The organism is Megasphaera sp. UBA4382 (assembly GCF_002391155.1).
Classification (GTDB): Bacteria; Bacillota; Negativicutes; order Veillonellales; family Megasphaeraceae; genus Megasphaera; species Megasphaera hexanoica.
On record NZ_DGRS01000049.1, the window covers coordinates 1 to 42,699 of the forward strand.

38 protein-coding genes and 1 pseudogene are annotated in these 42,699 nt (G+C 53.0%); 8 read left to right on the forward strand and 31 right to left on the reverse strand.

The genetic code is table 11. The annotated features are described in order from the left end of the window. The 4 genes from B4H10_RS05590 to B4H10_RS05605 all read right to left on the reverse strand — a co-directional run. Window positions 1-2,827: ESPR-type extended signal peptide-containing protein (locus tag B4H10_RS05590; protein WP_292018354.1), on the reverse strand; the 2,827-nt coding region annotated here is incomplete at its 3' end. 766 nt (window positions 2,828-3,593) lie between these two features. Then, window positions 3,594-3,779, reverse strand: a complete 186-nt coding sequence (gene rpmF / locus B4H10_RS05595; protein ID WP_014016180.1) for a 50S ribosomal protein L32 — start codon at window positions 3,777-3,779, stop codon at window positions 3,594-3,596. Window positions 3,780-3,814: 35 nt separating this feature from the next. Further along, entirely contained in the window at window positions 3,815-4,321 is a 507-nt protein-coding gene (locus tag B4H10_RS05600; protein ID WP_059075724.1) for a YceD family protein, read from the reverse strand. Between the two features lie 91 nt (window positions 4,322-4,412). Continuing rightward, on the reverse strand, window positions 4,413-6,053 hold the full coding sequence (locus B4H10_RS05605) for a nucleoside kinase (RefSeq protein WP_292018355.1): 1,641 nt from the start codon (window positions 6,051-6,053) through the stop codon (window positions 4,413-4,415). A gap of 152 nt (window positions 6,054-6,205) precedes the next feature. On the opposite strand from B4H10_RS05605, the gene B4H10_RS05610 reads away from it, so the two are divergent. Next, on the forward strand, window positions 6,206-7,240 hold the full coding sequence (locus tag B4H10_RS05610; protein ID WP_075582049.1) for a hypothetical protein: 1,035 nt from the start codon (window positions 6,206-6,208) through the stop codon (window positions 7,238-7,240). A 112-nt stretch (window positions 7,241-7,352) separates the two neighbouring features. On the opposite strand, the gene B4H10_RS05615 is transcribed toward B4H10_RS05610, so the two are convergent. From B4H10_RS05615 to B4H10_RS05625, 3 genes are all read right to left on the reverse strand, one after another. Continuing rightward, a complete protein-coding gene (locus B4H10_RS05615; protein WP_059075721.1) occupies window positions 7,353-7,775 on the reverse strand; it encodes a SoxR reducing system RseC family protein in 423 nt (140 codons plus the stop codon). Window positions 7,776-7,918: 143 nt separating this feature from the next. Beyond that, on the reverse strand, window positions 7,919-8,788 hold the full coding sequence (galU, locus tag B4H10_RS05620; protein ID WP_059075720.1) for a UTP--glucose-1-phosphate uridylyltransferase GalU: 870 nt from the start codon (window positions 8,786-8,788) through the stop codon (window positions 7,919-7,921). Between the two features lie 15 nt (window positions 8,789-8,803). Further along, the gene (locus tag B4H10_RS05625; RefSeq protein WP_292017720.1) at window positions 8,804-10,963 is read right to left on the reverse strand and encodes an LPO_1073/Vpar_1526 family protein; all 2,160 of its coding nucleotides are present in this window, start codon (window positions 10,961-10,963) and stop codon (window positions 8,804-8,806) included. 163 nt (window positions 10,964-11,126) lie between these two features. Here B4H10_RS05625 and B4H10_RS05630 point away from each other — a divergent pair, with 163 nt between their 5' ends. Next, window positions 11,127-11,780 carry an HAD family hydrolase gene (locus B4H10_RS05630; RefSeq protein ID WP_075582046.1) on the forward strand — a complete coding sequence of 218 codons (654 nt, stop codon included), beginning with the start codon at window positions 11,127-11,129 and terminating at the stop codon, window positions 11,778-11,780. Window positions 11,781-11,893: 113 nt separating this feature from the next. Here B4H10_RS05630 and B4H10_RS05635 read toward each other — a convergent pair whose 3' ends face one another. The 5 genes from B4H10_RS05635 to htpG all read right to left on the reverse strand — a co-directional run bounded on the left by B4H10_RS05635 (window position 11,894) and on the right by htpG (window position 18,027). Further along, window positions 11,894-12,487, reverse strand: coding sequence for a hypothetical protein (locus B4H10_RS05635; protein WP_059075717.1), 594 nt, complete (start codon window positions 12,485-12,487; stop codon window positions 11,894-11,896). Between the two features lie 23 nt (window positions 12,488-12,510). Beyond that, the gene (locus B4H10_RS05640; RefSeq protein ID WP_292018356.1) at window positions 12,511-13,686 is read right to left on the reverse strand and encodes an S-layer homology domain-containing protein; all 1,176 of its coding nucleotides are present in this window, start codon (window positions 13,684-13,686) and stop codon (window positions 12,511-12,513) included. A gap of 11 nt (window positions 13,687-13,697) precedes the next feature. Then, on the reverse strand, window positions 13,698-14,729 hold the full coding sequence (locus B4H10_RS05645; RefSeq protein ID WP_075582044.1) for an S-layer homology domain-containing protein: 1,032 nt from the start codon (window positions 14,727-14,729) through the stop codon (window positions 13,698-13,700). Between the two features lie 94 nt (window positions 14,730-14,823). Further along, window positions 14,824-15,804 (reverse strand): asparaginase, encoded by a 981-nt coding sequence (locus B4H10_RS05650; protein ID WP_292018357.1) that lies wholly within the window; start codon window positions 15,802-15,804, stop codon window positions 14,824-14,826. 273 nt (window positions 15,805-16,077) lie between these two features. Beyond that, window positions 16,078-18,027 carry a molecular chaperone HtpG gene (gene htpG, locus B4H10_RS05655; protein WP_075582042.1) on the reverse strand — a complete coding sequence of 650 codons (1,950 nt, stop codon included), beginning with the start codon at window positions 18,025-18,027 and terminating at the stop codon, window positions 16,078-16,080. A 243-nt stretch (window positions 18,028-18,270) separates the two neighbouring features. On the opposite strand from htpG, the gene pckA reads away from it, so the two are divergent. The 3 genes from pckA to B4H10_RS05670 all read left to right on the forward strand — a co-directional run bounded on the left by pckA (window position 18,271) and on the right by B4H10_RS05670 (window position 20,862). Continuing rightward, window positions 18,271-19,854, forward strand: coding sequence for a phosphoenolpyruvate carboxykinase (ATP) (gene pckA / locus B4H10_RS05660; protein ID WP_075582041.1), 1,584 nt, complete (start codon window positions 18,271-18,273; stop codon window positions 19,852-19,854). A gap of 18 nt (window positions 19,855-19,872) precedes the next feature. Next, window positions 19,873-20,301, forward strand: coding sequence for a hypothetical protein (locus B4H10_RS05665; protein ID WP_059075711.1), 429 nt, complete (start codon window positions 19,873-19,875; stop codon window positions 20,299-20,301). Between the two features lie 291 nt (window positions 20,302-20,592). Beyond that, window positions 20,593-20,862 carry a hypothetical protein gene (locus tag B4H10_RS05670; RefSeq protein ID WP_292018358.1) on the forward strand — a complete coding sequence of 90 codons (270 nt, stop codon included), beginning with the start codon at window positions 20,593-20,595 and terminating at the stop codon, window positions 20,860-20,862. A gap of 45 nt (window positions 20,863-20,907) precedes the next feature. Here the strand turns inward: B4H10_RS05670 and B4H10_RS05675 are convergent, their stop codons facing one another. From B4H10_RS05675 to B4H10_RS05745, 15 genes are all read right to left on the reverse strand, one after another. Continuing rightward, window positions 20,908-22,629 carry an ABC transporter ATP-binding protein gene (locus tag B4H10_RS05675; RefSeq protein WP_292018359.1) on the reverse strand — a complete coding sequence of 574 codons (1,722 nt, stop codon included), beginning with the start codon at window positions 22,627-22,629 and terminating at the stop codon, window positions 20,908-20,910. Next, window positions 22,626-23,597 carry a ChaN family lipoprotein gene (locus B4H10_RS05680; RefSeq protein ID WP_292018360.1) on the reverse strand — a complete coding sequence of 324 codons (972 nt, stop codon included), beginning with the start codon at window positions 23,595-23,597 and terminating at the stop codon, window positions 22,626-22,628. The genes B4H10_RS05675 and B4H10_RS05680 overlap by 4 nt, the downstream gene beginning before the upstream one ends. Further along, the gene (locus B4H10_RS05685; RefSeq protein WP_292018361.1) at window positions 23,591-24,607 is read right to left on the reverse strand and encodes a TonB-dependent receptor plug domain-containing protein; all 1,017 of its coding nucleotides are present in this window, start codon (window positions 24,605-24,607) and stop codon (window positions 23,591-23,593) included. The genes B4H10_RS05680 and B4H10_RS05685 overlap by 7 nt, the downstream gene beginning before the upstream one ends. Further along, window positions 24,604-25,620, reverse strand: coding sequence for a TonB-dependent receptor plug domain-containing protein (locus tag B4H10_RS05690; protein WP_292018362.1), 1,017 nt, complete (start codon window positions 25,618-25,620; stop codon window positions 24,604-24,606). Before B4H10_RS05690 ends, B4H10_RS05685 begins: the two co-directional genes overlap by 4 nt. Window positions 25,621-25,634: 14 nt before the next feature. After that, window positions 25,635-26,423: an ABC transporter ATP-binding protein gene (locus B4H10_RS05695; RefSeq protein ID WP_292017709.1), complete on the reverse strand. Its 789-nt coding sequence runs from the start codon at window positions 26,421-26,423 to the stop codon at window positions 25,635-25,637. Continuing rightward, window positions 26,420-27,436 carry a FecCD family ABC transporter permease gene (locus B4H10_RS05700; RefSeq protein ID WP_170087633.1) on the reverse strand — a complete coding sequence of 339 codons (1,017 nt, stop codon included), beginning with the start codon at window positions 27,434-27,436 and terminating at the stop codon, window positions 26,420-26,422. Before B4H10_RS05700 ends, B4H10_RS05695 begins: the two co-directional genes overlap by 4 nt. Continuing rightward, window positions 27,433-28,398 carry an ABC transporter substrate-binding protein gene (locus B4H10_RS05705; protein WP_292018363.1) on the reverse strand — a complete coding sequence of 322 codons (966 nt, stop codon included), beginning with the start codon at window positions 28,396-28,398 and terminating at the stop codon, window positions 27,433-27,435. The genes B4H10_RS05700 and B4H10_RS05705 overlap by 4 nt, the downstream gene beginning before the upstream one ends. A gap of 239 nt (window positions 28,399-28,637) precedes the next feature. Beyond that, entirely contained in the window at window positions 28,638-30,191 is a 1,554-nt protein-coding gene (gene hutW, locus B4H10_RS05710) for a heme anaerobic degradation radical SAM methyltransferase ChuW/HutW (protein WP_292018364.1), read from the reverse strand. 1 nt (window position 30,192) lies between these two features. Next, window positions 30,193-30,711, reverse strand: coding sequence for a flavodoxin family protein (locus B4H10_RS05715; RefSeq protein WP_113855478.1), 519 nt, complete (start codon window positions 30,709-30,711; stop codon window positions 30,193-30,195). A 64-nt stretch (window positions 30,712-30,775) separates the two neighbouring features. Next, complete coding sequence (locus B4H10_RS05720) at window positions 30,776-31,651, reverse strand: energy transducer TonB (RefSeq protein ID WP_292018365.1); 876 nt, start codon at window positions 31,649-31,651, stop codon at window positions 30,776-30,778. A 3-nt stretch (window positions 31,652-31,654) separates the two neighbouring features. Continuing rightward, the gene (locus B4H10_RS05725) at window positions 31,655-32,059 is read right to left on the reverse strand and encodes an ExbD/TolR family protein (RefSeq protein ID WP_292018366.1); all 405 of its coding nucleotides are present in this window, start codon (window positions 32,057-32,059) and stop codon (window positions 31,655-31,657) included. Further along, window positions 32,059-32,682 (reverse strand): MotA/TolQ/ExbB proton channel family protein, encoded by a 624-nt coding sequence (locus B4H10_RS05730; RefSeq protein WP_075582030.1) that lies wholly within the window; start codon window positions 32,680-32,682, stop codon window positions 32,059-32,061. Before B4H10_RS05730 ends, B4H10_RS05725 begins: the two co-directional genes overlap by 1 nt. Before the next feature lie 325 nt (window positions 32,683-33,007). Beyond that, window positions 33,008-34,966, reverse strand: a complete 1,959-nt coding sequence (locus B4H10_RS05735) for a TonB-dependent receptor plug domain-containing protein (RefSeq protein ID WP_292018367.1) — start codon at window positions 34,964-34,966, stop codon at window positions 33,008-33,010. A gap of 187 nt (window positions 34,967-35,153) precedes the next feature. After that, complete coding sequence (locus B4H10_RS05740; RefSeq protein WP_292018368.1) at window positions 35,154-36,095, reverse strand: helix-turn-helix domain-containing protein; 942 nt, start codon at window positions 36,093-36,095, stop codon at window positions 35,154-35,156. Between the two features lie 2 nt (window positions 36,096-36,097). Continuing rightward, the gene (locus B4H10_RS05745; protein ID WP_292018369.1) at window positions 36,098-36,946 is read right to left on the reverse strand and encodes a pyridoxamine 5'-phosphate oxidase family protein; all 849 of its coding nucleotides are present in this window, start codon (window positions 36,944-36,946) and stop codon (window positions 36,098-36,100) included. A gap of 212 nt (window positions 36,947-37,158) precedes the next feature. Here B4H10_RS05745 and B4H10_RS05750 point away from each other — a divergent pair, with 212 nt between their 5' ends. Next, a complete protein-coding gene (locus tag B4H10_RS05750; RefSeq protein ID WP_059075705.1) occupies window positions 37,159-37,647 on the forward strand; it encodes a CBS domain-containing protein in 489 nt (162 codons plus the stop codon). Between the two features lie 349 nt (window positions 37,648-37,996). Here B4H10_RS05750 and B4H10_RS05755 read toward each other — a convergent pair whose 3' ends face one another. Further along, window positions 37,997-39,364: a pyruvate carboxylase subunit B gene (locus tag B4H10_RS05755; protein WP_059075704.1), complete on the reverse strand. Its 1,368-nt coding sequence runs from the start codon at window positions 39,362-39,364 to the stop codon at window positions 37,997-37,999. A 203-nt stretch (window positions 39,365-39,567) separates the two neighbouring features. Then, a complete protein-coding gene (locus B4H10_RS05760; RefSeq protein ID WP_075582025.1) occupies window positions 39,568-40,665 on the reverse strand; it encodes a glycerol dehydrogenase in 1,098 nt (365 codons plus the stop codon). 235 nt (window positions 40,666-40,900) lie between these two features. Between B4H10_RS05760 and B4H10_RS05765 the strand changes: the two genes are divergently transcribed. Both B4H10_RS05765 and B4H10_RS05770 read left to right on the forward strand, forming a co-directional pair. Then, entirely contained in the window at window positions 40,901-41,194 is a 294-nt protein-coding gene (locus B4H10_RS05765) for a NifU family protein (protein ID WP_292018370.1), read from the forward strand. A gap of 5 nt (window positions 41,195-41,199) precedes the next feature. After that, window positions 41,200-41,454 (forward strand): hypothetical protein, encoded by a 255-nt coding sequence (locus B4H10_RS05770; RefSeq protein WP_292018371.1) that lies wholly within the window; start codon window positions 41,200-41,202, stop codon window positions 41,452-41,454. Between the two features lie 124 nt (window positions 41,455-41,578). On the opposite strand, the pseudogene B4H10_RS05775 reads toward B4H10_RS05770, so the two are convergent. Then, window positions 41,579-42,121: pseudogene (locus tag B4H10_RS05775) on the reverse strand (pyruvate:ferredoxin (flavodoxin) oxidoreductase); the annotation flags it as partial. Between the two features lie 30 nt (window positions 42,122-42,151). Next, window positions 42,152-42,699 (reverse strand): 4-hydroxyphenylacetate 3-hydroxylase C-terminal domain-containing protein (locus B4H10_RS05780; RefSeq protein ID WP_292018372.1); only part of this gene is annotated, 548 nt, incomplete at its 5' end.

Here is a 42,699-nt window from a genome sequence, read left to right on the forward strand (position 1 = left end):
GAGCGCCGGTGTCACCCTTTTCGCCTTTATCCCCCTTGAAATCAGGGTCGCCCTTCAGGGCATCCTTATCCAGGGATACCAGGACGCGTTTGTCTCCTTCTGCGCCCACTTCTTCTGCTTTCAGGCCGTCGCCGAAGTCAAACTGCAGGCTGCTGATGGTCGGATTGGCTACAGGGCCGCCGGCCGTGTAGCTGCCGCTGCTCACCTTGCCACCGCTGTAGATGTGGACGGGCAGGCTAGCCACACTCTTCAACTGAGCCACGTTCACGGCGTCGGTATCCGCAAACCCGGCCGCCACACCCGTGATCTGGCGGGTATGAGTCCCATCGCCTACAGAAACCGCTGCCCAGGAGGATTTCCAGGCCTTGTCAGACGATTCGCTGGCACCCTTCTTCAGAGGATCATAGCCTTCCACGTCTTTATCCGTAGAAGCCACAGACCCGCTGCCAAGGGCCACGCCGCCATCCACTTTCACGTCGGCATTGTGGCCGATGAGGACGGCGTCGGAAGCAGAGGTGGTCAGTTCCTTATCGGCAGAACCCAGGATTACGTTGTTCGTCCGGTCGGTCAGTTTGTGGTTGTCACCCAGCACCAGATTGGATTTGTTCGTATCCACGTTGCTGCCGGTGAGAGTATTATGGGAACCGATCACATAATCGTTCTTGCCGTTTTCCACTTTATTGTAGAAGCCATCCACGTAGTTCAGCTGGGTGGAGGTCCCTTCTACGTATTCCTTGTCGCTGCCGGTCACCGTGTTGCCCACGCCCACAACCTGAGTCATGTAAGCTTTATCCACGGTGTTGCCGCCACCCATGACCATGACCTGGGCCCCGCTGGTGGGAACGGCTGCCTTCAGGGCCTCGTTCAGCTGCCTCGGGTCCTTCAGGCCCTGCATGATGGCACCGGCTTTTTGAACGTCGATGGCCCGGTAGGAATTGGTGACGCTGTTCCCGGCGCCGTAGACCATAGCCGCGTTGGAATCGGTGGTCACGTTAGCCTGCCCTACGATGCTGTTGGCGACGCCGCTAAAGGCTCCAGAATTTTCAGTATTATTATTGATGTTAAAGGTACCATAAGACAAGGCCGTAGCCCCACGGAAATCCTGACGGCCTGAAGCAGCTGCCTGATTAATAACACCAGACAGGGAACCCGTTACCGTTGAAGCGATGCCGCCGGCATAGGTCATATACCCGGCTGCCAGAGCCCCCATTTCCTTGGCTCCGTCATTCTTTTCATTAGTATATTCAGCATATTGTGCTGATGTAAACGGTATATCCCGGACACTGTAATACTTCGTCTTCGAAGCATCAACGGTATCGCTCACAGCCTTGAGCTGGGCAACATTAACAGCATCTGTATCCTGCGTACCAGCTGCGACGTTGGTAATCTGACGGGTAATAGTCTTTTCTGCATCCAATTGTCCTTGTTCATTTTTTACAATTTGACCAACGGAAACAGCGGCAGCTTTCGACTTCCAGGTGCCAGTGGTATCAGTATGATGGTCACCATTTGCCGGGTCATAACCGACTTGATCCTTATCGATAACAGCTACGGAACCGGCACCGATGGCTACACCGCCATCGATAGTGGCATTAGCATTATGACCGAGGATGACTGTGTCTTTTTTCTCTGTTGTGATGGGCGCCGTTTCGTCGGCATTGCCGATAATCACGTTATGGGTCTGGTCTTCTGCTACGGTGCGATAATCGCCGATGACCGTGTTGGAATCAGCCCCCTTATTGATCGTGACACCCTGTCCCAGCACCTTTACATGGCTGGCATCGGTAATGGAACTGTTGAACCCATCCAGATAGTTGTACTGTACTTTCTTGTAAGTCGTCGATTTCATGGAGTTCCCCACGCCCATGATTTGTGAATTCTGGGTCTTTTCAGCGCTGTTGGCACCACCAATAACCAAAGTAGCACCGCCCGCACTGCTGGCAACGCCATCCATCAAAGCTTTCTGCATATCAGCAGCAGAGTCAAAGTGCGTACTGTAAGGAGAGGCATCAATGTAGCTGCTTGATTCTTTTACACTATTTCCGGCCCCCATGACAATAGCACCGTTGCTGTTGGTCACTTTGTTGGCCATACCGGAAATTATATTGGCGACGCCGCTGCTTCTGCTTCCTGTCATGGATTCATTGGAATTGAAGGTACCGATAACCGTAGAAAATGCATTTTTCGTCGCATTGCCAAGCGTATCCCATTTATCTTTTGCTTCATACGGACTGGTTTGTACATTATAGCTGCCAATGGTCGTAGCAAAACCGCCGCCGGTATAGGAATTGGTCCCCAGTGTGGTGGAGGCTACACCAAACTGACGCAGTTTGTCCGCTGTGGTATCACCGATGGAAATCTTATTTTCTGCCAGTGTATGAGCACCAATTTCGATGGAGCCTGTACGGGCATACGAATTCGTCCCCACGGCGATGGCTTCCGGCAGATTCTGCTTCGCATGGTTGTTATCATGGATGTCCATGCTGAAGGACCCCTCATTGACCTTTTCCCCGAAGGAAAGCATGGATTCCTGGGTCCCGCCGCCGATAAAGACCTTGGCATTCTTGCCGATGGCAATATTGGTCCCGTCGTTGGCCGGACTGATGTCATAAGCAATGGGCTGGGCCCCCTTGTCCACAATGTCCTTATCTGCCGCCAGTCCTGCACTGGTGACGCCAGCGGTGAGGACGAAGGCAGTGAGGGCGGCGACGGCTAATCGCGAAGTCCCCACCCCGATGGACGTCCGGCCATGAGCTTTGGCCAGTTCTGATGTAACGACATAGCATTGTTTTACATGACTCCAGATGACTTTGTATATTTTATTCATAAAACAACCTCCTGTTTGTTTAGTGTAAATGTAATAACAGTTAATTCTATATGTCTATCATTATACCATACATCATTGTTTTATTACAAATTTAATGCTATTTTGTGTCTTTTATTGTAATTTTAATAATCTTTATAATTAGTCATTTTATGTTATTATTTAAATCTTTTTGTTTTATATGATGTTGAATTATATCCACAAAATATATTTATGAATTTTAATGTATTTATATTATTTTTATATTTTATTTTCTGAGCACGGACATTATAGAAAATAGTGTATACAATAACAGCTCGTCAGTTTATAAAATATATGCTAGTCAACAATTCCGGCAAACAGCTTATTGTCACTATTTATGACTCATTGCGAGTACAAGATACCAGGGATACTACAATTCACTGTTTTATCTATTCCATGGTATTATAATTAAATATTTTGTTTCTTCTCACATTACACAGTTCACATTGTTCACATATGTGAACTGTGTGATGTCACCCATAACAATACAATGCATTTCATGCCAAAGTTTCATAGTATTCCATGGTTGTCAATATGGATAAGTTATATGAAAGTGCCGTAGGCCGGGAAGGACAGTAGGAAGGGATAGTGGGAAGGGCCGCAGTTCGCAGGTCGCAGGCCGGAAAGGAACAGCAGGTACCAGGAAAGCCGGTTTGCTACGTTGGTGCCTGTCCGCTTCTCTATCGTTTTTAAACCGGCCAGGACATAAAAAAGCGTCCCTTTTAAGGGACGCTTTTTATGCTTACTCTTATTCAGCGGTTGTGTTGTTGACAACCTGTTTGCCTTTATAGTAGCCGCAAGTCGGGCATACATGATGAGGCATCATTGCTTCGTGGCACTGCGGGCATTCTACGTAGCCCGGTGCTGTCAATTTCCAGTTTGCACGACGCATCTTCTGACGAGTCTGGGATAATCTGTTCTTTGGTACTGCCATGTTCTGCACCTCCTTAAATCACATGGTACGTGTTTCTAGTGCTTTTCTTTGGATCGTAATAACTGAGCCAGGGCTTCAAGCCTCGGATCAATCTTGTCGGTAGGACAACTACAGGGTCCTTCATTCAGGTTTGCACCGCACTGCGGACAAAGCCCTTTGCAGTCAGGCCGGCACAATACCCTCATGGGCTCGCTGAGGATCAAGGTTTCTCTAATTGTCTCCGTCAAATCGATGTATTCCCCGTTATAAGGCAATACGTCCTCGGGAAGCTCCGCTTCCGTACCATAGACTTCAGACAGTGTTTCATTCCGATCCACCGATACCGGTGTCAGACAACGGCTGCAGGGATACATGCCCGATGTACGAATCGTTCCTTCTACAAGGAGATGATTGCCATCGAAACAATACGTTCCTTCCACAGCTACGGTAGCATCTTTCCAGGGGAAATCATCTACATCACCGAGCTCGGCAGCCGGACGTTCAAACGAAAAAGGGAAATACTTCCCCATTTCTTTGAGTGCTTCTTCGACTTGTAGTTTCATTATTTCTACCTCGACTATACTATTATATCTATCCACTCAGGCTTTGTCAATGATAAATTCGTATACCCCGCACCCGCCGCGCAATGGTCTGTCATTTGCCGATAAATTCCCTCAGGAGGGAGTTCATGGGGACGACGGACGAATCTACGGGCTTGAAGGGCTTCAGGAATTTGACCAGGCGCTGGGCTTCCGTATAATAGGGGCTGTCCTGTCCGATCGATTCCAGGAGCGGTTCGGCATAGGGTTTGAGGACGGCCAGTTCGTATGGCAGAGCCGTGTTGAAGATGGTATCGGCATCTTCCTGATAGGGATAGATATTCTTTTCTTCGCCACGGCGCACGTCGCCCCAGATTTCCATGGTCGCTTCGGGACCGCGGCCACGGAACTGATGATCCCGGACCATGCGGCGGATGATGCGCGTGTCCGACGTGGAAATGCGGTTGTGGTCGTTGATGCGTATCTGCGTCAGGACGCCCAGGGAGATCTTGACTTTTTCATAGCGGGGCAGCATGTAGGTCAGGGAATCATTCAGGGCGTGAAGGCCTTCTACGACGATGGGCTGGCCCGGTTCGAGGCGCGTCGGCTTTTCGTCGAAATAGCGCTTGCCTTCGACGAATTCAAAGCGGGCCAGGTGGACGTCTTTGCCCTGATTGAGGTCATCGATCTGCTGATTGAACAGGGGTACGTCGATGGCGCGCAGTGATTCAAAATCGTAACTGCCATCGGGATTACGCGGCGTATCTTCTCTATTATAGAAATAGTCGTCGAGAGAAATGCGCACCGGACGCAGGCCATTGACGCGGAGCTGGGTGGTCAGCCGTTTGCAGAATGTCGTCTTACCGGCAGAGGACGGGCCGGCAATGAGGACGACTTTGATTTTGGGCCGCTGGGCCACGATATAGTCGGCCAGTTCGGCCAGTTTCTTTTCCTGCAGGGCTTCGGCCATATCGACGATATCCTGGATGGTCCCGTCCCCGATATAGCGGTTCAGGTCAGAGACGTATTCACAGCGGACGATGCGCCCCCATTCTTCCGCTTCCAGGAAGAGGCGGGCCATTTTCGGGATTTCCTTATACGGCGGCAGTTCGTTGGGATTTTCTACTTTCGGGTATTCCAGTATGATACCCGGCGCATAGAGTCGCAGGTTGAAGCAGGTCAGGTATCCCATGCTGGGCAGGAGAGGCCCCATGTAGTAGTCCAGTATCTGCCCGCACTGATAGGCCAGGACATAGGGCACATCGACATGGCTCATCAGTTCCGCTTCGTGCTTGAGGTCGCGGTTGTGGCACATGGCCAGCGCCGTCTGGGTGCTGACTTTGACCTGGGTGATGGTTTCGTCCTGTTCGACGATTTCGTCCATGCGGCGCTTGATAGCTTCCACATCGTGGATGGTCACGTTATGGCCGATTTCCAGTTCACAGTAAAGGGATTTGCGCAGGGCGTGTTTGACCAGCACCTTGCCGTCGGGATAGAGTTCGGCCACGGCCCGCACGAGGAGCAGGATGGCCGTGCGTATGATGCACTGGTTGCCTTCCAGTGTATTCAGCTGGTACCATTCGACATCGCCTTTTTCTTCTATTTTCGTCTGCAGGCCGGCCAGTTCGTTGTTGTACAGGGCCGCTGCCACAGGCGGGTCGGCTTCGGGACAGCACTGCCGGCTCAGGGCGAGCAGTGTCGTCCCTTTTTCTACGGTATAGTCTGTATTATGGGTTTTATCATGTATGGTAATCACCGTATCACTCCTCACTATATAGGTTAAATTTCAGGTCTCACTATCTATAGTTCTACAAAAATAATACGTTTCCTTTTTCAGAAACGGCATAAAAATGGTATAATACTTTTAAGTCATCATATTTTTGTCTCATACGCAAAGAAGGAATGCCCATGAATTCGCATAGAATACCCAAACCGGATGTTTCCATACTGGCTGCCATCTGTATCCTGCTTTTCTGTCTGGAAGCGGCGGTACTCAACTATGAGCACGTATACAAGGCGACACCCGATTATTCCGTCCGGGTCCTCACCCGGGCCATACAAAGCGGCGATGAGGAAACGGTCACGGCTCTTGTCGATGATAAGGCCATTGCAGCCGGACTCTTCGACGGCATGGCCTCGCGGGGCGGCGGAATCGATTCCCTGCCGGTCCTGCAGCTGGCCTGGGCGCCATTGCGGGATGATTTCATCACCGACAGCAGCCGCCTGTTCCACCTGACCATGCAGAAGGAGAAAGACGATGCAGACCGCGCCGGAGCGGCAGAAAATGTCCGTCTCCGCCTGCAGGCCCTGGGATTTCCCTTTCCCGTCTCGGGCTGGCACTATGTTTCTTCCCGCTACGCCCATAAGACAGACAGCAGCCACGCTCACATGACGGTCACCTTATATAATGAACGGCTCGACAGGAATCTGACCTGCACCATCGAACTGACCCGTACGGGACCGAAGCAGTGGCGCATTACGGGCCTTGCCGATGCACCGGCATTCATCAGTGAAATCAACGACGCCTGGGATCAGCGTCTGGCCGCATACAACCGCCCGATCCAGCGCCAGCTGGATGGACTGATCAAAATCCGGAACGTATCGGCCACTCTCGTCAAAGGATCCAATCATCAGACTTTCCTGCGCATCACCTATACGCCCGTATTCGAAGGGAAACCGGAAGAAATCCGGGAAATCCGCGGTGTCTACGAACTCCAGCGCGCCGGCGACCATGCCGTGCTGTATTCGGGGACCCTGCGGCTGACGCCGGCGGCGTCGGGCAAGCCGCACACCAGCCAGTTCCTGCTCAATCCCCTCATCCCCAGCCAGTACGCTCTCATGAGCCGGGAAAATCTGGACGATACGAGGAGCCAGCTCCGCGTGACGAGCGTCACCCGTCAGGACGGGACAACCCTGTCGCTGGCAGAAAAATTGCCAAACTGAAAAAAAACTGTCACTGGACAGTTTTTTTTCACTATACCAGAGCATATGGATATAATCCGAGTAAAAAAGAAGAGGCTGCCTGAAAAGACAGTCTCATTCTTTGTATGCTCTCTTACCGGCCCTGCACGACTTCTACGATTTTCGGGCGGGCGTTGGCATCGTTCGTGATTTTACGGTCAAAGAGTTTGACTCCCACGACTCCGATGAGGAAGCCGATGATGCCGCCGGCAATTTCCAGGTTGACGACATCCAATGCCTGGGACTGGGCTATCATGCGGCCGATGAAGACACCGGCTGCAGCGACCAGGAGCGGCATGATGAAGCAGACGAATGCGCCAATGACGATGTTGACTTCCCGCATTTCGAATTTGACATGCTGCCCGACTTTGGCGCCGACCGGATTCAGTGCCTGGACGACGATGTGCTGTGCCCCATCACAGGCACCACAGGAAATACAGTCGGAATGACGGCCGACTTTGACATCGACGAGACCATTATCATTTAACCCTACTACGGTACCTTCTTCTATTTTCATACAAACCCCTTCTTTCACACTATTAAAAGGAATAATCATTCTTTATGATTCATCCTAAGTATAGCATGACGCTTAGCAATAATCAATACCTGAACGGTGCTCTTTTTACATGGTGACTTTGATTTTTTGACCTTGCTTATTTCTTATAAAGACAGACTCTTCAGATAATCCCGGAACGAATCGCCCAAATCAGGACGGCGCAGGGCGTATTCGACAGTAGCCTTGAGGAAGCCCAGTTTATCCCCTACGTCATAGCGCTTGCCGGAGAAGCAGTATGCATAGACGGCTTCCCGGGCTGCCATGGTCTGAAGGGCATCGGTCAGCTGGATTTCGCCGCCTTTTCCCGGTTCGGTCCGGCGCAGTACTTCAAAGACATCAGGAGTGATGATGTAGCGGCCGAGAACGGCAGTCCGGCTCGGTGCTTCGGCAACGGACGGTTTTTCAATCATGTTGACGACGCGCATGAGACGGGGATCATCGGTAGGAACGCCCTTGACGATGCCATAGGAGGAAACTTTTTCCTGGGGCACTTCCTGACAGCCCAGGATGGTCGTGCCCAGGGAATTGTAGATGTCGATCATCTGCTGCAGGGCCGGGTTGGTTTCGTTGTATACGACATCATCGCCGAGAAGGACTGCAAAAGGTTCGTCATCGATAAAGGACTGGGCGCAGAGGATGGCATCGCCCAGGCCGCGCATGTGCTTCTGACGGATATAATGAATATTGATTTCAGATATACTGCGGACCATGCGCAGCAAATCCGTTTTATGATGTTCTTCCAGGTTGAGTTCGAGGGCAATATTGGTATCAAAATGATCTTCAATAGCCCGTTTGGCATGTCCGCTGATAATCAGGATTTCTTCAATGCCGCTCTGGAGAGCTTCTTCTACGATATACTGGATTGTCGGCTTATCGACGATAGGCAGCATTTCTTTCGGCGTCGCTTTCGTCGCCGGCAAAAAGCGTGTACCATAACCGGCTGCCGGGATGACAGCTTTACGAATTTTTTTCATACAATAGACCACCTTTTATTCAAACCAGCGGGATAAATCAAATTCCTCGCCAATCATTTCTTTTACATAGCCCTGTGCCAGATAGAGGCCCAGGAGGGAAAGCGTGGAGACGCGCAGCAGCGTGCTGTCCCAGATATCGCCGAGATCTGCCAGGATAGGCGAAATATCTTCCATGATGTCCAGTGCTTCTTCGCCACTGAAATTGGCAGGGCGCTTTTTAGCCAGCCGCATGATGCGGTCCTGCATGTCCCGGTCGGTAATGCCCGTGACGCGGAAGAAGCGCAGAGCCATGGAATCGTCGATCAGGGCCAGCTTGATGAGCGGTGAATTGAAGGACCGTACGACGTATTCTCTGGGGATGCGGTGGCCCTTGAGGGCTTTACGCAGTTCTTCTTCCGTAAATCCGCGGTAACGGAACAGGAGCGGATAGGAATCGGACAGGATTTCCGGGAACCGCGTTTCCTTGGCTTCCAGTGCCGTACAGTGGAGATAATCGAGCTGCTGGTAATAGGGCCGTTCCGTCGGGAAATGGTCGAGGAAAGGCATGACGTATTTGTCGATATACTGGCAGAACGTCGTCTTATCGACGTTATGGGAGTTGCGGGAATAGAGGAAGAGCAGCAGGATGGCCAGAATCTGATAATGGCCGCGGCCCAGATACGGCATGACTTTCAGGGCATCCATGGCGACCAGATGGCGCGTCGAGGCCACGGGGCAGCGGACGATATCTTCAAAGGCGCGCAGGGCCATAGTGGCCACGTAGTCTTCCGGCTGGGACGCATAGGTCTTCTGTACGTTCTGCAGGGCTTCCTGCACCAGAAGGGGGGCGACGGCTTTTTCCCGTTCGTCGTCGGTATGGCAGCCCAGGCGGTTGAAGGCAGCAGCCGTTATGTTTTTGACGTGCTGCTGGAAGGCATCGCCGGCAATACCGTACTGGCCCAGGAAATGATAGGCACAATCCCGGACGACCGTCGAATTGGCGGCGGCATCTTTGGCCCAGATGGATTCCTGACCCTGTTTGGTCGAGGACGTACGGTGCTGCAGGTCATTGCCCCAGGGGCTCTTCGTACGATTGTGACTGCTTTCCTGCCGGGTATGGGCCGAAGCCTTGGCAGCGGCCGGAGCCGTCCGGCCTTCCTGTTCTTTCGAAGCCGTATCGACCTGGAGTGGCTGCATGCGCCGCGTTTCATCGCCCAGCGCACTGGGAGCCGCATCGTGTTTCTGGGCCTTGACGGGCTTCATGATCTGCGTCTTATCCGATGGGGCATCCTCTTCAGCAGCTGGTGCCGTATGAACGGCAGCGCCTTTGCGGACGGCCGCTGCCGTTTTGGACGGAGCTGCCGGTCTTGCTGCGGGCGCCGTGGCAGAAGCTGCCGTAGCAGCCGCCGCTGCCGTTACGGCAGAAGCAGGAATGACCGTCGTCGCATCGGCATCATCTGCCGGGGCATCCGTGCCGGCCGGCTGATCTTTTTCCGCCAGGTCTTTCGACACGACCGCCGCCATCTGGGCCAGCGTCGTGTCTTCCTGTTCATCGTCGCTGACCAGGCGCGCACGCTGTGCCGCAGCCGCTGCCCGGCGCTTGCGGGTCGCTTCTGCTCTCTGGCGTATCATTTCTTTCTCTGCAGCCTGACGCTGTGCTTCTTCCCGGTCGGCTTCGCGGGCCGCTTCTTCGTCTTTCTTTTTCTTGGCTTCTTCCGTTTCTGCCTTGTAAGCGGCCGCTTCTTCTTTATCTACTTTATCCATGGCTTCGATGATTTCATCGCGGGACAACACCCGTGTGGCATCGAAATTTTCCTTTTTCTTACGGTTTTTCTGCGGAGCTTCTTCGTAGACAATCTGTCCATTGCGCCGTACGGCTTCCCCTTTTGTCGTGACAAAGGCCGTTTCATCGGGGTTTTCCGCCCGTTCCCTGACCGTTACCGTAGAAATCCGTGGTACAGGAGCCGTATGCGACTGGCTTGTCCGCCGTTTCGCTTCCCGTTCATCATTGAGCGCTTCTATCTGAGCCCAGGCAGCCTTTTCTTCCGCCCTCTTCTGGGCCAGGCTCTGCTGCTCTGCCCTTTCCTGTTTCTGATGATTCTTTTCCGCTTTGTTCCCGGAAAAAAGAATCATGCAAATAATGAAAAAGATTACCACAATCCCTGCCACAATAATGTACGGCAAATAACTAGACATCTCATCCTCTCCCTCTATGACTGAAAAAATAATTCTAGCTCCTATTCTATCATAGATAGAATTTAACTTCCAGTTCTACCTGAAAAGAGCAGAAAGAAATAGAATATGGTATAATATGGGTCGAACTTACCTAAAGGAGGCTTTGCGCCATTACGGCGGTATTATGAAACAGTATAAAGCGATTATTTTTGATATGGACGGCACCGTCCTCGATACACTGGATGAACTGACGACTTCCCTGGCCCATGTATACGGGGCCCATCATCTCCCCGTCCGGACACGGCAGGAAGTCCGGGCCGCTCTGGGATACGGCTACACCGGACTCATAAAGCGGACCGCACCGGATCTGGACCCGGCAGAGCAGCAAAAACTAGCCGAGGAATTCAAGACCTGGTACAGCAGCCACTGCCAGGGCCATACCCACCCCTATGACGGCATCGTGTCCCTGCTGTCTGCCCTTCAGGCCGGCGGACGAAAGACGGCCATCGTGTCCAACAAAGGACAGGCTGCCGTCAGCGAACTCCACGAAGAATTTTTCTCCCATCTTGTATCGTTCTCCATGGGAGAATCACCGCGCTACCGGAAAAAGCCGGAACCCGATATGGTATGGGAAGCCCTGAAGCGGCTGGGATGTGCCAGAGAAGATGCCGTCTACATCGGCGATTCGGAAGTAGACAGCATGACGGCCCGCAATGCCGGTCTCGACGTCATCCTCGTCACCTGGGGATTCCGCGACAAAGAGGATCTGGAACGGCTCCATCCCGATTACCTCGTCCAGAGCCCGGATGAACTGGCCCGCCTGCTCCTTGGGCAGTAAACCGGCCCTGCCTGCTCTATGCCCATCGCATTACAAAACAGGTGCATACCAGCTGACCATCATAAGCAGCTGGCATGCACCTGTTTTTTTATCTGAGGAAATGCCTGTTATGGTTATACTTTATGATTTTTCCCGTCCTTAAAGACGTAGTAGCCTAAATCGCGGTACCCAAACCAGTTGGCCTTGTTATCCCAGAAGAACTGATAGATATGGTTGGGAACCCCGTCACCGAATACAAAGAACGAAAGTTCCAGTTCATTGTCTTTATTGACAATCAGGTTGGCATGGGGCTTGTCATACCCGGCATAATAGTTTTTCGAATTGATGTATTCCTGCCAGGACCCTTTAACCGGGTCATAGCCAAAAGCCGTAGCGTGCCTGAATTGGGAAAGCAGGTAAAAAATCCGGCCGCTGTCCTGGTCCTGGACCCGCTGCATGTGATGGATATTATCCTCTGTCAGGAGGTCCGTGATATATACGAGTTTTTTATTCTGCTTTACCGTCATGCGGGTATAGCCATAATTGCCTGCCTTGAGACGGATTTCCGTAGGTATGCCGTTATCGACGGATACGATTTTATAATTTTTGGCAGAATGTTGTTTGTCAAAATGAACATCATCGAGGACAACGAATTTGGCAAAAGCCAGATTGCACACCATAAAGGTCATAGTGCAGGCTGCGATTGCAAGTTTCTTGAGCAGTTTCAATTACATTCACGTCTCCCTTTCTGTTATTTCATGGCGTCGCGGATGACGGAATTGACGGCGGCATTGGTCGCTTCATCGTAGAGCGGCGAATGGGACAAGTCCTTGTTGGTATCCGTATCGACTTTTTTCGTTTCTCCTGCCGGGCTTGCCGGCTGGGGGCGCATGGCGGCCGTGCGCACGTCATGAATCCGCACGACACCTTTCCCTATCCGTTCATTCAGTTTCTGTACGGTTGTATCGGCCAGAGGACGGCGCACGATGACATCGATGGTTTCGTTCTTATAATCCGGCACGGAACCAACGTAGTTCTGCACGCCTTCCTCGGAAACGATGCAGTTGACAGCCCTTGTCATGAGCTGGTCGTAATCGGCACGGGCAAAGCGGACGTGGCGGAATACCAGCACATCATAGCGGCTCACATCTTTTTTCAGGCGCTGCTTCAGGAACATGCGCGGCGAGCCTCTGAATCCGAGGACCAGTTTGTCCCCATCCCAGTAGAGCGTCCCCTGCTGGAAAAAGGCAGGCATGCTGCCATATTCGGCATTGAGGGCCCGTATGACCTGGCTTTCCACATCGACGTGGGATACGTAATCGGCATCAGAATGCATCATATGGTATATCGTTTCGGCAGCAGCCGCCCGGGTCATACCTTCCCGGGGACGGAACAGGTTGTCCGTCGTCGTCATGAGGTCTTTCCGCTGGAGATATTCTACGGCCGTGCGGTTTTCCGGAGCTACGTCGGCAATGTCGCCGTAGGGCAGCTGGTGGTTTTCAATTTCTTCCAGGCCACAGTACTTCAGGTAGCGGTAGAGGACGGCGGCAAATTCTTCCCGCGTCACCGGTTCATCGGGGTGAAAGGAGCCATCTTCATAGCCTTTGAGTATCCCCTGGGCTGCCACGGCGGCCATGGCATCATTGGCTTTGGGCGTCGGCGCATCACTGAAGACGAGCGGCGATTCTGGCAGTTTCAGGGCGACGCTGTATATGAGCTGCGCCAGGTCTCCCCGCGTCAGTACCTGCTGTGGGGCAAAGGTCTTTCCTGCAGCGAAATCCAGGCACTGGTTATCGTACAGGTAATCGATGGCAGCACGGCTCTTCAGTCCTCCCAGATCGGTATAGGGAGCTTCCGCCAGAGCCGTCACGCCGGAAAACAGGGTAAAGGCCACAAACAGGGCCGCCAGTTTCTTCGGTTTCATCATAGTTCCTCCTGCTACTGAATGACGATACGCAGTACACCGCCGATTTCCTTATTCAGTGCCGTCTGGGTTCCTTTGGAAATGGAATTTACGGTGAGCAATACCTTTTCATTGAGATAATCGACGTCGGTCTTGACAAAGGAGCCGGTCGGTTCATTGGCGCGGTATACCTTTTCGGCCCGGGCCATGATGTTTTTGTAATCATTGTAACTGTAGGTCGAACGCTGGACGATGACGGAACCGCCTTCAATCTGGGAATCTTCCGCCAGGGCCTGTTCCAGCTTGTCCCGGTTGGCCTGGGTCTTGACGCCTACGTGGAGTTTATTGCCCTGCCAGTACATGATGCCGTCTTTGGCAAAGTTCTTGATAGATCCGTAGACATCGGTGATGTCTTTAAATACCTGTGTTTCCAGGGTATTTTGTTTTTCCGAACTGCCCTTGCCGTTAGTGAGGATGCGGTAGAGGACGTTGACAGCTTCGCCACGGGTAATTTCTTCTTTCGGCTGGAAGGTATTATTGGCCCCTTTCATATAACCGGCTGCAGACAGGGTATCGACGGCTTTCCGCGCCCAGGGAGCGATGGCATTTTCATCGTCATAGGGGACAGCCGTATCCTGGACGGTAATGCCTTTATAACTCATATAATTATAGGCGATGACGGCAAATTCTTCCCGCGTAATGTTCTGCGTCGGGCGGAAGGTGTTGTCACTGTAACCGTTCATAATCTGTTTATCGACGAGGGAATCGATGGCCCGCTGGGACCACCGGCCCTGGATATCCTTGAAGCTGGTCTTGGGGACGGCCGGGCTTTCATTGAGCATGTTGTTGATGATGGAGGCAATGCCTTCACGGGTGATGGGATCATCGGGATGGAAATATCCATCGGCACCGCTGACATAATGGTTGTCATAGAAATATTCAACGGCCTGTTTTCCCCAATACGTATCGATATCGCGCAGACCGCCCGTCGTTCCCGCAGCCATGACGCTGCCGCTCAATACGGCGGCAACGGCAGCTGTCATCAGAATTTTTGTATATTTTTTCATGTTCGTCTCTCCTATCCCATGTAGTATGTTCAGGTAGCAATTATACTATCTGTATCATTTTATCACATGCCATGGTATGTCACAAGCCGGCCGGTCAATACTCGCCAAACCAGTGCTGTATCTGTTCTATGTCACTCGTTTCCTGCAATGCCAGCTGCAGCAGCAGCCGTGCTTTCTGGGGCGACAGATTGTCTGCACCGATCATCTGTGGCCACAGGGGTACAGGGCTGACGATGCCGCCGGCCGCCCTCGTCGTCCGGACGAAGACCAGACCTTTCAACTGTGCCTCTTTGATGACTGGCAAGAGGTATTTCGGCATATTCCCATGGCCCATCCCGGCCAGGACGATGCCCCGTATGCCCCGTTCCATCGCCGTTTCAATGAGCTCGGCCGTCATACCGATATGACAGTACAGAATCCAGACAGGCGGCAGATGGTCTTCTGCCGGGCAGGTCCAGCGGGAGTCATACGTATGGCGGCGCAGCGGCTTCTGATAGAAGACGGGAACGCCATCCTGCATAAATCCCAGGGCCCCCAGCTGGCCATCGGTAAAAGTCTGAACATGGGTCGTATCGGTCTTTTCCACGAACCGGGCCGAGCAGATAGTGCTGTTCATGACCTGCAGGACGCCGTATTCCCCCGCTCCGGGAGTTGCCGCCAGACGTACCGCTTCCAGCAGATTCATGGGGCCGTCGGCACTGATGGCCGTAGCCGGCCGCATGGCTCCGACGAGGACAACGGGCTTGTGGGTATGAACGGTGAGATTCAGGAAATAGGCTGTCTCATCCATCGTATCCGTGCCATGAGTGATGACGATACCATCTACGTCGTCCCGGCCGGCTATGTCCTGTACATGGCGCGCCAGCTGCAGCAGCAGTTCTTCAGTCATACTGGAACTGTCGATATTGCAGAACTGTTCTCCCCGGATAGAAGCATAGCTGGTCATTTCCGGCACTGATTGGATGAGATCGTCTATAGAAACTTCCCCGGCCTGATAGCCAATGAGTTCAGACTGGGACGCGGCCCGGCCGGCAATAGTCCCGCCGCAGCCAATGATATAAATAGCAGGCAGCATAGTGATTTCCCCCTGTCATAAAATGATACAGAATTACTTCATCTATTATACCATATCCACCATAGTCTTCCTATTTTTACTGTGAAATGCCGGATATATAATAGTATAAAAATATGTACTGACGCAATACTGAGCAAAATCCATCACAGCAGCCCAAAAGAGGCCGCCCCACAAAGCAGCGATTGCTGTATGGGGCGGCCTCTCCGTCCGTTTTATCTCTATAGTCGTTCTATTGTCTTTCTACGCGCCTTCCGGACGGTTTGGCAGGCTTCTTTATTTTGCCATCATCTGGGCAACCTTATTGGCAAAAGCCGCCGGGTCGTCAGGCAGGATGCCTTCCAGAAGCAGGGCCTGATCGTAGAGAAGTTTGCAGTAGTCTTTGAAATCCTGGGAATCTTTGCCGGCTGCATGGAGCGTCTGGAGACGGCCAAAGAGGTCGTGATTGGGGTTGATTTCCAGAATGCGGCGGGCTTTGAGCATAGGGTTATTGGCTGCAGCAAAGGCCTGTTCCATGGCGATGGACGGGCCGGCTGCATCAGCGACAAGGCAGACAGCACCGGATTTCAGGCGGTTTGACAGGCGGACATCGGCCACTTTGTCACCGATGACTTCCTTGATATCCTTGAGCAGGTCTTCATTGCTCTTGGCCAGGTCTTCGGCTTTCTTCTTTTCTTCCTTGTATTCGTCATCGTCGAGGTCGAGATCGCCCTGGCTGATAGAATGGAATTTCTTACCATCGTATTCACCAATGGCCTGTACGGCAAATTCATCGACCGGGTCGAGCATGTAGAGGACTTCCAGGTCGCGGTCGCGGAGAAGTTCCATCTGCGGCATGGCATCGATGGCAGCCCGGTCCTTGCCGGTAGCGAAGTAAATCTTTTGCTGACCGTCTTTCATGCGGCCCACGTATTCTTTCAGCGTGCAGAGCTTGCCGTCTTTGGAACTCATGAACAGCAGCAGGTCTTTCAGTTTATCGACGTTGTTTTCGCCGGTCATCATGCCGCTGTATACGCCGATTTTCAGGGACTTGCCATATTCAGCCCAGAACTTTTCGTATTTGGCCCGGTCTTTTTCCAGGGTGCGGGCCAGCGTCTTGAGGATGTTCTTTTCCAGGTTGCGTCCGATGAGTTTCAGTTCACGGCTCTGCTGGAGCAGTTCACGGGAAATATTCAGGGACAGGTCTGGCGAATCGACGAGGCCTTTGACAAAGCGCAGGTAGTCCGGCAGGAGGTCTTTGCATTTGTCCATGATGAAGACGTGGCGGCTGTACAACTGCAGGCCCGCTTCGTAATCCGTATAATACAAATTAAATGGTGCACTGCCGGGAATGAAGAGCAGTGCCGTATATTCGACGGCCCCTTCGGCTTTGGTATGGAAGATTTCCATGGGGTCTTCCCATTCGTAGAACTGGTGTTTGAAGAAATCCTTGTATTCTTCCGGTTTGATATCCGATTTATTGCGCGTCCACAGTGGCTGCATGGAATTGAGGGTCCGCGTTTCAACTTTTTCTTCTTCCGGCGCATCTTCGATAGTCTTGCCATCAGCATCTTTCGGTTTTTCCTTGGTTACATAATCCATGGTAATCGGATAACGGATGTAATCGGAATACTTCTTTACCAGACCGGAAATAGTCATCTGATCGGTATAATTTTCTTCACTCTTGTCGCCGTAGAAATCCTTGCCCAGATGGAGGATGATGGTCGTACCGTGTTTCGGTTTTTCACATTCTTCCAGGCTGTACGTACCATCACCGGACGATTCCCATTTATAGGCCTGTTTTTCACCGGCCTTGCGGGTAACGACCGTCACCGTATCAGCTACCATGAAGGCCGAATAAAAGCCGACACCGAACTGGCCGATGAGGTCTTTGTCCGTCGAATCGCTGTCCTGGGCTTCCTTCAGTTTTTCCAGGAAGGCTTTCGTCCCCGATTTGGCAATGGTCCCCAGATTCTGCACCAGGTCTTCTTTATTCATGCCCAGGCCATTATCGGAAATAGTCAGCGTGTGGGCATCGGCATCGGGTGTCAGGTGGATTTCAAAAGCCGTATCCCCTTCCAGGATGTCGCGGTTGGTCAGCGATTCATAATGAAGCTTATCGATTGCATCGGATGCGTTGGATATGAGTTCACGCAGGAAAATTTCATGATTCGTATAGATAGAATGAACCATCAGGTCCAGTAGTTGTTTCGTTTCCGCTTGGAATTCAAACGTTTCTTTCGCCATAGTCACATACTCCTTTACAGAAGCTCCCGGCTTCTTTAATTTTGTGTTAGCACTCTTTTTATAGGAGTGCTAATTCTCTTTCTTTATAATACATCAAAAAGTCAAAGTGTCAAGAGGGGAAATAGACCATTGAACGGTTTACAAATTCCGTTTATAATAAGAGTGTGTACTTCACGGCATACTTGTATTTCATTTTACTCATTCATTACATATTATATATTTTATATATTGGGGGGATTCTATATGGAAACATTTGGACTGGAACGGGCAGGTATCATCAATCCGTCTGCCGTATACCGCAATCTGAGCCCGGCATGCCTCACGGAAGCGGCACTGCGCCGCGGCGAAGGCGTGCTCAGCGATACGGGAGCCCTGGTCGTCAGGACGGGAAAATTCACGGGCCGGGCACCGAAGGATAAGTTCATCGTCGATACGCCGGGGGTCCACGACCTCATCGCCTGGGGCAGCGTCAACCGCCCGATTACGAAGGATAAATTCCGCGCCCTGAAAGATAAAATGACGGCCTATCTGCAAAACCGGGAAGTCTTCATCTTTGACGGCTTCGCCGGAGCCGACAAAAAGTGCCGCAAGAAATTCCGCGTCATTACGGAACTGGCCAGCGAAAACCTCTTTATCCGCAATCTGCTCATCCGGCCGAGTCAGGAAGAACTGTTACAGTACGGCGAACCGGATTTTACCATCATCGTCACGCCGGGCTTCAAATGCAATCCCACGGCGGATGGCGTCCATTCGGAAGCGGCCATTCTCGTCGATTATGAAACGCGGTTCATCCTCATCGCCGGGACACAGTATGCCGGGGAAATCAAAAAGAGCGTCTTTTCGGTCATGAATTTTCTCCTGCCCCGGGAAGGAGTCCTGCCCATGCACTGTTCGGCCAACATGGACCCGATCACCAAGGAAACGGCTATTTTCTTCGGCCTGTCGGGTACGGGCAAGACGACCTTGTCGGCCGACCCGGACCGCAAACTCATCGGCGACGACGAACACGGCTGGTCCGACCGGGGCATCTTCAACTTTGAAGGTGGCTGCTACGCCAAGTGCATCGACCTCGATCCGGACAAGGAACCAGACATCTACCAGGCCATCCGCTCCGGTACGCTGGTAGAAAATGTCATCCTCGACCCAGATACGCGCAAGCCTAATTATTTTGACCATAAAATCACGGAAAATACCCGCGCCGGCTATCCCATCGAGTACATTCCCAATGCGGCTATTCCCGGCATAGGCGGTGTGCCGACAGTTGTCATCTTCCTCACGGCCGACAGCTTCGGCGTCCTGCCGCCCATTTCCCGGCTTAGCAAGGAAGCTGCCATGTATCACTTTGTCACGGGATTTACCTCCAAAGTAGCCGGTACGGAACAGGGCATCACCGAACCGGTGCCGACCTTCTCTACGCTCTTTGGAGAACCGTTCATGCCGCTGGATCCCGATATCTATGCCCGCATGCTCGGCGAACGGATTGAACATCACAATACGAGCGTCTACCTGGTCAACACGGGATGGACGGGCGGCCCCTACGGCATCGGCAGCCGCATGGAACTGAAATACACCCGGGCCATGATTACGGCAGCCCTGAACGGTACACTGAAAAAAGCAGACTTCGTTCACGATGACCGGTTCAATGTCGATATCCCCCAGTCCTGCCCGGGCGTCCCGCCACAAATCCTCAATCCCCGCGATACCTGGTCAAGTCCCGACGCATATGATACAATGGCAAAGAAAGTGGCCAAGATGTTTTTCGACAACTTCCATGAAAAATATCCCCACATGCCGGCAGATATCATCAATGCCGGACCACAACCATAACGTCCCGAGGAGGTCTCTATGAAAAAACAAATCATTGCAGCCGTCACCGTCGCATCCCTGCTGGGCTTTGCCGGCGGCAGTGCCGTTCAGGCATTTAATCTCGGTTCCATTCTGAAAGTCGGCGGTATTTCCGTCCTCGTTTCCAAATACGGCGATGAAATCAATACCTTCCTGAATAAACTGCTCATGAAAAACGGCGTCGGCACCGACTACGCCACCAAAGTCGTTCCTATCCTGAGCGGCGGCACGGGAAAATACATCGGCGCCGTCCAGGTCGTCGGGCCGTCCGGACAGGTGGATAAAGTCAAGGCCGTAGCCCAAATTGAAGGCGAATTCAACGGCATCGCCCGTGCCAAGGCGCTCATTCCGGTGGCGACGACCGACGTGACCAATCTGAACCGCGTGCAGGGTGTCGGCGTCTCGGCCATCATCGACTTCAAATTCTGATGTATGTCCCGTTTGTCTGAAAAAAAATAATCAGGATTGAGTTTCATTACAATTTCACACAAAGGAAAAGCCCTTGTCCGCCCGTCCGTTTCCGGCCTGACAAGGGCTTTTTTTACCGGATTTCCTTCCGATGCTCCAATCGGACAGCAGTCCTGCCCAACTGTAGTAAAAACGACACGCATTTTCTCATTATCATTTAATTTGACATTTTGATAATAGCAGAATATAATAAACTTACGATATAACCCTTGTAACAGGGGATACGGTATTATGTGCAGGAGGTCGTTTATCATGAAATCCGCTGCTTATATTCTCTCTTATATCATCATGCTGCCCCTGGCAGTAGCCGTCTTTTTCATCGTCATGTTCCTCTGCTGTGTCGCCACCGAATCGTTCCTGCAGGTGGCCCGGACACTGACCGGCCCCCTTCTGTCCGCTGCCGGCCGGAATCTCCTCGTCATCTGTCTGTCTCTTCCCTTTGCCATATTGGCCGGTTCGGCCGTACTGGCAAAAACGGCCCATGAATTCCGCTATACCCTGCTGCGCGCTCTGGGCCAGTAGCAGGACGGATATAAAAAAACTGCCGATCCATGAGCGGCAGTTTTTTTATGTTTCTTCATCGAACTGTGCTTCGTACAGCTGGTAATACAATCCGTGACGACTCATGAGTTCATCGTGGGTACCGCTTTCGGCCACGCCTTCTTTGGTCAGGACCAGGATGCGGTCGGCATGGCGGATGGTCGCCAGACGGTGGGCAATGATCAGCGTCGTCCGGTGTGCCGACAACGACCGCAGGGATTCCTGTATTTTTTGTTCCGTTTCGTTGTCCAGTGATGACGTAGCCTCATCCAGGATCAGCACGGGCGGATTTTTCAGGAAGATGCGGGCAATGGCGATGCGCTGTTTCTGACCGCCTGAAAGGAGGACTCCCCGTTCACCGATGAAGCTGTCATATCCATCGGGAAGAGAACAGATAAAATCATGGGCATCGGCAGCAGCGGCGGCGGCGCGGACAGCCTCTGGCGATGCCATCTCGTCGCCGAGGGCAATATTTTCCCTGACCGACCCAGCAAAGAGGAACACATCCTGCTGCACCATGCCGACCGCCCGCCGCAGGGAGGCCAGCGTATACGAGCGGATATCGCGGCCATCGAGGAGGATTTCTCCTGCCGTGACGTCATAGAACCGAGGCAGAAGGCTGGCAATGCTGCTCTTCCCTACGCCCGTAGATCCGACGACGGCGACGGTTTCTCCCGGTTCGATAACTAGATTGAAATCGCGCAGTACTGTTGGTCCCTTTTCATAAGAGAAGGAGACGTGACGGAATTCAATGCGACCGCGGATCATACCTGCATCTATCGCATGGGGACAGTCGGTGACGGCCGGGGGCGTATCCATGAGTCCCGTATAACGCCGAAAGCCGGCCATGCTGCGCTGATACCGTTCTGTAAGCAGGGTCAGCTGCATAATGGGCCGGATGAACAGGAGCAGGTACATGAGGAAGACGACCAGATCGGCAACGGTCATGGTTCCCATCATGATGTAATAGCTGCCGGCGGCTATGATGATCAGGTTATTGAGGTTGGTAAAGAATACGACCGTACTCATCAGGTAGGCCTCGAAGAGATAGGTCCGCTGCTGGGCGCAGCGCACATCCGTACTGGTACGGCGGAACCGTTCCAGTTCATACCGTTCGGCGGCAAAGGACTGGATGACCCGGATGGCACTGAAGCTTTCCGCTGCCCTGGCGCTGAGGCGGCCCATCTGCTGCCGGGCCAGGAAAAAGGTCTGCTTCATCCGCCCGTTGAGAAAGACCGTATCCAGCGTTTTGAGTCCCAGCACGAACAACACCAGAAGGGCCAGCTGCCAGTTGATAGAAAACATAAAGAAGGTACTGCCTGCCATGGTGATGACACAGACCAGAACCAGATTAGGAAGCTGGAAAACGAGGTCGCCAATTTCGGAAATATCGCTGATGATCCGTGAGACCAGCTGGCCGGTCTGTGCCGTATCGAAAAAGGAAAAGCTCAGGCCTTCTATGTGATCAAAGAGCCGGCAGCGCAGGTCGTGCTCGATGTGGACCCCCATGTTCCTTCCACAGTAGCAGACGGCGAAGCTGATGAGGAGGCAGAGGACGTACAACCCCAGAAGCAGCAGTCCGGTCTGCCAGAGGCGCGCCATATCCCGGGCTGGCAGGATGTCATTCAGGATGTGGCGTACAATCATGGGAAACCCTGTTTCCATACCGGCTGCAAGGACCGATCCGGTCATGACGACGGCAAGGAGCCGGGTGTACGGACGATAACAGGAAAGGAAGCGCCGGATCATCCCCGGCTCCCCGTATCCGCCATGGTTTCGGGAACGAGGATCAGATAATCGCCCTTATCCCGGTACAATGCGGCTGCCTCGCTGTGGCTCAGGCGGGACGGGTCATAGCGGACCGCCGTAATGACCCGGATCGTAAGTCCCGGATTCCGCTGGTGGAGCTGTTCGACTGTCCCCAGCCATCCTTCGCAATGAGCGGCGCCAGTCACATGGAAGACGAGATGTCCGCCGTGCGCCCGGGCATAGCGGTCGATGCTTTCGGCCATGGTATTGTCCTTCAGGCACTGGGCCGCAAAGAGCCGGGGAATCGTATCCTGCGAAATGGGCATAGCCTGCCCCCGGAGACGCATCATCGTTCCGGTAAATGCCCGTTCATACGCCAGGGAGCCGGGATATACGGTCTGCGGCATATAGAATCCCCATGTCTCTTCTGCCTCCCGGAGGGAGCCTGTATGGGCATAGACGGCTGCGGCTTTCCTCGGTATATTGGCGGCAATTACGGGAATCTTCTGCGTTCTGGCAAAAGTAACCATTGGCCGGTAGGCATCCCTGTAATTGGGCCAGGGGCGCCCGGCAGCAAGGTATTCGTCTTCGCGTATCTTCCCGGCCAGATACGAATCCAGTACAGGCTGGGTATCCCGTTCCGCCATTTCCAGCGACAGTGCCAGTTTCCCCTGTTTCTGCTTGTACAGATCCTGCAGCAGGGCAGCTTCTGTTTCATGGATGGAAGCATTATCATGAAATTCTCCCAGAAACAGGACGTCCGTATCCGTTTCTCTGGCCGCCAGCTCCTGACTGGTCAGGACCTGCCCTGTTTCCGCATCCATGATGGAAAGCTGACCCGGACGGCTTTCCGTCACCGCCGACGCCCCGGCAGCCGCCGGTACAGCCAGGAAGAGAGCGCAGGCCGCAAGGCACAGCCGTTTCCACAGGTTTGCTGTTACGTCATTGCATGTTTCTATGATTACCATTTCCATTCTGCTCCTATACGCCACATCCGCCCGTCGATGTAAATGTCATCGACTTTTTTATTGAATATATCATCGACGCCGCCGTAGAGAGAAAATCCACTGCCCAGCTTTTTGCGGAATGAGAAGTTCAGCGTATTATACGTGTAATCCTGTCCGTCAAAGCGGTAGTCACTGCTGAACTGGTCCCAGAGGACGGCACTGAATCCGTTTTCTTTGTGGTCGTCATACAACAGCTGCACCGTCGTCGTATTCTTTGCCCGGTAATTGAGCCGTTCATCGGTCCGGCCATTGACGGCATCGAGATAATTATGGGTCAGTTTCACCGTCCAGCGGTCTCCGAAGCGATGACCCAGTTCGGCTTCTATCCCGTCGATATGGGCTTTGGCGACATTGACATAGGTGTACGTCGTGCCATAGAGACGATCGGCTTCGATGAGGTTGGACACGCGGTTGTTGAAATAGGTCAGCTTGCCAAAGTTCCTGCCCTTATCATATTCCAGGCTGAAATCATAGCTCGTCGATTTTTCCGGATCCAGGTCGGGATTGCCGTAAATATCGACGGTCGTCGAGCCCATGGCCCGGTACATTTCCATATACAGTTCGCTGATAGAAGGCGCCTTGTAGCCCCGGCCGTAATTGGATTTGAAGCGCCAGTTACTGTTCAGGTTATATGTCAGGCCGATTTTCGGCGTCGTCTGACTGCCAAACTGGCTGTTGTGTTCATACCGGACAGATGGTACGAGGAGTAATTTGTCGTTGACCTGCCACAGGTCTTCGATATAGCCGGCATAGGAATTGACTTCGTGACCGGCCATATCTTTATCCAGCCCTACGGGAGAACCGGCAAGGCGGGTGCCTTCATATTTCAGTTTGCGATATTCTGCTCCGAATGTCAGATTATGATGGCTTCCCAGATACATCGTATCCCGTGCTTCCGTAACCCAGGTGCTGTATTTGGCCCGGTCCATATCAGACCTGGGATACATGCCTCCCAGGATGGTCTCCATCATTCCCGGGAAGGGATCTCGTCCATTATCGATGAGCGAATTTTTTTCAGCTCATTATAATACGTTCGGAACATATATTCATTCCGTTTCGTTTTTCCCGTATATTCAACACTGGCGGCCTTTTCCTGTTCATGATAGTATTCATGCTTGTCTTTGGCCGTGTATAATTTCATGGGCCCCCGGGAAAACCATGCCGGAGCGAAATCAGAGCGCAGGTCGTCATCGTGATATTCCAGGTCGAAGCGGAGTTTATTATCATTTTCGTTTTCAAAGTCGTAGACGCTGGCCAGATGATACATGCGGCGCATGCCGTAGAGCGAGCGGTTGGACCCGTCTGTTACAGATGTCATGCCACTCATGGTCGCCGCGCTGCTGTATGTATAGCGGTTGAACGGACGGCGCCGGTCGAGACGGGCATCGAATGACGTAGACCAGCGGTGATGTTTGCCAAAATTGATGTTCATATATTCTGCCGTATTCTGGGTCCCCGTCACGACGCCCACTGTGCCGCCGGCTTTATTGGGAACTTTGGTAATGATGTTGATGCCCCCTCCCATGGCATCAGACCCGTAAAGAGAGCTCGACGGGCCGCGGACGATTTCGATGCGGTCGATATCACTGAGGTCCATCCGCTCCAGGGCATAGACATTGGTCGTCACATCCGTATCTTCGGCCGCGTAACGTCTGCCATCTACGAGGATGAGCGAATGATTGGTGCTCATGCCGCGTATCATGACGGCGTTGCCAGTCATGCCGGCTTTGGAAAGGTTGACGTTATTGGCCAGCTGCAGTGCCGATACGACATCACTGGCGCCCATGCGCTGCAGGTCTTCCTGTGTCCATACTTCGACGGCCTGCGGCACGGCCCGGACTTCCTCTTTTGTCTTGGTCGCCGTGACGATAACATCTTTGGACTGGAGCTGCTGTTGGCCGTCTGTGCCTGCGGCCTGTACCGGCAGGTACAGGGATGTCATGATGGCAGCTGCCGCCAGGGCCGCTGCGTTCGGGTGTATCATCTTACCATCTCCTTTTATTTTGTAGCATAGGGAATACATACGGTATACAGGCGGTTTCCTTCCCGCACCTGGGTGACAGCAGCCTGTATCTGATACAGAGGTTCAATAATGTCTCTGGTGAATACCTCCTCTACGGGGCCGTCTACGACGATGCGGCCCTTTTTGACGGCAATGAGGCGGTGACTGTAGCGGGCAGCGTGATTCAGGTCATGGAGGACCATGACCACCATCATATGGGTCGTCTCATACAGATGGGCAATGAGTTCCATGAGATCGAGCTGATGATGGATATCGAGATACGTCGTCGGCTCGTCGAGAAGGAGGATTTCCGGTTCTTTCGCCAGAGCCAAGGACAGCCAGGCGCGCTGCCGTTCGCCGCCGGAAAGTTCGGACAGACGGTGATGCCGGAGCTCCGTCATTTCCGTTTCTTCCAGTGCCTTATCGGCCGCCCGTATATCGTCTTCGCTGAGGCTGGAAAACAATCCCTGATAGGGCAGGCGCCCCATGAGGACCAGATCGCGCACGGTCATGTCCCCCGGAGCCTGTGCCGATTGGGGCAGGAAGGAAATAATCCGGGCCAGGGCATCGGCTGAAAAGCTGTTCATATCGCGGCCATGGAGATAGACCGTTCCGGCTGATGGCAGGAGCAGACGGGCCATAGCCTTGAGAAGCGTCGATTTTCCCGACCCGTTGGGGCCGATAATCGACACGATTTCCGGTTTGTCCAGTGTCACCTGCAACTGGTCGGCAATCACCCGGGCGCCGTACTGCAGGCGCAGGTCCTTCATTTCTATACCTGTCATGCAGCTCTCATCCTCCTTTTCAATAAGTAGAGGAAAAAGGGCGCGCCGATGAAGGACATGAAAATGCCTACAGGCACTTCCATGGGGCTGAACAGCGTACGGGCTGCAATATCGGCGCCGGCTACGAGGATTGCCCCGAACAGGGCCGAGCATGGCAGCAGGGGCTCAAAATCAGAGCCCACGACCAGGCGCATGACGTGGGGCACGATGAGACCGACGAATCCCAGGAGTCCGGCGACGCTGACAGCCGATGCTGCCAGCAGGGCCGCCAGGGCGATGAGCATCGTCCGCGTCCGGTCTACGCGTACGCCCAGGGTGCGGGCCACGTCGTCGCCGAGCTGCAGGGCATTGAGCCGGCGGTACAGGCACAGCGTCCCTATGATGCCGATGACACTGTACGGCACGATCATGCGCACGCTCTGCCAGCTGGCACCGGCAAATCCGCCGGCCAGCCACGATACGGTCCCCTGCACTTTATCGGAAAAGAATACGGAAAGGGCGGTCATGCCGCCGCCAAAAAATGCAGCCACGGCGACGCCGGCCAGAACGAGGCGCAGGGGGTTGACGCCCCGTTCCCAGGCCAGCAGGAATACGACAGCCGCCGCTCCCAGCGCCCCGGCAAAGGCGGCCAGCGGCACCAGCGCCGTAAGGCTGGGCGCCAGCATCATCAGGGCCATGGCGGCCAGTCCGGCTCCGGCAGAGATGCCGATGATGCCCGGATCAGCCAGCGGATTGCGCAGGATTCCCTGGAGGATGCATCCGGACAAGGCCAAATTGGCGCCGGCCAGAGCGGCACAGATGACGCGGGGCATGCGCAGGGTATAGATAATGCGGTAGTCCTCTGTCGTTCCTGGTGCCGTAAGGGCCAGCCAGACATCCCGGACGGGAATCGTCACGGCTCCGGCCATGACGGCCAGGACGAGAATGATCAGCAGCAGTACACAGCCCAGCAGGATGACGGCCAGCCGCCGTGTCTGTCTTGTTTTGACTCTGTCGTCATATATACCAGTCATAAGGTTCCTCCTTGATACAGGCACTGGGACATATATTCCATGGCATCGGCAATGTGGCTTCCCGGATTGACCGTAAACAGACGGGCCGGAAGCTCATACACCCGCCCCTCCCGGACAGCCGTCACCTGGCTCCAGGCATCACTGTCGCTCATGGACTGACGGAACCGCTTCAGTTCGTCTGTGCTCTGTCCCATGGAAATGATGAAAATGATCTGGGGATCGTTTTTGATAACATATTCCATGCTGAGCGGCACATAAGGCCCCTGGAGGGAACTGTCCAGATCGGCAATATTAGTACCGTGGAGCCGCTTCAGCAAATCTCCGGAGAAGCTGTATGATGTAGCCATGTTATTGCTTTCCGGCGAACTGAATACGATAAGGCTCCGCGGGCTCGTCTCATGGGAAGCGGCCTCTACGACGGCATCACACCGTTTTTTGATTTCATCAGCTCTGGCGTTGGCTTCTCCTTCCTTGCCGGTCAGTTCGCCGAAAAAGCGGAGTGTTTTTTCCGTATCTTCCAGCGAATCAAGTGAATTAATATACAGTGGAATACCGTTTTGTTCCAGCGTCTGCCGTATCTGGTTGTGGAACGGCACATTGACACCGATGACCAGATCGGGCTTCAGGGACAAAATCGTTTCCATATTCGGGCTATGGATAATGCCCACAGCCGGTACGTCTTTCATGGCATCGGCCAGTTCCGGCGACATAGAATCCGACGTCGGTTTCCCTGCGATGGTATCTCTGCCACCAGCCGCATAATACAGATCCAGATTGGATACATTGAGAAAGACGACACGCTGCGGATGGACCGGTATGGTCAGTTCCTGCCCTGTCGCATCGGTAACCTGGCGGGTCTGTGCCTGTCGTGCCGTATCTTGTGGCGTCATCATGAGATAGGCCACGATTCCCAGGATGATCAGGCAGACGATGGCAATGATTCCTTTCAGTATATGTTGCAAGAAATTCCCTCCTTTGTTCATAAAATCACTATGGGACCATTGTATAAATATCGTTATCGATTGTCAATATCATTATTTTTAATTTCTAGTTTTATTACGCATTTCTAACAAATAAAGACGGCACGTTCCCAGGGAGGAGATACGACCTGACAACGTGCCGTCTTTCTATGAAAACTGCAGCGGAAAAGACTACTGTCAAGGGAAGGGAATGACTCTTCCGCTGCAATGAAGGAGGTAGCTTAGTCCATCATGTGTTTCATGACCGCCTGGATTTCATCAGGACGCAGCTGCTTCATCGTTTCTGCCATAAGCTGCATGGCCCTGATTTTATCTGTCATGCCACCGGAATGTTTTTTCATAGCCTTCATCCGGGCAACAATATCGCGGACTTTCTGTGAATCTTGTGCCGCAATGCCTTCCATAGCCAGACCGTTTTTACCTGTCAGGAGATACTGCATACATTCCAACGTCGTCTGCGTCACATTGACCTGCCAGAATTCACCGGCTGCCGTCAGTTTGCATAGGACGCCCGTATCCTGTACGAGTCCCCGCTTTTCCCATAACTGGTACAGCCAGCGCAGTCCGGCCAGTTCCGGTCTTGCCGCAGCCAGGCCATCCAGATTCAGATATCCCTGTTCGAGCTGCTGCTGGACCGTATCAACCAGATTTTGCAAATCATTTTGTTTTATTAAGGCCATGAAGGGTTTCTGCCCATGTTCTATCATTGCTTCATAGGGCAGGAGCGAACGGTGCAGCATTGTCGAATAGCCATCAATATGGCCACCGGCACCGCTTCCAAAAGGAAACATGGCGGAATGGCTGCGGGCCAGGCAGTTGTACAGGCTCCGTTCCCGGTTGCTGCAGCTCCAGTGACAGATGTTCAGCCGTTTCCAGGCGTGACGGTCCATATAATCCCTGGCCAGAGCAAAGAGATGTGCTTCCTCTTCTGTCGTCGCGGCTGGGGGAAGGCGGCCGCTTTCGATAGCCCGGCTGAGGTCACTGTCTTCAAAGACATTGAGCTGATACAAGTCCGCGCCATCGACACCGGATGCAACCAGGGCATCGAGGTCTTCTTTCCATACCCGTTCTGTCTGACCGGGCAGGCCATAGATGAGGTCGATGACCACGGCGCATTGTTCATACGCTTTGAGGGCCGCCAGATTCTTCAGGACCGTATCCTGGTCATCGAGGCGTCCCACCTGACGCCGTATCTGCGTGTGGAAGGACTGTACGCCCAGAGACACGCGGTTGACGCCACATCGGAGCCATGTTTCCATTTTCTCCGGCACCAGATCGTGGATACGGCCTTCCAGTGTCAGTTCATAATCGTTGGCCAGAGGCAGGCAGCGCCGGATAGTCTGCAGCAGCCGCCGCGCATTGGCAGCCGACAGGGACGTCGGCGTACCGCCACCGATGAAGACGGCGTGAATGAGTCCGTCCCGCAGCCGCGGCTGGTCCGCTGCCATTTCCAGTTCCTGTACGAGGCAGTCGATATAGTGGTCTTCTTCGTCCTGATTGGTCCCATTCTGGAAAAAGCCGCAGTAGAGACATTTGGTCTTGCAGAACGGGATATGGATATACGCCGTCTGCAGCCGGGTCCGGTCCGGGCGCTGTGCCATCAGGCGCTGCCATATATCCTGGGCCTGATCTGCCGGCAGCACCTGTCCCTGCAGTCCCGCATGAACGACACGCTTGCGGGGGAAAGCCCCCGTAAGCGGATCTGCTGTCTCTACTCCGAATTGCAGGGCCCGTTCCTCTACCGACAAGGATTGATAATACGTTTCCAGATTCATGTCATCCCTCCGTTATGCGGCGGTACACATCCCGGGCAAACGCTGCCGCCTGACTGAGATCGGCCGCATCAGGGTGTTTTGCCGCTTCTGCATGAAGTGCGTCCCGCTCCGGAGACCGTCCGTGGGGCGACCCGGCAGGAAATTTCTTGTACATCATTTCAATCACTTTCGGATCGACGGCTCCCTGGCAGATAAAGGTCCCGTCTGCCGATTTTCCGTCCGGCAGGAGCGCTTCAGCCTGTTTCAGGCTGCTGGCAGCATGCTCCGACTTAGGATTGGCACCCAGGGTAGCAAAGAGACATATGTGGTCATTTTTCAGAGTGCGGATGACATCCTGCGCCTCCTGATTGGCCGTACCGCGGTCCACCCAGAACCCCAGGAATACGCAGTCGTACGCCGTCAGATCCGGTTCATCTGCCAACGGCTGGCAGGGCGTGCCCGGCGGAAGAGCCGCCGCTATGGCTTCGGCCACTTTTTTGGTATTTCCCGTACGGGTAGAATATACTACGATTGTTTTCATTCGTCTCACCTCATTAATACTAGATAGCTTATGTAACGGTATATCATCTGCGTGTCTGTATCGCCTAATTCAGGCGGAAATTTACATTTGTCGTGATAGTCACGGTGCTGCCCGTGGGATTGGGATAGGGGCAGGAGGCATAGGCCGCACGGACGGCAGCATCATCGAGCAGACTCTGCCCGGAACTGCCTGCAACAGATACGCCCAGGCAATTTCCACCAGCATCGAGGGTCGTCTGAATGGTGACAGTTCCCTGCAGATTCCGTTTGACTGCCATGAGCGGATAATTTTTATTGGCATTGACCGCCGCCTGCCAGCCATCGATATCGAACGGTCCCGTTCCTGTACCCGGGGTCTGGCTGTTGCCGCTTCCCTGTCCATCACCAGAGCCATCGCCATATCCCTGGCCGTCGCCGGTCCCATCTCCGGCGCCATCACCGATGCCACTGCCGATGCCACTGCCGTCACCGGTTCCCGTGCCGCTTCCCGTTCCTTCGCCGCTGCCACTGCTGCCGCCGGCAGGAGAATCCCCCCCGTTTCCGGCGTCTGCAGCTGGCGCAGAAGGTGGAGCCGGTGCTGCAGTCTGCGGAGCTGCATCCTGCCGCGGCACGTCGGCTGCCGGTGTCACAGCCGGTACGGCAGCAGGAGTCTGGGGACGCAGGGCCGATTGATTCTCTGTGACTGCTTCCACTCGTTTTTCCATGTCTGCAGCCGACAGTTTATCCGGGAAAAGAGTCTGACCCGCACTGCCACCTCCGCCACCGCCGGCATGGCCGCTACCCTGGCTTTGCGGTTCCGACGAATCGAGATCGATGACGACCATCTTCGGTTCATGATGGATAACGGCTCCGGCGCACAGCAAAACAAATACGGCAGCGACGACTACATGTACGGCCAGGGAAATAGTATATGCTTTTTTCCATGTCATGATCCGTGTCATGTATTATCCCTTCTGTTCTGCCGCGATAGCCAGCCGTTTCACGCCGGCTCCTTTCAGCATATCCATGACGGCTACGACCTGTCCATGTGCCGTCTGCTTGTCTGCCTGGAGAATAACGGCAGCGTTAGCATTTTCCGTCATGTGCTGTTTCATCAGCTGCGACGCTTCATCAATGGTAACAGGTTTATTGTCCAGTGTAATATGGCCTTCCTTGTCCAGGGTCAGAATGATGGGCATCTGCACAGGGGCACTGGCACTCTGCGCCTGGGGCAGATGCACGGACAGTGCTTTCTGGGCCACAGTCTGCAGGCTGTTCATCATAAAGAAGACGAGAAGGAAAAAGATAATATCTATCATGGGGATAATCATGAAAATAGGTTTCTTTTTCATGCGCATATCTTGAAACATCAGGCTCTCCCCCAGCTTTCTTTCTTGGCATTCAGGACATCGGCGCACAGGCCTTCCGTATCGGTCACGATGACATCGAGCTGATGGCTGAAATAGGTATAGACGCAGAACGCCAGGATAGCCACGCACAACCCGCTGGCCGTCGCTACCAGTGCTTCCCCGACGCCACCGGTAATAGCTGCGGCACCGGCACCGTTATCGAGGATACTGAAGGTATTGATCATTCCCGTTACGGTTCCCAGCAGCCCCAGGAGCGGGGCGATGGTGACGATGGCGCTGAGATAATCGAGATAGCGGCGGAACCCGACGGCTTCTGCTGCCATGCGTTCCATAAAGGCATGACGCATGGCTTTTTCATTCTGATCATTGCGCAGGCCCTGTTCTACGACGCGGCTGATCGCCGTGGGAAAACTCTGGCAGATTTCACCGGCCATATCCCATTGCTGATGGGCCGCCGCATGGCGGACACCAGTAAAGAACTTCTTCGACTGGCGGCGGTTCTTTTTATAATAGGAAAACCGTTCGACGGCAATGGCCACCGTAATCAGCGATAAGAGCAGCAGGGGATACATGACGATGCCACCACTATGAAACAAATGCAAAAAATAAGAAAACCCTTCCATTACTTCCACTCCTTCTGTAATCCATACCGTATTCAGGCGTAGTACTACCTCTGCATATCAGCAGAACAAAAAAGAAACGACCGATACAAATCCCAGCCACAAGGCCACTGTATATCCCAGGCATTCCCAGGTTCCGTCCCGGACTACTTCTCCTCTGATTTTGTGCATAAGGTCCTCCTTTTAATATCGATAGTAATTATCACCTGTAATCATGATATCAAATCTCAACAATATTTTCTACTCCAATTAGTCATCGGCTGCTCCAATCGGACATTTTCTTTTCCCTGTCCACGGATTTTTCCAGGCCGGTTACGGCGTACCCTTTTTAGAACCGGTATTCCATGCCGGTACGCCAGATGCGCCCGTCCAGATAAATTTCATCTATTTTCTTATCGAAAATATTATCTACGCCGGCAAACAGGCGGAACCGGTCATTGAATTTGCGGTTTACGACAAAATTCAGGGTGTTATAGGTATACTTGTCATTAGAATCGCTTTCATAATAGTTGTTGACCCACTGTTCCCAGATGGTGAAATTATATCCGCTGGTCTTATGATCATCATAGGTAAGCTGCAGTGTCGTGATGTTATCGGCTATGCCATCCACGCCGTGAGCTGACGAAGCCGCTGACGCCGACTTATTGCTGGCACTCGTCCAGTTGCTCGTCGCCTTGATATCCCAGCGTTTGGACAGATTCCGCCCCAGGGTCAGTTCGATGCCGTGGGTCTTGGTCGTGCCGTCGATGTTGTAATACTCGCTCACGCCGCGCATACCACTGACACTATGGGTGGAAATCATATTGTCGATAGTATTGTGGAAATAGGTCACCTTGCCAAAGGTCTTCCCCCATTCGCCTTCATAGCTGACGTCCCAGTTCGTCGATTCTTCCGGCTGGAGATCCGGATTGCCCATGGTCAGGACGCCCATGTGGGTGTAGTCCATATACAATTCACTGACCGTCGGGGCCTTGAATCCTTTGCCCCAGTTGGCTTTGAACCGGTTGTTGTCATTGAGAAGATACGTCACGCCCAGATGCGGTGTCGTCTTGCTGCCGAATTCACTGTGCTTGTCATAGCGGACGGCAGGGATGATGATCCACTTGTTCCCAGCCAGCCATTCATCCTGGATATAAGCGGCATAGGTATTGACGTCTTTGCCATTGTCGCCGCTTTTGCCGAAATTGACCCCTTCGACGAGATAGCGGTCATATTCCGTGCCATAGGTCAGAGTATGACTGCCGTTGATTTTATGGCTGTTCTTGGCTTCAATGCCCCAGACAGAGTAGGTATTGGTTTCCCCCGTTTCTTTTGCCAGGGCCGTATAGGGCAGGAACCGGAATTTATCCATCTTGCTGTAGAATGTGCGGATCATATAATCATCTTTTTTATTCTTCCCCGTCAGGCTCAGGCTGGCATCGCGCCGTTCCGTTTCCAGTTTGGCATCCTGCAGACGGATGATACCGCCCCAGGCACCGGTATTGTATTCCTTGTGGCTCCAGTCGCCGGTCAGCTTGTCTTTATAATATCCCAGGTCGAGATTTAAATTCTTATCCTTGCCCAGTTCATAGGTCCCGCTGAAGCGATAATTCTGTTTGGGCCCCTGCAGGTTTTTGATGGGCAGTCCCGATACGTTATGTTCCGTCCACTGGCGGTCTTTAGAGAAATCCATATCAAAAACGCCGCTGAATTTCCCCTGTTTCCCCAGGTCGATATGATAATAGTTCTGCATATTCGTCGTACCGGTCGTAGCCCCTACAGTGACCGACGGTTTTCCTGTCGATTTCTTGGTGATGATATTGATGACGCCGGCCAGCGCATCGGAGCCATACTGGGCAGAAGCGGCGCCGCGGACGATTTCAATGCGTTCAATCGTATTGACGTTGATCCGGTCCAAGGCCAGCAGATTCTGTGTCGTAGCCGTATCTTCAATGGCCGTGCGCTGGCCGTTGATGAGGATCAGCGTCTGATTGCTGGCCATGCCGCGCATGGAAACGCGGTGGCCGAACCCGGTGCTCGTGTTCATGATCTGTATATTATCTGCCAGTCGCAAAGCCGAGTAGACATCGGTAGCACCCAGTTTCCGGATGTCTTCTGCCGTAATGACTTCTACCGTATTTGGGACCGTCTTTACTTCGGCTTCTGTACGGGTAGCCGTAACGACGACGTCTTTGCTGAGCAGGTTCTGCGTATCTGCCTGTGCCGTACCAGCAGCTGCCGCATAGGCCGGCATGGCCATCGCAGCCAGAATAATGCCTGTCATATATGATTTGTACTGATGATTCATGTTCCTATACACCCCTCTGTTATTTTATGATATTAATAATCAATAACGATAAAATAATACCATAAAACAAATAAGTATGCCACTCCAATCGGACATTTCCGGCTCCATTTGGACATTTTTCGCAAAAAAAAGAGAGACTATCTCATAGAGACAGCCTCTCCAGGCACATCATCATCGTGCCTGATAGTTATGACTTATGTTTCTGCCGGTACACGCTGGGCGTAAGGCCCGTAAATTTCTGAAAGGCCTTGGCAAATTTGCTGCTGTTTTCATATCCGACACGGGCTGCGATTTCCATAATGCTTTCTTCCCCTTCAACAAGCTGGCGCGCGGCCTCACTGACGCGGTATTCCTGCATGTACTGAAATATGGTCTTACCGTACATTTCTTTAAAGCACCGTTTCAGTGTCGTTGCAGCCAGACCGCCACGCTGTGCCAGTTCGTTGATGGTCAGGTGTTCTTTCACATGCTGGGTCAGCAGGAAATGGACTGCTTTGACGGCATCAGCCTGTTTTTTATTGAGCTGTATCTGGTTCTGCTTCTGCACCGGTTCCAGTGTAGTGAGAAACAGCAGGATTTCCATCACCTTCAGGCGCAGATACCGCTTCCGAATCTGTTCCGGCACGTGATACAGTTCATAAAACAAATGGCGCATGGATGTATTTTCTTCAAGAATCATACCAAAGCGGCTGTGATAGCAGAACCGGCTGCACAAACCGGACAAGTCCAGCGAATCATCGGTCAGCAGCCGGTCCAGTACGGGCTGGGCTTCCGGGACGTGGACGATCAGGGATACGCCATGATAGTGGGATGACGGGAAAAAGGCATTGTGGCAGTAACCGGCACTGTCCCGCCAGCCGATGGACATATCGCCCTTTCCCATATACAGGTATTCCCCGTTCTGGAAATGGCACTCGATCCGGCCCTTTTCACAATGATTGATGGCAAATACGTCCGGTCTGGGCCGTGCGGGGAAGGTGACGTTCTGCACATGGGATGTAATGTATTGCAGGGTAATTCCGGGGTATACGATATAAGCTGCAATGCGCAGCTTGCCGGACGCACTTTCCATAAGAGTCAGATTATCGTCTTCCATCTGTCTGATTTGTAATGCCTCTTTCCATTTCATGACTACCGCCTCTTTTCCGTTTCATCGTGCCACCGGTAATACTGCCGTGGTGCCCCTTTCCGTCCGGTAAACCCATGCCAGAGAAATTCCACCTGTTCCAGCGTAATCACCAGGGCATGCAGCACGACAGGCATCTTTTCCACCTGTTCCAGCGTCAGATGGCGTACCGCCAGAGCCTGCTCGTACTCCGCATCACCCGGGCCGTACCAGCTGGCCGTTCCGGTGAGCTGCATCCCCGCAAGGTCCGACAGGCCGGTGAACGGGTCGTATACACTGAGACTGACATGACGGTTCCGGTAGAGATTGGCAAACTTCATCCCACCTTCAGTGAAGAGATACATCGTTCCGTCCCGGTACACATACTCGATAGGAGTGCAGCGCACGCTGGTACCGCTTCCCGTCGCCAGTGACGCCGTATTGTGACTGGTCAGGAACTGCTCCACTGCCTGACGTACGCCTTCATCGGGAAGACTTCCCGTTTCATCCAGCCACTCACGGCGCAGCTGGCAGGCGATGGCAATGACATCATCGGGAAAAGACTCCCGGTCTGCAGGCAGTACCATTTCCAGTGGGATGCCGTCACGGTGAGCCTGCTGATGGAATCGTGCCGCCTCTGCCCGGTTTCCCAGCAGGACCGCAGCCAGATGAGAGGCATGCCAGGAATATCCCGCCAGAGCAGAACGCAGAGACGAGCTGTCCGATGTCACAAACAAGACGGCCCCATACCGGGCGGCCAGGGAAGGAGAAACGTGCTGCCACGACAGATAGCGGCACATGCCAAGGACCCGGGCAAGACATATCGCCATTTCTTTAGTCCGTTCCCGGTCATCGTATACTATCAGGGTATTCACTCGTATCGCATCCTTTATATGAAATTGAATATTATTAGCAATAATATTGTAGCAGAAATCCCTCCATTTGAAAAGATGATTTCTCCCATCCATCCCATCCTGCACCGGCCTGTACGGCCACGAGCCAGTTTTTCTGCCATACCAGTGCAAACGTGCTATAATAAGGATAGACAAAGGGAGCTGATGCGTTTACACCAAAGGAGCTGATTGCTATGACAAAAACAGCAGCAGATATTATGGAAAAAAATGTCATCACAGCTAAAAAAGATACGACGATTTTCGATCTCGTCGATATGTTTGTCGAACATAACATTTCGGCCATCCCCGTCGTAGACGACGACAACACGGTCATCGGTATTGTCACCGACGCGGACCTCCTGTACAAGGAAGTCAAGCCCCATGTTCCACAGTATGTCAATCTCCTGGGGGCCAATATCTACTATGGCAACCTCAAAGAATACGAACAGGGATTCAAGAAGCTGTTCGCCTGCACAGCGGGACAGCTCATGACCAAAAAAGTCGTCATGGCCGGCCCGGATGCCACCATGGAGGACCTGGCCAGCGTCATGGTCGCCGAACACCTGAAATCCATCCCTATCGTCAAGGATAAAAAGCTGCTCGGCCTGGTCGAACGGAAATGTATCTTGAAACAACTCTATACCGAATACGGGGAAGACGATCCGGAACCACAGACCACCTGACAGGATACGTCCACTGCATAAGACAGAGACTGCCGCTTCCACAGCAAATTCCTGACGGACTACCTCTTCCACGAGAACGGTATAACTCATATTTTCCCTCTCCCTTTTTTCTGATTTCTATCACAACGTTCTTAATCCGCGTATTGCCATCTCATATGCTTACTTTATATACATATAGAATTCCAACATATGATTTCACTTCATTATACGATGTAGCAAAAACAGGATTAATGAAATCTATATAATACGTCCCATAGACGGAAAAAATACACATGATCTACTCTATACATAAAAATAAAGCATCCATAAACCGCCGGGTTTATGGATGCTTTGGTTTTTATGTTCTCACTCAGGCTTTTTCCTGGGTCTGTTTCTTTTTGTGGCTCTTGAAAAACGGCAGGGCTACTTCCGGGAAGAGGGTATAGCTCAGGACGTCTTCCGGGCTGGCATCGGGGAATCCTTCTTTAGCCAGTTCTTCTTTGGCTTTGCCCAGTTCCGGTTCCAGGTCGTCGGCCGGGCGGTGGTCGATGACGGGTTCGTCGCCGATGCACATTTTGCGGAATTCTTCGGAGATGGTACCCGGTACACGGCCGTATTTGCCGCGGACGATGTCGCGGACTTCGTTGGTAATGATTTTATAGCGGCCGAAGAGTACGTTCAGTGCGGCCGCCGAGCCGGTAATCTGGCTGGTCGGTGTGACCAGTGGCGGATAGCCCAGGTCGCGGCGGACATTCGGCATTTCGGCCAGTACGTCGTCAAATCGGTCTTCCGCACCCTGGTTCTTGAGCTGGTTGTACAGGTTGGTCAGCATGCCGCCGGGGATCTGGTATTTGCGGACAGCCGGATTAATCTGGGCCGGCATGGTCAGTTTGAATTCGTCGGCCAGTTCCTTGCGGACTTGTTTGAAGTGTTCCGTCAGGGGCCATAATTTTTCGATATCGATACCGGAATCGTAGATACTCCCCTGGAGGGCCATGACCATTGTTTCCGTGGCCGGCTGGCTGGTGATTTCCCCAAAGGGGGACAGGGCCGTATCGATGATATCGACGCCGGCTTCGATGGCCTTGAGATAGGTCATTTCTCCAAAGCCGCAGGTGCAGTGCGTATGCAGTTCGATGGGCACGCGGAGGTGCTTTTTCAGCATGCGTACCAGGTTGTAGGCATCATACGGGGCCAGAAGACCCGACATATCTTTGATGCAGACCGAATCGACGCCCATGTCTTCCAGTTCGCCGGCTACGCGGGTAAACGATTCCAGCGTGTGGATAGGACTGATAGTGTAGACCAATGTTCCCTGCACATGGACGGACTTCGTGTCTTTGGCCGCCTTGATGGCTGCTTCCATGTTGCGCGGATCGTTGAGGGCATCGAATACGCGGATGATGTCTATGCCGTTATCAACGGCACGATTGACGAATTCGTATACGACATCATCGGCATAATGGCGGTATCCCAGGATGTTCTGTCCCCGGAACAGCATCTGCAGAGGCGTCTTTTTGACGTATTTCTTGATGGTCCGCAACCGTTCCCACGGGTCTTCATCGAGGAAGCGCATGCACGTATCAAAGGTAGCGCCGCCCCAGCATTCCAGGGCATTATAGCCGATGTCATCCATTGCTTCCAGCACGGGCAGCATCTGCCTGAGGCGCATTCGTGTCGCCGCTATGGACTGATGCCCGTCGCGGAGCACTGTTTCTGTAATTTTTACTTGAGCCATTCTATATCCTCCATCTGGTTTCATCCTATAAAATCTAGTACTATTACGTGGTACTAAAGACATATACAGGTATTATACCATATTTGGCTGCAATAAGACAGACTCCCCTTACGTGTATAGACAAAAAGAACATTCCCTCATGATTTATATGCATGAAGGAAATGTTCTTTTCCTTATCCTGTCAGTTTCAGTGCTGCAGGAATTTATTTGGCAGCGCCGGCTTTATCGGCAGCCAGGATGGCTTCATAGACTTCATCGGCAGTGATGTCGGCGCGGACGTTTTTGGTGAATTCTTTCGGCGATGCGGCGATTTTAGCAGCCCGGCGGATGTCGGCTTCGACAAATTCCGTTACGCCCAGATCAGCCAGTGTGGACGGCAGGCCGACGGCGTGGATATAGTCGAGGACGGTATTCCATTCTTCTTCCGGAGCTTTTTCGAGGATGAGCTGGGCGATGAGGCCAAAGGCGACTTTTTCGCCGTGGGACGTGCCGTTGGCATGAATCTGCGGTACGGCACCGAGGCCGTCATTGATGGCATGGGCAGCAGCCAGACCGCCGCAGATAGCGCCGAATCCGCTGAGGTAAATGCAGGCTTCGACGACGTTTTCCAGGTCTTCGTTCACTTCGTTGCGGTCTACCGCTTCCAGAGCCTTGGCGGAATGTTCGAGGAGGAGGTCATAGCAGAGCTTGGCCATAGCCAGTGACGTGTGGGAGCAGTTGCCCCGTGCCATGGTGCGGGCACCGGTACGCCAGCAGGCGCGGGCTTCAAAATACGTAGCCAGGGCATCGCCCATGCCGGATACGAGGAATTTGCGCGGTGCCTGGGCAATGACGCCCGTATCGACGAGAACGACGTCGGGGTTGCGGACCATATTGATGACTTTGACGACGACGCCTTCTTCATTGTAGACGACGGAAAGGCCGGCACAGGGTGCATCGTTGGATGCGATGGTCGGGATGATGACACAGGGGATGCCGCCCATTTTGGTTGCCACGGCTTTGGCCGTATCGATAGCCGTGCCGCCGCCGGCACCGATGACGATGTCACAGCCGGCAGCCGTTCCGTCGGCTACGGCCTTTTCGATGGCTTCCATGGTGCACTGGTTGTGGAATTCGGAATAGACCATTTCCTTTTCTACACTCTTCAATGCCGTTTCGATGCGGTCGCCAATACGCTGTTTATTATTGGGGGAACAGATGAGCAAGAATTTATTGCCCAGTTTTTTTACGAATTTTCCCAGGTTATCGAGTTCACCTGCGCCCTGAATATACTGTCCTACGTCTCTGAGTACTACTGCCATTGTACGTAAACCTCCTTGATACTATGCCTTTGCATAAAAATAATACCTTCTCATACAGACGATTTTACCATAGAATGAGAAGAAAAGGAAGATTTTTATACGAATTTACGTATGAATTTGTATATTCGTATTTTTCATAGAATCCATGGAGCGTTTCATTTTGACATTCTCTGCCCGGCATTATACAATAAGACATATATTCATTATTATATGCATGGAAATGGAGGCCTTTTGTATGGCTATTACGACACAGGATATAGAACAGGTACTGGAACGGGACATCCGCCCCATTCTGGCATCGCACCACGGCAATGTAGTACTGCAGGATTTTACGGACGGCAAAGTGTACATCCGCCTGACCGGCATGTGCAGCGGCTGCCCATCGGCGACGATTACAACGGAAGAAATCGTTGCGGAACGGCTGAAAGCGGTGTTCCCGGAAATCGAAGATATCATCCTCGACACGAGCGTGAGTGATGACCTCATCGCCCAGGCAAAGGCCATTCTCAGCCAGCATCATACAAGGTGACGGCTATGGTTATCGGCATCAAGTACTGCGGTGGCTGCAACAGCACGTACGACCGGGCGCAGGAAGTACAGCGCCTCATGGGAGATTTCCCCGGCCATGCCTGGGTCTATGCGGCCCACGGCGCCCGTCAGGCGGATTACTGGCTTATCGTCTGCGGCTGCCCCTGTATCTGCGCCAATACAGAAGGACTCGAAGCACAAAAGGGCATCAGGACGCTGCAGTGTCCCGACGATTTTACGGCTGTCCGCTCCCTGTTATAACGCTGCCTGCATCTCATATACGGCAGCAGACAAAACGAAACGAACCTGGTCCCACTTAGGAGGACCAGGTTCGTTTCGTTTTTAGTGAAGGATTGGTATTGTATGAGAAGTAAGAGGATAGCTCTTACAAGGCCGCTAATTTCTTATACGTTTCCCGCCGTTCCCGTGCGTCATCTTCAGCCTGCTGCAGGAGCTGCGGTGCCGTATCGGGGAATTTCTGGATCAGGGAAGCATAGCGTACTTCGCCTCTGATGAAATCCTGGAAGCTTTCTGTCGGTTCTTTCGAATCGCGGTGGAACGGATTTTCTCCCTGTTCCTTGAGTTCCGGATTGTACCGGTAGAGGGACCAGTAGCCCGATTCGACGGCTCGTTTAGCTTCCAGCTGTGTCTTGGCCATGCCTGCTTTGATTCCATGGTTGGAGCACGGTGCATAGGCGATGATCAGGCTCGGGCCGTGGTAGGCTTCACGGATGGCTTTCAGTGTCTGCTGCTTGTCGGCACCCATAGCGATCTGGGCGACATATACATAACCGTAGGACATGGCCATGAGACCCAGGTCTTTTTTGCGGACCCGCTTGCCGGCCGAGGCAAATTTGGCAATAGCTGCCGTCGGCGTCGATTTGGACGACTGGCCGCCCGTATTGGAGTACACTTCCTTTACCATGATGTAGTTCTCCCCTTACATATTCGTCATGTACTATTCTTCAATATGGGCAATCTTCTTAGCCAGTTCTTTCTTCATTTCCAGGTTCCCCTGACGGGAAATCATGATGCGCTGTGCCTGCGGGCTGCCGGCACCGTGCATGGATTCTGTCCGGTAGCCGACGGCGGCCGTGCCCAGGCAGAGGTTTTCGATGAGACGCAGGACTTTCAGGCGGTTTTCCGTCGATACGGACGATACGCCTTTGAGGTATTTATCGACATACGGCCCGATTTTCGGATCCCGCAAGTCGATTTCCGACGGCGCCGTGACGACCAGGCCGCCAGCAATATCTTCGGCCAGGCGGACGATTTCATAGGGAAAACGGGTGACGTTCTGCTTGCACACGTTGGCCAGCAGCAGGTCGATGAGGTAGTTGCCCGATTTCGTCGGTTTGCCCAGGGCCGAGCAGGCGATGCCGCAGCCGAAGAGCGTTTCGTTCAGGTGCTGCATTTCGATAATCTTGTCTTTGATGTGCGATGCCTTGGCACAACCGTTATAATCGGCTGCCAGGGCCGCAGCCCCGATGAGGACGTCGCCTACGC

Bases quoted from the DNA above. Each gene is read 5' to 3' on its own strand.
- galU (WP_059075720.1), bottom strand. From the start codon at position 8,788: ATGAAAAAAATTCGTAAAGCTGTCATCCCGGCAGCCGGTTATGGTACA.
- htpG (WP_075582042.1), bottom strand. From the start codon at position 18,027: ATGGCGAAAGAAACGTTTGAATTCCAAGCGGAAACGAAACAACTACTG.
- B4H10_RS05730 (WP_075582030.1), bottom strand. From the start codon at position 32,682: ATGGAAGGGTTTTCTTATTTTTTGCATTTGTTTCATAGTGGTGGCATC.
- hutW (WP_292018364.1), bottom strand. From the start codon at position 30,191: ATGAATCTGGAAACGTATTATCAATCCTTGTCGGTAGAGGAACGGGCC.
- B4H10_RS05665 (WP_059075711.1), top strand. From the start codon at position 19,873: ATGAAAAAACAAATCATTGCAGCCGTCACCGTCGCATCCCTGCTGGGC.
- B4H10_RS05650 (WP_292018357.1), bottom strand. From the start codon at position 15,804: ATGCTGCCTGCTATTTATATCATTGGCTGCGGCGGGACTATTGCCGGC.
- B4H10_RS05675 (WP_292018359.1), bottom strand. From the start codon at position 22,629: ATGATCCGGCGCTTCCTTTCCTGTTATCGTCCGTACACCCGGCTCCTT.
- B4H10_RS05765 (WP_292018370.1), top strand. From the start codon at position 40,901: ATGGCTATTACGACACAGGATATAGAACAGGTACTGGAACGGGACATC.
- B4H10_RS05645 (WP_075582044.1), bottom strand. From the start codon at position 14,729: ATGAAAAAATATACAAAAATTCTGATGACAGCTGCCGTTGCCGCCGTA.
- B4H10_RS05725 (WP_292018366.1), bottom strand. From the start codon at position 32,059: ATGTTTCAAGATATGCGCATGAAAAAGAAACCTATTTTCATGATTATC.
- pckA (WP_075582041.1), top strand. From the start codon at position 18,271: ATGGAAACATTTGGACTGGAACGGGCAGGTATCATCAATCCGTCTGCC.
- B4H10_RS05715 (WP_113855478.1), bottom strand. From the start codon at position 30,711: ATGAAAACAATCGTAGTATATTCTACCCGTACGGGAAATACCAAAAAA.
- rpmF (WP_014016180.1), bottom strand. From the start codon at position 3,779: ATGGCAGTACCAAAGAACAGATTATCCCAGACTCGTCAGAAGATGCGT.
- B4H10_RS05630 (WP_075582046.1), top strand. From the start codon at position 11,127: ATGAAACAGTATAAAGCGATTATTTTTGATATGGACGGCACCGTCCTC.
- B4H10_RS05600 (WP_059075724.1), bottom strand. From the start codon at position 4,321: ATGAAACTACAAGTCGAAGAAGCACTCAAAGAAATGGGGAAGTATTTC.
- B4H10_RS05610 (WP_075582049.1), top strand. From the start codon at position 6,206: ATGAATTCGCATAGAATACCCAAACCGGATGTTTCCATACTGGCTGCC.
- B4H10_RS05740 (WP_292018368.1), bottom strand. From the start codon at position 36,095: ATGAAATGGAAAGAGGCATTACAAATCAGACAGATGGAAGACGATAAT.
- B4H10_RS05640 (WP_292018356.1), bottom strand. From the start codon at position 13,686: ATGATGAAACCGAAGAAACTGGCGGCCCTGTTTGTGGCCTTTACCCTG.
- B4H10_RS05625 (WP_292017720.1), bottom strand. From the start codon at position 10,963: ATGTCTAGTTATTTGCCGTACATTATTGTGGCAGGGATTGTGGTAATC.
- B4H10_RS05770 (WP_292018371.1), top strand. From the start codon at position 41,200: ATGGTTATCGGCATCAAGTACTGCGGTGGCTGCAACAGCACGTACGAC.
- B4H10_RS05685 (WP_292018361.1), bottom strand. From the start codon at position 24,607: ATGATGGAGACCATCCTGGGAGGCATGTATCCCAGGTCTGATATGGAC.
- B4H10_RS05755 (WP_059075704.1), bottom strand. From the start codon at position 39,364: ATGGCTCAAGTAAAAATTACAGAAACAGTGCTCCGCGACGGGCATCAG.
- B4H10_RS05670 (WP_292018358.1), top strand. From the start codon at position 20,593: ATGAAATCCGCTGCTTATATTCTCTCTTATATCATCATGCTGCCCCTG.
- B4H10_RS05615 (WP_059075721.1), bottom strand. From the start codon at position 7,775: ATGAAAATAGAAGAAGGTACCGTAGTAGGGTTAAATGATAATGGTCTC.
- B4H10_RS05680 (WP_292018360.1), bottom strand. From the start codon at position 23,597: ATGGTAATCATAGAAACATGCAATGACGTAACAGCAAACCTGTGGAAA.
- B4H10_RS05720 (WP_292018365.1), bottom strand. From the start codon at position 31,651: ATGACACGGATCATGACATGGAAAAAAGCATATACTATTTCCCTGGCC.
- B4H10_RS05690 (WP_292018362.1), bottom strand. From the start codon at position 25,620: ATGATACACCCGAACGCAGCGGCCCTGGCGGCAGCTGCCATCATGACA.
- B4H10_RS05695 (WP_292017709.1), bottom strand. From the start codon at position 26,423: ATGACAGGTATAGAAATGAAGGACCTGCGCCTGCAGTACGGCGCCCGG.
- B4H10_RS05760 (WP_075582025.1), bottom strand. From the start codon at position 40,665: ATGGCAGTAGTACTCAGAGACGTAGGACAGTATATTCAGGGCGCAGGT.
- B4H10_RS05750 (WP_059075705.1), top strand. From the start codon at position 37,159: ATGACAAAAACAGCAGCAGATATTATGGAAAAAAATGTCATCACAGCT.
- B4H10_RS05735 (WP_292018367.1), bottom strand. From the start codon at position 34,966: ATGAATCATCAGTACAAATCATATATGACAGGCATTATTCTGGCTGCG.
- B4H10_RS05700 (WP_170087633.1), bottom strand. From the start codon at position 27,436: ATGACTGGTATATATGACGACAGAGTCAAAACAAGACAGACACGGCGG.